Annotated in this window: 59 protein-coding genes, 3 pseudogenes, 1 riboswitch and 1 other annotated feature (1 of these 64 only partly in view); of the genes and pseudogenes, 28 read left to right on the top strand and 34 right to left on the bottom strand. The window is 47.8% G+C overall.

Annotated features, from left to right (window positions below; translation table 11 throughout):
* Positions 1-468: the 5' portion of an elongation factor P-like protein YeiP gene (gene yeiP, locus HH682_RS06105; RefSeq protein WP_214236713.1), read on the bottom strand. 105 nt of this gene lie to the left of the window's left edge; only the first 468 of its 573 coding nucleotides appear in the window; the start codon lies at positions 466-468; the stop codon falls past the left edge of the window.
* Positions 469-664: 196 nt separating this feature from the next.
* On the opposite strand from yeiP, the gene HH682_RS06100 reads away from it, so the two are divergent.
* From HH682_RS06100 to fruA, 4 genes are all read left to right on the top strand, one after another.
* Positions 665-922 carry a YkgJ family cysteine cluster protein gene (locus HH682_RS06100; protein ID WP_214236712.1) on the top strand — a complete coding sequence of 86 codons (258 nt, stop codon included), beginning with the start codon at positions 665-667 and terminating at the stop codon, positions 920-922.
* Between the two features lie 135 nt (positions 923-1,057).
* Positions 1,058-2,191: a fused PTS fructose transporter subunit IIA/HPr protein gene (gene fruB, locus HH682_RS06095; RefSeq protein WP_214236711.1), complete on the top strand. Its 1,134-nt coding sequence runs from the start codon at positions 1,058-1,060 to the stop codon at positions 2,189-2,191.
* On the top strand, positions 2,188-3,135 hold the full coding sequence (gene fruK, locus HH682_RS06090; protein WP_214236710.1) for a 1-phosphofructokinase: 948 nt from the start codon (positions 2,188-2,190) through the stop codon (positions 3,133-3,135). Before fruB ends, fruK begins: the two co-directional genes overlap by 4 nt.
* Before the next feature lie 12 nt (positions 3,136-3,147).
* Entirely contained in the window at positions 3,148-4,842 is a 1,695-nt protein-coding gene (gene fruA / locus HH682_RS06085; protein ID WP_214236709.1) for a PTS fructose transporter subunit IIBC, read from the top strand.
* Positions 4,843-4,916: 74 nt separating this feature from the next.
* Here the strand turns inward: fruA and nfo are convergent, their stop codons facing one another.
* Positions 4,917-5,756 carry a deoxyribonuclease IV gene (gene nfo, locus HH682_RS06080; RefSeq protein ID WP_214236708.1) on the bottom strand — a complete coding sequence of 280 codons (840 nt, stop codon included), beginning with the start codon at positions 5,754-5,756 and terminating at the stop codon, positions 4,917-4,919.
* A gap of 151 nt (positions 5,757-5,907) precedes the next feature.
* On the opposite strand from nfo, the gene yieE reads away from it, so the two are divergent.
* Together yieE and HH682_RS06070 are read left to right on the top strand one after the other, a co-directional pair.
* Entirely contained in the window at positions 5,908-6,783 is an 876-nt protein-coding gene (gene yieE / locus HH682_RS06075) for a DNA-binding transcriptional regulator YeiE (RefSeq protein WP_214236707.1), read from the top strand.
* A gap of 120 nt (positions 6,784-6,903) precedes the next feature.
* Complete coding sequence (locus HH682_RS06070) at positions 6,904-8,388, top strand: amino acid permease (protein WP_214236706.1); 1,485 nt, start codon at positions 6,904-6,906, stop codon at positions 8,386-8,388.
* A gap of 35 nt (positions 8,389-8,423) precedes the next feature.
* On the opposite strand, the gene ptrR is transcribed toward HH682_RS06070, so the two are convergent.
* Complete coding sequence (ptrR, locus tag HH682_RS06065) at positions 8,424-9,293, bottom strand: putrescine utilization regulator PtrR (RefSeq protein WP_214236705.1); 870 nt, start codon at positions 9,291-9,293, stop codon at positions 8,424-8,426.
* 183 nt (positions 9,294-9,476) lie between these two features.
* Between ptrR and folE the strand changes: the two genes are divergently transcribed.
* Together folE and yeiB are read left to right on the top strand one after the other, a co-directional pair.
* Positions 9,477-10,142 (top strand): GTP cyclohydrolase I FolE, encoded by a 666-nt coding sequence (gene folE / locus HH682_RS06060; RefSeq protein WP_214236704.1) that lies wholly within the window; start codon positions 9,477-9,479, stop codon positions 10,140-10,142.
* Positions 10,045-11,253: pseudogene (gene yeiB, locus HH682_RS15780) on the top strand (DUF418 domain-containing protein YeiB); the annotation flags it as partial. The gene folE and the pseudogene yeiB, both read left to right, overlap by 98 nt.
* Here the strand turns inward: yeiB and sanA are convergent.
* From sanA to metG, 4 genes are all read right to left on the bottom strand, one after another.
* Entirely contained in the window at positions 11,177-12,040 is an 864-nt protein-coding gene (sanA, locus tag HH682_RS06055) for an outer membrane permeability protein SanA (protein ID WP_214236703.1), read from the bottom strand. The pseudogene yeiB and the gene sanA overlap by 77 nt on opposite strands.
* Before the next feature lie 107 nt (positions 12,041-12,147).
* Positions 12,148-13,845: an NAD-dependent malic enzyme gene (locus tag HH682_RS06050; protein WP_214236702.1), complete on the bottom strand. Its 1,698-nt coding sequence runs from the start codon at positions 13,843-13,845 to the stop codon at positions 12,148-12,150.
* Between the two features lie 113 nt (positions 13,846-13,958).
* Entirely contained in the window at positions 13,959-14,849 is an 891-nt protein-coding gene (cdd, locus tag HH682_RS06045) for a cytidine deaminase (RefSeq protein ID WP_214236701.1), read from the bottom strand.
* A gap of 66 nt (positions 14,850-14,915) precedes the next feature.
* Positions 14,916-16,979, bottom strand: coding sequence for a methionine--tRNA ligase (gene metG / locus HH682_RS06040; RefSeq protein ID WP_214236801.1), 2,064 nt, complete (start codon positions 16,977-16,979; stop codon positions 14,916-14,918).
* Between the two features lie 172 nt (positions 16,980-17,151).
* On the opposite strand from metG, the gene apbC reads away from it, so the two are divergent.
* The 4 genes from apbC to HH682_RS06020 all read left to right on the top strand — a co-directional run bounded on the left by apbC (position 17,152) and on the right by HH682_RS06020 (position 21,816).
* A complete protein-coding gene (gene apbC / locus HH682_RS06035; RefSeq protein WP_214236700.1) occupies positions 17,152-18,261 on the top strand; it encodes an iron-sulfur cluster carrier protein ApbC in 1,110 nt (369 codons plus the stop codon).
* Between the two features lie 94 nt (positions 18,262-18,355).
* Positions 18,356-18,919 carry an alkyl hydroperoxide reductase subunit C gene (gene ahpC / locus HH682_RS06030; protein WP_214236699.1) on the top strand — a complete coding sequence of 188 codons (564 nt, stop codon included), beginning with the start codon at positions 18,356-18,358 and terminating at the stop codon, positions 18,917-18,919.
* 67 nt (positions 18,920-18,986) lie between these two features.
* Positions 18,987-20,558, top strand: coding sequence for an alkyl hydroperoxide reductase subunit F (gene ahpF, locus HH682_RS06025; protein WP_214236698.1), 1,572 nt, complete (start codon positions 18,987-18,989; stop codon positions 20,556-20,558).
* Positions 20,559-20,640: 82 nt separating this feature from the next.
* Positions 20,641-21,816, top strand: a complete 1,176-nt coding sequence (locus HH682_RS06020) for a DUF4056 domain-containing protein (protein ID WP_250318582.1) — start codon at positions 20,641-20,643, stop codon at positions 21,814-21,816.
* A gap of 4 nt (positions 21,817-21,820) precedes the next feature.
* Here the strand turns inward: HH682_RS06020 and idnO are convergent, their stop codons facing one another.
* The gene (idnO, locus tag HH682_RS06015; RefSeq protein WP_214236697.1) at positions 21,821-22,585 is read right to left on the bottom strand and encodes a gluconate 5-dehydrogenase; all 765 of its coding nucleotides are present in this window, start codon (positions 22,583-22,585) and stop codon (positions 21,821-21,823) included.
* A gap of 154 nt (positions 22,586-22,739) precedes the next feature.
* On the opposite strand from idnO, the gene HH682_RS06010 reads away from it, so the two are divergent.
* The 3 genes and pseudogenes from HH682_RS06010 to HH682_RS06000 form a co-directional block, all read left to right on the top strand.
* A complete protein-coding gene (locus tag HH682_RS06010) occupies positions 22,740-23,180 on the top strand; it encodes a hypothetical protein (RefSeq protein ID WP_214236696.1) in 441 nt (146 codons plus the stop codon).
* A gap of 4 nt (positions 23,181-23,184) precedes the next feature.
* On the top strand, positions 23,185-23,742 hold the full coding sequence (locus HH682_RS06005) for a hypothetical protein (protein WP_214236695.1): 558 nt from the start codon (positions 23,185-23,187) through the stop codon (positions 23,740-23,742).
* A gap of 79 nt (positions 23,743-23,821) precedes the next feature.
* Positions 23,822-24,192 (top strand): annotated as a pseudogene (locus HH682_RS06000) (IS1 family transposase); the annotation flags it as partial.
* Positions 24,193-24,359: 167 nt separating this feature from the next.
* Here HH682_RS06000 and HH682_RS05995 read toward each other — a convergent pair.
* Entirely contained in the window at positions 24,360-24,608 is a 249-nt protein-coding gene (locus HH682_RS05995; protein ID WP_214236694.1) for a hypothetical protein, read from the bottom strand.
* 447 nt (positions 24,609-25,055) lie between these two features.
* Positions 25,056-25,150: riboswitch (TPP riboswitch) on the top strand.
* Between the two features lie 32 nt (positions 25,151-25,182).
* Between HH682_RS05995 and thiM the strand changes: the two genes are divergently transcribed.
* Positions 25,183-25,977 (top strand): hydroxyethylthiazole kinase, encoded by a 795-nt coding sequence (gene thiM / locus HH682_RS05990; RefSeq protein ID WP_420826188.1) that lies wholly within the window; start codon positions 25,183-25,185, stop codon positions 25,975-25,977.
* On the top strand, positions 25,974-26,792 hold the full coding sequence (gene thiD / locus HH682_RS05985; protein ID WP_214236693.1) for a bifunctional hydroxymethylpyrimidine kinase/phosphomethylpyrimidine kinase: 819 nt from the start codon (positions 25,974-25,976) through the stop codon (positions 26,790-26,792). The genes thiM and thiD overlap by 4 nt, the downstream gene beginning before the upstream one ends.
* Here the strand turns inward: thiD and yegS are convergent.
* The 4 genes from yegS to HH682_RS05965 form a co-directional block, all read right to left on the bottom strand.
* Positions 26,781-27,671 (bottom strand): lipid kinase YegS, encoded by an 891-nt coding sequence (gene yegS, locus HH682_RS05980; RefSeq protein WP_420826187.1) that lies wholly within the window; start codon positions 27,669-27,671, stop codon positions 26,781-26,783. The genes thiD and yegS overlap by 12 nt on opposite strands.
* A 45-nt stretch (positions 27,672-27,716) precedes the next feature.
* Entirely contained in the window at positions 27,717-29,069 is a 1,353-nt protein-coding gene (trhP, locus tag HH682_RS05975) for a prephenate-dependent tRNA uridine(34) hydroxylase TrhP (RefSeq protein ID WP_214236691.1), read from the bottom strand.
* A gap of 109 nt (positions 29,070-29,178) precedes the next feature.
* Positions 29,179-30,531, bottom strand: coding sequence for a molecular chaperone (gene yegD, locus HH682_RS05970; protein ID WP_214236690.1), 1,353 nt, complete (start codon positions 30,529-30,531; stop codon positions 29,179-29,181).
* A gap of 65 nt (positions 30,532-30,596) precedes the next feature.
* Positions 30,597-31,259 (bottom strand): phosphatase PAP2 family protein, encoded by a 663-nt coding sequence (locus HH682_RS05965; RefSeq protein WP_250318581.1) that lies wholly within the window; start codon positions 31,257-31,259, stop codon positions 30,597-30,599.
* 182 nt (positions 31,260-31,441) lie between these two features.
* On the opposite strand from HH682_RS05965, the gene udk reads away from it, so the two are divergent.
* From udk to gndA, 6 genes are all read left to right on the top strand, one after another.
* Complete coding sequence (gene udk, locus HH682_RS05960) at positions 31,442-32,083, top strand: uridine kinase (protein WP_214236689.1); 642 nt, start codon at positions 31,442-31,444, stop codon at positions 32,081-32,083.
* Positions 32,084-32,116: 33 nt separating this feature from the next.
* Positions 32,117-32,698 carry a dCTP deaminase gene (gene dcd, locus HH682_RS05955; protein WP_214236688.1) on the top strand — a complete coding sequence of 194 codons (582 nt, stop codon included), beginning with the start codon at positions 32,117-32,119 and terminating at the stop codon, positions 32,696-32,698.
* Positions 32,699-32,718: 20 nt separating this feature from the next.
* The gene (gene asmA / locus HH682_RS05950) at positions 32,719-34,539 is read left to right on the top strand and encodes an outer membrane assembly protein AsmA (protein ID WP_214236687.1); all 1,821 of its coding nucleotides are present in this window, start codon (positions 32,719-32,721) and stop codon (positions 34,537-34,539) included.
* Positions 34,540-34,630: 91 nt separating this feature from the next.
* Positions 34,631-35,533 carry a sugar phosphate nucleotidyltransferase gene (locus HH682_RS05945; protein WP_214236686.1) on the top strand — a complete coding sequence of 301 codons (903 nt, stop codon included), beginning with the start codon at positions 34,631-34,633 and terminating at the stop codon, positions 35,531-35,533.
* Positions 35,534-35,550: 17 nt separating this feature from the next.
* Positions 35,551-36,567, top strand: a complete 1,017-nt coding sequence (galE, locus tag HH682_RS05940; RefSeq protein WP_214236685.1) for a UDP-glucose 4-epimerase GalE — start codon at positions 35,551-35,553, stop codon at positions 36,565-36,567.
* 162 nt (positions 36,568-36,729) lie between these two features.
* The gene (gene gndA / locus HH682_RS05935; RefSeq protein ID WP_099824322.1) at positions 36,730-38,136 is read left to right on the top strand and encodes an NADP-dependent phosphogluconate dehydrogenase; all 1,407 of its coding nucleotides are present in this window, start codon (positions 36,730-36,732) and stop codon (positions 38,134-38,136) included.
* A 49-nt stretch (positions 38,137-38,185) separates the two neighbouring features.
* On the opposite strand, the gene HH682_RS05930 is transcribed toward gndA, so the two are convergent.
* The 10 genes and pseudogenes from HH682_RS05930 to hisG form a co-directional block, all read right to left on the bottom strand.
* The gene (locus HH682_RS05930) at positions 38,186-38,560 is read right to left on the bottom strand and encodes an ABC transporter ATP-binding protein (protein WP_214236684.1); all 375 of its coding nucleotides are present in this window, start codon (positions 38,558-38,560) and stop codon (positions 38,186-38,188) included.
* Positions 38,561-38,587: 27 nt separating this feature from the next.
* Positions 38,588-38,701: pseudogene (locus HH682_RS16205) on the bottom strand (STM2901 family protein); the annotation flags it as partial.
* 272 nt (positions 38,702-38,973) lie between these two features.
* Positions 38,974-39,588 carry a bifunctional phosphoribosyl-AMP cyclohydrolase/phosphoribosyl-ATP diphosphatase HisIE gene (hisIE, locus tag HH682_RS05925; protein WP_214236683.1) on the bottom strand — a complete coding sequence of 205 codons (615 nt, stop codon included), beginning with the start codon at positions 39,586-39,588 and terminating at the stop codon, positions 38,974-38,976.
* Positions 39,582-40,358, bottom strand: a complete 777-nt coding sequence (gene hisF, locus HH682_RS05920; protein WP_214236682.1) for an imidazole glycerol phosphate synthase subunit HisF — start codon at positions 40,356-40,358, stop codon at positions 39,582-39,584. The genes hisIE and hisF overlap by 7 nt, the downstream gene beginning before the upstream one ends.
* Positions 40,340-41,077 (bottom strand): 1-(5-phosphoribosyl)-5-[(5-phosphoribosylamino)methylideneamino]imidazole-4-carboxamide isomerase, encoded by a 738-nt coding sequence (gene hisA / locus HH682_RS05915; RefSeq protein WP_214236681.1) that lies wholly within the window; start codon positions 41,075-41,077, stop codon positions 40,340-40,342. The genes hisF and hisA overlap by 19 nt, the downstream gene beginning before the upstream one ends.
* A complete protein-coding gene (hisH, locus tag HH682_RS05910) occupies positions 41,074-41,667 on the bottom strand; it encodes an imidazole glycerol phosphate synthase subunit HisH (RefSeq protein WP_214236680.1) in 594 nt (197 codons plus the stop codon). The genes hisA and hisH overlap by 4 nt, the downstream gene beginning before the upstream one ends.
* Positions 41,667-42,734, bottom strand: a complete 1,068-nt coding sequence (gene hisB, locus HH682_RS05905) for a bifunctional histidinol-phosphatase/imidazoleglycerol-phosphate dehydratase HisB (protein WP_214236679.1) — start codon at positions 42,732-42,734, stop codon at positions 41,667-41,669. The genes hisH and hisB overlap by 1 nt, the downstream gene beginning before the upstream one ends.
* Positions 42,731-43,813, bottom strand: a complete 1,083-nt coding sequence (gene hisC / locus HH682_RS05900) for a histidinol-phosphate transaminase (protein WP_214236678.1) — start codon at positions 43,811-43,813, stop codon at positions 42,731-42,733. Before hisC ends, hisB begins: the two co-directional genes overlap by 4 nt.
* The gene (hisD, locus tag HH682_RS05895; RefSeq protein WP_214236677.1) at positions 43,810-45,117 is read right to left on the bottom strand and encodes a histidinol dehydrogenase; all 1,308 of its coding nucleotides are present in this window, start codon (positions 45,115-45,117) and stop codon (positions 43,810-43,812) included. The genes hisC and hisD overlap by 4 nt, the downstream gene beginning before the upstream one ends.
* Before the next feature lie 3 nt (positions 45,118-45,120).
* Complete coding sequence (gene hisG, locus HH682_RS05890; RefSeq protein WP_214236676.1) at positions 45,121-46,020, bottom strand: ATP phosphoribosyltransferase; 900 nt, start codon at positions 46,018-46,020, stop codon at positions 45,121-45,123.
* A 58-nt stretch (positions 46,021-46,078) separates the two neighbouring features.
* Positions 46,079-46,198, bottom strand: a sequence feature (His leader region).
* A 206-nt stretch (positions 46,199-46,404) separates the two neighbouring features.
* Between hisG and HH682_RS05885 the strand changes: the two genes are divergently transcribed.
* The 4 genes from HH682_RS05885 (at position 46,405) to HH682_RS05870 (ending at position 49,343) form a co-directional block, all read left to right on the top strand.
* Entirely contained in the window at positions 46,405-47,235 is an 831-nt protein-coding gene (locus HH682_RS05885; protein ID WP_214236675.1) for an SDR family oxidoreductase, read from the top strand.
* Between the two features lie 236 nt (positions 47,236-47,471).
* Positions 47,472-47,645: a hypothetical protein gene (locus tag HH682_RS05880; protein ID WP_214236674.1), complete on the top strand. Its 174-nt coding sequence runs from the start codon at positions 47,472-47,474 to the stop codon at positions 47,643-47,645.
* On the top strand, positions 47,635-48,993 hold the full coding sequence (locus tag HH682_RS05875) for an APC family permease (RefSeq protein ID WP_214236673.1): 1,359 nt from the start codon (positions 47,635-47,637) through the stop codon (positions 48,991-48,993). Before HH682_RS05880 ends, HH682_RS05875 begins: the two co-directional genes overlap by 11 nt.
* A gap of 122 nt (positions 48,994-49,115) precedes the next feature.
* Positions 49,116-49,343: a YgdI/YgdR family lipoprotein gene (locus HH682_RS05870; protein ID WP_048912232.1), complete on the top strand. Its 228-nt coding sequence runs from the start codon at positions 49,116-49,118 to the stop codon at positions 49,341-49,343.
* 44 nt (positions 49,344-49,387) lie between these two features.
* Here the strand turns inward: HH682_RS05870 and sbcB are convergent, their stop codons facing one another.
* Entirely contained in the window at positions 49,388-50,818 is a 1,431-nt protein-coding gene (sbcB, locus tag HH682_RS05865; protein ID WP_214236672.1) for an exodeoxyribonuclease I, read from the bottom strand.
* 176 nt (positions 50,819-50,994) lie between these two features.
* Here sbcB and HH682_RS05860 point away from each other — a divergent pair, with 176 nt between their 5' ends.
* Positions 50,995-52,173: a tyrosine-type recombinase/integrase gene (locus tag HH682_RS05860; protein WP_214236671.1), complete on the top strand. Its 1,179-nt coding sequence runs from the start codon at positions 50,995-50,997 to the stop codon at positions 52,171-52,173.
* Here HH682_RS05860 and HH682_RS05855 read toward each other — a convergent pair.
* The 10 genes from HH682_RS05855 to HH682_RS05810 all read right to left on the bottom strand — a co-directional run bounded on the left by HH682_RS05855 (position 52,154) and on the right by HH682_RS05810 (position 56,373).
* On the bottom strand, positions 52,154-52,345 hold the full coding sequence (locus HH682_RS05855) for a helix-turn-helix transcriptional regulator (protein ID WP_214236670.1): 192 nt from the start codon (positions 52,343-52,345) through the stop codon (positions 52,154-52,156). The genes HH682_RS05860 and HH682_RS05855 overlap by 20 nt on opposite strands.
* Before the next feature lie 260 nt (positions 52,346-52,605).
* Positions 52,606-52,842: a DUF4060 family protein gene (locus tag HH682_RS05850; protein ID WP_420826185.1), complete on the bottom strand. Its 237-nt coding sequence runs from the start codon at positions 52,840-52,842 to the stop codon at positions 52,606-52,608.
* A gap of 161 nt (positions 52,843-53,003) precedes the next feature.
* Complete coding sequence (locus HH682_RS05845) at positions 53,004-53,243, bottom strand: hypothetical protein (RefSeq protein ID WP_214236669.1); 240 nt, start codon at positions 53,241-53,243, stop codon at positions 53,004-53,006.
* A 169-nt stretch (positions 53,244-53,412) separates the two neighbouring features.
* Complete coding sequence (locus HH682_RS05840) at positions 53,413-53,559, bottom strand: hypothetical protein (protein WP_214236668.1); 147 nt, start codon at positions 53,557-53,559, stop codon at positions 53,413-53,415.
* A 1-nt stretch (position 53,560) separates the two neighbouring features.
* Positions 53,561-54,013, bottom strand: coding sequence for a hypothetical protein (locus HH682_RS05835; RefSeq protein WP_214236667.1), 453 nt, complete (start codon positions 54,011-54,013; stop codon positions 53,561-53,563).
* Positions 54,014-54,054: 41 nt separating this feature from the next.
* A complete protein-coding gene (locus tag HH682_RS05830; protein ID WP_214236666.1) occupies positions 54,055-54,459 on the bottom strand; it encodes a hypothetical protein in 405 nt (134 codons plus the stop codon).
* 44 nt (positions 54,460-54,503) lie between these two features.
* Positions 54,504-54,971, bottom strand: coding sequence for a single-stranded DNA-binding protein (ssb, locus tag HH682_RS05825; RefSeq protein ID WP_214236665.1), 468 nt, complete (start codon positions 54,969-54,971; stop codon positions 54,504-54,506).
* The gene (locus HH682_RS05820; RefSeq protein ID WP_214236664.1) at positions 54,968-55,843 is read right to left on the bottom strand and encodes an ATP-binding protein; all 876 of its coding nucleotides are present in this window, start codon (positions 55,841-55,843) and stop codon (positions 54,968-54,970) included. Before HH682_RS05820 ends, ssb begins: the two co-directional genes overlap by 4 nt.
* A 7-nt stretch (positions 55,844-55,850) precedes the next feature.
* A complete protein-coding gene (locus tag HH682_RS05815) occupies positions 55,851-56,093 on the bottom strand; it encodes a hypothetical protein (RefSeq protein ID WP_214236663.1) in 243 nt (80 codons plus the stop codon).
* Between the two features lie 112 nt (positions 56,094-56,205).
* Positions 56,206-56,373 (bottom strand): hypothetical protein, encoded by a 168-nt coding sequence (locus HH682_RS05810; RefSeq protein ID WP_214236662.1) that lies wholly within the window; start codon positions 56,371-56,373, stop codon positions 56,206-56,208.
* Between the last annotated feature and the right edge of the window lie 234 nt (positions 56,374-56,607).

The raw sequence follows: 56,607 nt of genomic DNA, 5'->3' as shown, positions 1-56,607 counted from the left end.
TGCCGCTTTCGTTCTCGCACTCGCTGAGGCACCTTTAATACCTGGAACGGTGTCTACAATAACTAAATCAACCGTCTGTGGGAGTTCTAAGGCTAAAACCTGGTCATCCATTAATAAAACGTGCATCCCAGGTAGGCCGGCTTCAGGAATAAAGAGTAACTCTTCTTCTATTTGGTCGTGATTGAAGCTATAAGGGGTATAGTCTTCATCGTCCATGAATACATATTCATTACCATCCGTATAAGAAAAACTGACGGCTCGACGGTTGAGTTGGATACTGTCGATAATATCGTCGCCTTTGAAGCGTTCTTCGACTTTTAGTCCGCTACGAATATCGGTGAAGCGCATTTTATACAAGGTTGCAGCACCCCGAGCACTAGGGCTCTGTACATCGATATCTTTCACTAATAGTAGTTTACCGTTCCAGCTTACCGCCATACCGCGCTTAATTTCGTTTGCTTTAGGCATTGAGGACCTCAAAATAAGAGAATTAAATGAATTCGGGAAAAATACTCGCCCCTTTATCTCTACACAAGCAAAATAGCGATTCATTCGTTATCTTTAGCTAAATTTTTCACACTCATTGAGCTGAAATTTATGTTGCATAATAATGACGACATCCAGATACTCTCCGTCATCCACCTTATTCAAGTAAAGAGCGTCTATGGAGTGCCGTAGCCACTGTGGAGCATGCTGTATCGCTCCCTCAATTTCTTCGCCCATTCCAGGAATGCCTGAGGGCAAGCCAGCAGGTGTTCGCTGCGTGCAATTAGACGAGAATAACCTCTGTTTGATTTTTACTTCCCCCCTACGTCCTGCCGTCTGTGCGGGGTTGCAGCCTCATTATGATATGTGTGCAACCAGTCGCGAAGAGGCTCTGGTGTATCTGCTTGAGCTCGATGCGGCGATCTCGCCACATTAATGGCGAGTGGCGAATTCAATAAACGCTGATTTAAAGTTGAAATTTGTGCGTTGATTCAAAAATATTAATTTAATTTTTTGATATAAAATGCGCTAATTTAGTTGCTGAAACGATTCAACCTATGTGAGGAAAATTATGTTCCAGCTCGAAGTTCAGGCGATTCATACTGGCGCCTCAGCCACCAATAAAGAAGAGGCGATTCGTCAGGTTGCTGCGGCACTCGCCAGCGCTGGCAATGTGGGTGAGGGCTATGTGAGTGGAATGTTGGCGCGCGAGCAGCAGACCTCTACCTATCTGGGTAACGGTATAGCCATCCCACACGGCACCACAGATACTCGTGATTTGGTCCTCAACACTGGAGTACAGGTTTTCCAATTCCCCCAGGGTATTGAATGGGGGGCTGATCAAACGGCTTATGTCGTGATTGGCATTGCGGCAAAATCTGATGAGCATCTAGCCTTGCTGCGTCAGTTAACGCATGTTTTAAGCGATGACAGCATTGCAGAAACGATTAAAACGGCCTCAGCCGAAGATCTGCGTGCCATTTTAATGGGTGAAAAGCAGCCCGCGGAATTCCGTTTTGATACGTCCCTAATCTCTTTGGATGTCAACACTGCTGATCTTATCACCTTGCAAGCATTGAATGCTGGGCGATTACAATCTATCCACGCGGTTTCGCCACACTTTGTTGCCAATACGCTGGTACAGAAACCGTTGCATGTTGGACAAGGCGTTTGGCTGCAAGATTGTGCTGAGGGTAACCTTTTTAGCGCCGTTGCGGTCAGCCGACCTTCCGCTACGATAACGCTTGATTCTGGCGAGTCGGTGTCTCTGTTAATTACCTGTTCAACTGCAGATACGCAGCCACTTACCGTTGTCAATTACCTCACACACTGGATCAATAATAATCAAGCATCTGCGTTATTTAGTGCCGACGCGGCCGGTGTGCTGGCGCTGTTAACCAGTGAAGTGAGTCTTAGTGACGATACAGTGACCGAAGAGTTTGTGATCAAAAATGAACACGGACTCCATGCGCGTCCTGGTACTGCGCTCGTCACGGTGATTAAACAGTTCGACTGTGACGTGAGCGTGATCAATTTGGACGGCAGTGGTAAGCCGGCGAATGGTCGTAGCTTAATGAAAGTGGTGGCCTTAGGGGTGAAGAAAGGGCACCGCTTACGCTTTACAACCAGTGGTCCACAAGCCGAGCAAGCGATGAAAGCGATAGGCGCGGCCATCGCGAGTGGATTGGGGGAGGGGGCTGAATGAGTCGCCGTGTAGCCACTATTACCTTAAACCCTGCGTATGATTTAGTGGGATTCACCCCAGAAATTGAACGTGGCGAGGTCAATCTGGTTGAGACCACTGGGCTGCATGCCGCAGGTAAAGGGATCAATGTTGCAAAAGTTTTGAAAAATTTAGGGGTGGATGTCACGGTAGGAGGATTGCTGGGGCGTGAAAACCAAGAGGGTTTCGAGCAGTTATTTGATGAATTGGGGTTACATAACCGTTTCAATGTCATTGATGGCCGAACTCGACTCAATATTAAAGTGACTGAAACGGGTGGCGACGTCACCGATCTCAACTTTTCAGGCTTTAACGTCAGCGAAGAAAATTGGCAGCGTTTCAAACAAGACTCGCTCAGTTGGCTAGGCGACTTCGATATGGTCTGTGTCAGCGGCAGCTTGCCACAGGGGATCGCCCTAGACGAGTTTACCGACTGGATGAAAGCGCTACGCCAGCAATGCCCGTGTGTAGTCTTCGACAGTAGCCGTGCGGCGCTTGATGCAGGTTTGCTGGCTACCCCATGGTTGGTAAAACCCAATCGACGGGAATTGGAAATGTGGGCGGGTCGGGCATTACCTGAGATAAGCGATATTATCACTGCCGCACATCAACTTCGTGATCAAGGTATTAGCCATGTAGTGATCTCTCTTGGTGCAGAGGGGGCGTTATGGGTCAATGCATCCGGCGCATGGCTAGCAAAACCACCTGCTTGTGACATTGTGAGCACGGTGGGTGCGGGTGACTCCATGGTGGGTGGACTGATTTACGGTTTACTCATGGGAGAAACTAGCGAACATACCTTAAGGTTAGCGACGGCGGTTGCGGCTCTGGCGGTAAGTCAGAGTAACGTTGGCATTACGGACCGTTCAGCCCTCGCTGCAATGATGACTCGCGTCGAATTACACTCCGTTACCGAACAGCAGTAGAGGAAAGTAAAGATGAAAATAGCATTAATCACCGATGCGTCATTGGGCTTAGCGTCGGCACAGTTAGTCAACCAAGTATTTGAAAAAGCTATCAGTGAACAGTCTCACTACTCACTGACTTCGGTAACTGAGGCAGAAGTCGTTGTGGTCGCAGGAGATCCTGCACTTGCTGCAGCCCAATTAGCAGGAAAACAGGTCGCGACGGTCGATAGCCAAGCATTATTGACTGACACTAAATCGTCGATTGATCATGCCGTCTCAACAGCAAGTCCTTGGCAAGCCCCTGCAGTGGTGCCAAGCGCCTCGCCTGAAACCGCTTCAACAGTGAAGAAAATTGTTGCCGTCACTGCCTGTCCAACAGGTGTTGCCCATACCTTTATGGCTGCTGAAGCGATTGAAGCTGAAGCGAAAAAACGGGGTTGGCCAGTACGGGTGGAGACGCGTGGATCCGTTGGTGCCGGTAACCCTATCACCCCAGAAGAAGTGGCTGAGGCTGATATTGTTTTTATTGCCGCGGATATTGAAGTCGACTTGGCGAAGTTTGCCGGAAAGCCGATGTACCGCACTTCAACCGGTCTTGCCTTGAAAAAAACGGCACAAGAGTTTGATAAAGCACTGACTGAGGCAAAAACGTATCACTCTTCAGCCAGTTCAGCGCAGGCTGCCGCAGGAAATGCGGGCGATAAAAAAGAAAAATCGGGGGCTTATCGTCATTTGCTCACCGGCGTTTCTTTTATGCTACCGATGGTGGTGGCGGGTGGCTTGTGTATCGCACTTTCTTTCGCATTTGGTATCAATGCGTTCAAAGAACAGGGCACATTAGCGGCAGCACTGATGCAAATTGGCGGAACCACCGCTTTTGCATTAATGGTTCCCGTGTTAGCTGGCTACATTGCTTTCTCCATCGCGGACCGCCCGGGGCTAACGCCTGGTTTAATCGGAGGGATGTTAGCCTCCACCTTAAGCGCAGGCTTTTTAGGCGGCATCATTGCTGGCTTCATTGCTGGGTACACGGCGAAATTAATCAGCGGTAAGCTAAAGCTGCCGCAAAGTATGGAAGCGCTTAAACCTATCTTAATCATTCCGCTAGTCGCAAGTTTAGTGACGGGTTTGTTAATGATTTACGTGGTTGGTAAACCGGTTGCCTTTGTTATGGAGTCATTAACCCATTGGTTAGGCACGATGGGGACGGCGAATGCAGTCTTACTGGGCGCTGTACTGGGTGCTATGCAATGTAGTGATATGGGTGGCCCAATTAACAAAGTTGCCTACGCTTTTGGCGTCGGGCTATTAAGTTCATCTACCTACGGTCCAATGGCGGCTATAATGGCTGCTGGAATGGTCCCGCCTTTAGCGATGGGCTTAGCGACCTTGGTCGCCCGTCGTAAGTTTGCAAAAGCGCAACAGGAAGGTGGTAAAGCCGCGATTGTGCTTGGGCTGTGCTATATCACTGAAGGCGCGATTCCTTTTGCTGCCCGTGATCCGCTACGTGTGCTGCCTTGCTGCATCGTAGGGGGTGCGCTGACTGGCGCTATCGCTATGGCTATCGGTTCTAAATTAATGGCACCTCATGGCGGTATTTTTGTCTTCCTTATTCCTGGCGCGATTACACCTGTGCTGGGATACATCGGAGCGATTTTAGCCGGTGCCGTCGTGGCAGGTATTGCCTACGCGATTATTAAACGTCCTGAGCCAATCGTTGCGTAAAGCCGAGAGGTTATAGAATTAAAAGGCCGTGCCCCATGGGTGACGGCCTTTTTTATTGAGCAAACGGTGATGGGTTATTGTTGTGCTTTCAGCCAAGCGATCTCTTCTGCCCAAATATCAGGGTTAATCGTTTCTAAAATAAGTGGGATATTATCGAAACGTCGATCTTGCATTAACCACTTAAAGGGAATTTGGCCAATATTACCTTCACCCAGACTATCGTGACGGTCGACTCGGCTATTAAATTGGCTTTTCGCATCATTTAAATGCATCCCACGCAGATATTGAAAGCCTACGACGCGTTCGAAGGCGGCAAAGGTCTTTTCACACTCTTCGACGGTACGAAGATCGTAGCCTGCGGCGAAGGCATGACAAGTATCAATACAGACACCCACCCGCGATTTATCTTCGACGTGATGAATGATTTCCGCCAAGTGTTCGAACTCGAAACCGAGGTTACTGCCTTGACCCGCCGTATTCTCAATAACGGCGGTAACCCCTGACGTTTTATCTAAGGCAATATTAATCGACTCGGCGATTCTTTTAAGACAGTCCGCAGTCGAAATTTGTTGAAGATGGCTGCCAGGATGGAAATTGAGTAATGCTATGCCTAGGGCAGCAGCACGATCTAATTCATCAATAAAGGCTACGCGGGACTTGTCCAACGCTTCCGCCACCGGATGTCCAAGATTAATCAAGTAACTATCGTGAGGTAGAATCTGTTGTGGCCCAAACCCATAGTCACTGCAAGCCTGACGGAATAAATCGATGGTCGACTGCGGCAGCGGTGGTGCTTTCCACTGACGCTGATTTTTAGTGAATAGCGCAAAAGCAGTTGCACCAATTTCATGTGCCCGCGTCACCGCATTAAATACACCGCCGGCAGCACTGACATGAGCTCCAATATATTTCATCGTTTGTCCCTGACATAAAGAGTCGAGTAGTAATTGCATAAATCATTAATTCGTTCATGATTCTATTATTAATCGGTAAAACTGGTAAACTGTTTACTTTAGCTGGTTCTGTAAATGCTATCCCCAAGAGCAAAGGTCAGGGACTCACCGTATGCACATCACACTACGACAACTTGCTGTTTTTACTGAAGTTCTAAAGAGTGGTTCAACCACACATGCCGCGCAAGTTCTCGCGCTTTCTCAATCAGCAGTGAGTGCCTCGTTAACCGACTTAGAAGGTCAGCTCGGTGTGCAGTTATTTGACCGAGCGGGCAAGCGTTTAATCATCAATGAACATGGCAGATTACTCTATCCACGGGCGATGGCTTTGTTGGATCATGCTAACGATATTGAAGTCTTATTCAAACAAGGACATGGCGCATTATCGCTCGCCGCGAGCAGCACCATTGGTAATTATCTATTGCCAGCCGTTATTGCTGATTATCGTCGTGATTTTTCTGACGCGCGGTTAGAGTTAACGGTAGGCAATAGCCGAGAAGTGATTGATGCAGTGTCTCACTTCAATGCGGATATCGGCTTGATTGAAGGACCCTGCCATCAACACGATATTGTCAGTCAGCCTTGGTTACAGGATGAACTGGTGATTTTTGCCGCGCCAGGCGCGGCGATATTTAAGCAACCCATTACACTTGAGGCGCTCGCTAATGCGCCTTGGATCTTGCGTGAGCAAGGATCGGGAACACGCGAGTTAGTTGATCATCTGCTACTCAGTCAACTGAATCACTATCATGTCACGATGGAATTAGGCAATTCTGAAGCGATTAAACACGCGGTACGTTATGGTATGGGGTTAAGCTGCCTCTCACGCCATGTCATTGCTGATCTGCTCGACAGTGGTCTTCTGCGCGAAGTCCATGCTCCCCTTCCAACCATGACGAGAACGCTTTATCTGATCCAACATCAGCAAAAACAGCGATCTCGGGCTATTGAGCGTTTTTTAACCTACTGTCACCATGTAGTCGAGTAGGGTCTGGCTAATGATCGCCATATTATTATGAAGGTAACTTATAACAGTGAAGATAGTGCAACACCGCTGCACTGCACTTGTTACAATCGCGCAAATTTTTAGCCAGGTGAGTTTTATCTTATGAATTCAAGTTCTTCTCAAACGGGCGCGTCGAGCTTAAAACGTTCGCTTAAAGCCCGTCACCTGACAATGATTGCGATTGGCGGTTCGATTGGAACCGGGTTATTCGTCGCGTCAGGCGCCAGCATCTCCCAAGCCGGACCAGGTGGCGCGTTATTGTCGTATGCAGTGATCGGTTTGATGGTTTACTTTTTAATGACCAGCTTAGGTGAGCTCGCGGCTTATATGCCGGTATCGGGGTCTTTCTCCACCTATGGCTCGCAATACGTTGATGAAGGGTTTGGTTTTGCCCTCGGCTGGAACTATTGGTACAACTGGGCCGTGACCATCGCCGTGGACTTGGTTGCTGCGCAGCTCGTGATGGGCTACTGGTTTCCCGATGTACCGGGATGGATCTGGAGTGCCTCGTTCTTAGCGGTTATCTTCCTATTAAACGTCATCTCAGTAAAAGGTTTTGGCGAGGCTGAGTATTGGTTCTCCCTCATTAAAGTCATCACCGTCGTAATTTTTATCGCGGTGGGTGTATTAATGATTGTTGGGATCCTGCATGGTGCAGAGCAAAGCGGTATAGAAAATTGGCAGATTGGTGATGCACCTTTTGTGGGAGGATTCCCTGCTATGATTGGTGTTGCGATGATTGTCGGGTTCTCATTCCAAGGTACTGAGCTTATTGGTATTGCTGCCGGGGAGTCAGAAGAGCCCGAGAAAAATATCCCACGGGCCGTGCGTCAAGTCTTTTGGCGTATCTTGCTGTTTTACGTATTCGCGATTCTCGTGATCAGCTTGATTTTGCCCTACACAGATCCTCGTTTATTACGTAACGATGTCGGCGATATCAGTGTCAGTCCTTTTACCTTGGTCTTCCAGAATGCAGGACTGTTATCCGCAGCGGCAGTGATGAATGCCGTGATCTTAACGGCGGTGTTGTCGGCGGGTAATTCCGGAATGTATGCCTCGACCCGTATGCTCTACACTTTGGCTACTGAGGGTAAAGCCCCAAGAATCTTTGCGGTATTAACCAAAAATGGCGTGCCGCGTAATGCTTTAATTGTGACCACTGTGATCGCGGGCCTCTGTTTCCTCTCCTCGCGTTTTGGTAATCAAACGGTTTATCTATGGTTGCTGAATACTTCGGGAATGACCGGATTTATTGCATGGTTAGGTATTGCGATTAGCCACTATCGCTTCCGTAAAGGCTATATCGCACAAGGGTATGATCTGAATGATTTGCCTTATCGCTCAGGTTTCTTCCCCTTAGGGCCGATGTTTGCGTTTGGTCTCTGCTTAGTTATCACTCTTGGTCAAAATTATCAGGCTTTCCTTGCTGATAAAATTGATTGGTATGGCGTGGCGGCGACCTATATAGGCATTCCACTCTTTTTATTGATCTGGTTGGGTTACCGCGTGGTGCGGGGGGGGCATATCATTCGTTATCAAGAGATGCACTTCCCACGTTTCAAAGCCGGAAAACGTCTCGACAGCTAGACAACTGCGGCCAGGGAGCGCGATGCCCCTGGCCATTAACTCTCAGGATAGATTTCCGCCATCAATGCGCTCAATGCCCTGACATTGGGTGACTCGCTTTCATGACGCCAAATCAACCCAGTGTGCAGATGGCTGACGCTATCAGGAAGCTGATGGACTGCGACTCGCGTGTGATCGGAAAGCTTACTCAATAATGAATATGGGATCACCGCTAGTCCAGCGCCTCCCGCCACGCAGGCTAACATGGCGTGGTAGGATTGTATTTCCATAATAGGGCCAGGGGTCACCGCCGCCTGAGCGAACCAATGCTCTAAACGGTGGCGATAAGAGCAGCTACTGCGAAAGGAAAAAAAAGTTTCACCTAACACATCTTGCGCGACGGTTACCGGCGGATGGACTGGATTAGTGATCAACACTAAACGGTCACGGTAATGATGGCCACATATCACATCTGGGCGCGGCGATGGCTGGTCTGTTAACGCTACGGCCAGCTCACCTTTGACTACGCCATCAAGGATCTCTCCTGAAGTTCCAGTCACTAAAGAGAGTTGAACCGCAGGATAACGTTGGTGGTAGGCAGAAAGTAATGCCGGTAAGCGTGTTGCCGCAACACTTTCGAGGCTACCCAGGGTTAACGTCCCCGAAGGTTCGGCTGAGCGGGTCAGCTGCAAAGCCTCATCACTGAGTTGCAGGATTTTACGCGCGTAATGCAAAAAATCATGCCCAATGGGCGATAGCCGTAAACGCTGTTTTTCACGGATAAAGAGCGAGTTGCCGACCTCTTGCTCAAGCTGTTTAAGACGAGTGGTTAAGTTGGAGGGCACGCGATGTAATTGTTCTGCTGCCTTGACAATCGAGCCGCATTCCGCCACAGCGCAAAACATTTTTAATTGTACGAGATCCATTAAGACGCCTTGAGTATCGGTCAAGGGTCTAGTGTAGGAGCAGTTGGCGTGGGACTCAAGTCACTAGTAAATACGAACAATTGATGTAAGGGCTGGATTAACCGCGCAGACTGCTTCACAATATGGCAAAAGATTACCCGTACTGATTATGACGGGTGTACCACCTGTTGGAGAATTAAGACGATGTCCGAATTAAGTCAGGAAGCGATACTGGTCCATGATGCGTTGCTGGCTCGCGGGCTTGAAACCCCCCTCAACGCGCCGGTGAACAGCGTAGACAGTCAACAACGCAAACAAAAAATAGCGGAACATATGCGCGAAGTGATGTTGCTGCTTAATCTTGACCTCACCGATGACAGTTTAATGGAAACCCCTAATCGCTTAGCGAAAATGTACGTCGATGAGATTTTTTCTGGCTTAGATTATGCCAACTTCCCCAAGATCACCGTCATTGAAAATAAAATGAATGTGGATGAAATGGTTACGGTGCGCGATATCACGCTAACCAGTACCTGCGAGCATCACTTTGTGACAATAGATGGCAAAGCAACGGTAGCGTACATCCCTAAAGATAAAGTCATTGGCTTATCTAAAATCAACCGCATTGTGCAGTTTTTCGCCGAACGTCCGCAAGTGCAAGAGCGCTTAACGCAACAGGTATTAGTAGCCCTGCAAACCTTACTTGGTACCAATAATGTCGCGGTCTGCATTGATGCGGTACACTACTGTGTCAAAGCGCGTGGGGTAAAAGATGCCACCAGCGCTACCACCACGACCTCGTTGGGCGGATTATTTAAATCAAGCCAAAATACGCGTCAAGAGTTTCTACGGACCATTCGTAATAACTAATTATCCCACGGCCAGGATCCTTCCTGGCCTGATTGAGAACCTCACCCCTATGCCTCGTTACCCGCAACTCGACTGCCTTCGAGGGGTCGCCATACTCGGTATTCTGCTACTTAATATTGTCAGTTTTGCATTGCCATCCGCTGCCTATTTAAACCCAGCGTGGCAAGGCTCCCCTTCACATGCCGATACATGGTTATGGGCGGTGTTAGATTTGTTTGCTGAGCTAAAGTTTCTCTCGCTATTAGGGCTATTGTTTGGTGCCGGGATTATTTTTCAACTGCCACGTGGTTTACCCTGGATGACTCATCGATTAGTGTGGCTAGTCGTGTTTGGACTGTTGCACGGCATTCTGTTGTGGCATGGTGACATTTTATTGTCCTGGGGGCTGACCGGCCTCGCGGTCTATCGGATTATAGCCTACAGCGAAGAGAGCGACAGCTTACTACGGACTGGCGTGATTTTTTATCTTTTTGGAGTGGGTTTATTAGCGGGTTACGCACTTATCTCGGGTCATACGCCGGGGAGTGATTGGATTCCTCAACCGGCTGAAATCGCTGCAGAACGGTCCCTCGCCCTTAACGGAGGTTGGTTAGCGATTCACGATCGTCTCTCGCAATTTGATAGTCGTTTACTTGCGCTCGCGACCCAATATGGCTGGGAACTGGCGGGTTTAATGCTGATCGGCGCGGCCTTAACTCGTCAGGGCTGGTTAGTGGGGCAACGTTCGGTCAACCATTATCGGCGCTGCTATCGTTGCTTACTGCCTCTTGGATTGGTGATCACTGGCGTGGGAACCTATTTACAGTATGCAACGGGCTGGGCATTTCGCTGGAGCGGTTTTTGGTTGCAGATCCCTCGCGAGCTAGGCAGTCCATTACTCGCCTTAGGCTATGTAGCACTCTTTCACGCCCACTGGCAGCGGCTTTCAGCTTGGCGACTTACCCCACTTTTGATGCAAGTCGGCCGGATGGCCTTGAGTAACTACCTATTACAGACCCTAATCTGTACCACTATTTTCTCGGTAATGGGCTATTTTATGGCGCTGACGCGTGTGCAGCTGCTGGCGGTGGTGCCTTGGGTGTGGTTGCTAAATCTGGCGTTTTCGTACTGTTGGCTTCGTTACTTTCGCCAGGGGCCACTTGAGTGGTGTTGGCGTCGACTGACACGCTGGACGGCAGGCGTTTAGCCTGCTGTTTTTCTAGCTCAACCAGCTGCTCAGGGGTGACGGCGGGATAGGTCGGACCCTGTTTCGGGAACTCTGTTCGGCTTGGTATTGGGACCATAGGACCGAGAAAATGTGGTTCGCTATTAAACAAATAAAGATCGGCCAGAGCAGCGAGTCGCGCGCCTACCTCACGAATACGAATACTTAATATATTTTTGGGTGAGGGCACGGCAAAACATTGGGCTTGAATGCCCTGTTGTAACGCGATAAACAGCGCACGTTCACAATGAAAGCGTTGAGTAATAATAATAAAATCGTTGGTATCAAATACTTTGCGCGTTCTAACGATAGAATCTAAGGTTCGAAACCCAGCGTAATCCAGCACGATATCAGTGGGCCGTACACCATTTTTAATCAGATCACGCCGCATCGTTCGGGGCTCGTTATAGCTCTGCAGCGCATTATCGCCACTGAGTAATAAATAGGAGACTTTGCCACTGTTATAGGCGTTCAACGCGCCTTGGATCCGGTAGAGATAATATTGGTTCGGCTCACCACCACGATAATATTTGGAGGTACCCAGCACAACGCCAACTTGGCGTTTAGGGAGTTGGGAGACGGTATCATAAATATAAGGCGCTGTTTTCCAGCTGATCCATTGATCAAGCCCGATAGCTGTTAGCCCAAGCAGCATTACTAGGGCGAATAGACCAATAAGCAGTCGCTTTATCATACCGTGCAAAATCCTTTGAATATTACTGAGAGTAGGGTACTTGAGTGGACTGGATCAGGCAAGGAGATCAAGGCAAGCCAAAGAAATGGCTTACCTTATGGGGACGATTAAATGGACGCTCGGCGGTATTGCCGATAATGGGGCTTCCAGAAATTAGCCTCTACTGCACCTTTGATCTGTTCTTCGCTGCTTTGGGTTGCCACACCGTCTTGTTGTGCGGCCAGCGCCACCTTTAACGCGATATATTTCGATACCGATTGAATATCGGTAATAGGCGGCAGAATTGGCCCTTCGCCATGTAATACTTTCGGTGAGCAATCCGCTAAGGCTCGACAGGCACTGAGTAGCATATTTTCCGTAACCCGTTGAGCGCCGCTAGCGATAACCCCCAAACCGATGCCTGGGAAGATATAAGCGTTATTACACTGCGCAATGGCATACTTTTCATTTTGCCACGTTACCGTACCAAATGGACTTCCGGTAGCGACTAAGGCTTTACCCTCTGTCCAGCTTAAAATATCGGTGGGGGTCGCTTCTGCGCGTGAGGTTGGGTTCGAGAGCGGCATCACAATCGGTGTTTCACAGTATTTGAACATCTCGCGAATGATCTCTTCAGTAAAGAGTCCGGGTTGTCCTGACACCCCAATTAAAATGGAGGGATGTGCATTGTGCACGACATCGAATAACGAGTAATCGTCGTTGTCACTCTGCCAATCACTCAGTGCAGACGAAGATTGACTTAAGCGCTGTTGGAAGTCGAGCAAATTGGTGAGTTTATCGGTGAGTAAGCCATAGCGATCAACCATGAACACTCGCGCGCGAGCCTCTTTTTCAGATAGCCCCTCATGTTGCATCTCTTTCACGATTTGTTCAGCGATACCACAGCCAGCCGACCCCGCACCAAGAAAAGCGACACGCTGTTCGGAGAGCTTGGTACCTGCCGCGCGGCTTGCTGCCACTAAGGTACCGACGGCAACGGCGGCCGTACCTTGAATATCATCATTGAAGCAGCAAAGGTCATCTTGATAGCGCTCCAATAATGGCATGGCATTCTTTTGCGCAAAATCTTCGAATTGAAGTAGAACGTTCGGCCAGCGACGTTTAACCGCGGAAATAAAGGCTTCGACGAAACGGTCATACTCTTCACCAGTGATCCGCGGATGACGCCATCCCATATATAAGGGATCGTTTAACAGCTGTTGGTTGTTGGTACCCACATCGAGCACAATTGGTAGAGTATAAGCCGGACTAATCCCCCCACAGGCGGTATAGAGCGACAATTTACCAATCGGTATCCCCATGCCACCGATACCTAGGTCACCTAGACCGAGAATACGCTCACCATCGGTCACTACTATGACCTTAACGTTTTGTTTAGTGGCATTCTGCAACATATCTTCGATATGATCACGTTGCGGGTAGGAGATAAAAACACCTCGCGCCCGACGGTAGATTTCCGAGAAATGTTCACAGGCACTGCCCACGGTAGGGGTATAGATGATGGGCATCATCTCTTCGAGATGATCGTCGATTAAGCGATAAAATAGCGTTTCATTAGTATCTTGTATATTACGCAGGAAAACATGCTTGTCGTTATCATTGCGAAACGCATTAAATTGCTGCCAAGCGCGTTCCGCTTGCTCATCAATGGTTTCAACGGTATCCGGTAATAAGCCATTCAGGTTAAAAGCAGTGCGTTCGTCTTGGCTAAAGGCGCTGCCCTTATTTAATAGCGGGAATTCTAATAAAATTGGCCCAGCGTAGGGGATATAGAGGGGACGTTCGCTTTCATACTCAAATTCCATGCTTTACTCCGTAATGGGGTCGGTGTGTGGCGTAATGTCGTCTAACTATAGTTCCCTCGGCTGGGATTTTCCGCGCATTGAGTCACTTTCTTACCAAAATTAACCGAACGTTATCACTCAAGCGTTAACGTAACAGTTTCTAGTGGGTGCACCCCTAAGGCGGCGAGTGTTGCTTCACTGGCTGACTGTTGAGAAATGCTCGCATCGGCGATTTCGACTAATACGGCGCGAGTGATCGCACTCACTGGATACCCCTGTAATTGCAATATAATCAGCGCACTTTGCAGAGGCGGTAAGCTGGGGTTAAAGGCTGCATTTTCTGCATAGCGGCCAGTCACCCAGTGCTCAGCATTAATTTCTAAGGCAATACCGCTATAGGCTCGGGTATAGGGCGCATAACTTTGACTGGCAGCCTCTATTGCCGCGCGAACCAGTGGATCGGGGTGTGACGCAAAAGGCTGTGATTGCGGGTCGAACAGTGTATCGGTGATACCTAAATCCTTTGGTCCGAAGGCATTGGGAAGGTAATGATGCAGTGATTGGGGGGCACAATCAGGGAGATAAATAGTGAGCTGCTGCGCGCAATTTAATTCATTCATAAATTGTCGGCAATGACCGCAAGGTGTGTAGTTAACCATCACGCCTGTCAGGCTAGTTTCATTACTCATCCAAGCATGGGTAATGGCGCTTTGTTCGGCATGTACAGTTTGTTGCAAGGGGGCTAGCGCAAACTCCATATTGGCGCCAAGATACCATCGCCCACTTACCCCATGCGCAATCGCACCGACGTGAAACTGGGATAACGGGGTAATGGCATAGCTTGCTGCAATAGGTAATAAAGCTACGGCCAAATCCGTCGCTGACAGGCCGCTGGCCTGTTGTAATGCAGCAATCTCTTCTGCACTAAAACTGGCATTAAAGGTGTCGGCAGTTAAATAAGGACGTAAGGCTTGGGCGAGTTGAGGCGGGCAGTCCTGGAGGGCGTGAAGTAAGCTAGGGTTCATTACAGTTTTCTCATTACGTAACGGGAAAAAAAGCCGGGCAATGCCCGGCTTAGGTTCAATGAAAAATTATCGTACCGGCATGCCGGGCGTCGCGCCACTGTCAGCCGAGAGGATAAAGAGGTCAGCCCCGCCATTACCTGCAGACAATACCATCCCTTCCGACACGCCAAAGCGCATTTTGCGTGGCGCGAGGTTAGCGACGATAATGGTCAAGCGTCCGACTAATACTGACGGATCGGGATACGCGGCGCGGATCCCAGAGAAAATTTGCCGTTTTTCTCCACCGACATCCAGCATTAGGCGCAGTAATTTATCGGATCCCTCGACGTATTCGGCGACTTCGATCAGCGCAACCCGCATATCGACTTTTGCAAAATCATCGATGGTGATGGGGCCTGAGGCTGCTTCCTCGGTCACCACCGGAGCAGCGGCTTTTTTCTCCGTTTTTTTAGCAACCTTCGGCGCAGGGGTAGCCGCGTCGGCATCCTGTTTAGAGGCGTTAATCAATGCCTCGACTTTTGCCATTTCAATACGTTGATAAAGTGCTTTGAAAGGTGCGACACGATGGCCAAGCAGCGGTTCTGCGATTGAATCCCAAGTTAACGTGCTTTGTAAAAACGCCTCGGCACGCTCACTTAGAGCAGGCAGGACCGGTTTTAACCATGTCATGAGTACACGGAACAGGTGGATACCCATTGAGCAGATCGCTTGCAGTTTTGCATCGCTACCTTCTTGTTTAGCGACGACCCAAGGTGCTTGTTCGTCCACATAGCGGTTTGCATCATCAGCCAAGGCCATGATTTCGCGGATAGCTCGACTAAACTCACGGCTTTCCCATGCCTCGCCAATCGATGTTGAGGCATCAATAAAGCGTTGATACAGGGCTGGGTCATCTAATTCTGCTGCGAGCTGTCCGTCGAAACGTTTAGTAATAAACCCAGCGTTACGCGAAGCGAGATTGACGACTTTATTCACGACATCTGCATTCACGCGCTGTACGTAATCTTCTAAATTGAGGTCGATATCATCGATACGAGAGGAGAGCTTAGCGGCATAGTAGTAACGCAAGCTATCGGCATCCAGATGTTCTAACCAAGTGCTCGCTTTAATAAATGTCCCGCGTGACTTAGACATTTTCGCGCCGTTTACTGTGACATAGCCGTGAACGAATAGGTTGGTCGGTTTACGGTGGTCACTGCCTTCGAGCATTGCTGGCCAGAACAGGCTGTGGAAGTAGACAATATCTTTACCGATAAAATGGTAGAGCTCGGTGGTAGAGTCTTTTTTCCAATACTCATCGAAATCGATATCGGTGCGCTTGTTACACAGATTACGGAATGAGCCCATGTAGCCGATCGGCGCATCTAGCCAAACGTAAAAGAATTTACCCGGCGCATCGGGGATTTCAAAGCCGAAGTACGGGGCATCACGGGAAATATCCCACTGCTGTAAGCCGGTTTCAAACCATTCTTGCATTTTATTCGCGACTTGCTCTTGTAGGGCACCTGAACGGGTCCACGCCTTGAGCATTTCGGAGAACGAAGGCAGATCGAAGAAGAAATGTTCAGAATCGCGCATGACTGGCGTCGCACCAGAAACCACGGATTTCGGCTCAATCAGTTCGGTCGGGCTATAGGTGGCACTACAAACTTCGCAATTATCGCCATACTGATCGACAGCCTTACATTTTGGACAGGTGCCTTTCACAAAACGATCAGGTAAAAACATCCCCTTTTCTGGGTCATAGAGCTGGGAGATGGTGCGGGTTTTGATCAAACTATTTGCTTTCAGGCGATCATAGATCAGCTCAGAAAGCTGGCGGTTCTCTTCACAGTGCGTCGAGTGATAATTATCGTAACTAATGTTGAAACCGGCGAAATCGCGCTGATGTTCGGCACTCATTTCTGCGATCATTGCTTCGGGCGTGATCCCCAATTGTTGAGCTTTCAACATGATAGGGGTGCCATGTGCATCATCCGCACAGATAAACCAGGCTGTATTGCCACGCATTCGCTGATACCTTACCCATATATCCGCTTGGATATGCTCTAGCATATGCCCAAGGTGAATTGAACCGTTGGCGTAAGGCAGGGCACAGGTGACCAGTAATTTTTTTGTGGCTTGAGTCATAATTTGCGTAGCTTTCTGTAGATGAACAAAAGGAATAATGAATGGTAACTGAAGGCCCCGACAAGGTAAACGGTTAACGTCAACTAACAGCATGGACAGTAAGAATCTGTTAAGATTAGCGCTTGCGTTACCCTCTAACCGTGCTTAACCGATGCCTTCTAGGAGCGATGCCATGTCTTTTGACCCCTCATCCCCGCAATCCACCGATTTGCGTGACACCGTTAACCCGCTTTTCGCTCAGTTTGCGCATCCGACGTTACGACAAAATCTGGTTGAGCTTAACGCGCTGCAACACGCGGTGTTACTGGACAAGATACTGCATATCGAACTGATACTCCCGTTTGCTTGGCCTCAGGGCTTTAAAGCATTACAAGCTTGGGCGAGCCCCTTACTGACTGAAGCAACCGGTGCAACAGCCGTTGATTGGCACCTCGACTACGCGATCGCCACATTGCAGCGCGTTAAGCAATTACCGGGGTGTCGTGGTGTTAAAAACATTATTGCTGTCAGTTCTGGCAAAGGCGGTGTGGGAAAATCGAGTACTGCACTTAATGTGGCGCTGGCGCTAGCGGATCAGGGAATCAAGGTCGGCGTACTGGATGCGGATATTTATGGTCCCTCTATTCCGCAAATGTTAGGCACGGCGGAGCAACGTCCTTCCTCCCCTGATGGTAAGCATATGGCGCCGATTATGAGTTATGGATTGGCGACGAACTCTATTGGTTACTTAGTGACGGACGATAATGCCATGATCTGGCGAGGTCCAATGGCCAGTAAAGCATTATTACAGCTGCTGAATGAGACGCTTTGGCCAGACCTTGATTATTTGGTCGTGGATATGCCGCCAGGTACTGGCGATATCCAGCTTACCCTTGCGCAAAATATTCCGGTTACTGGCGCGGTAGTGGTCACCACACCGCAAGATGTCGCACTACTGGATGCGCGTAAAGGGGTGGTGATGTTCAACAAAGTCGATGTACCGGTGTTAGGAATTGTCGAAAATATGAGTGTGCATATTTGTCAACATTGTGGTCATCAAGAGGCGATTTTTGGACATGAAGGGGCGAAAGCGTTAAGTGAAGATTATGCGATTCCGGTATTGGGAAAAGTTCCGTTACATATTCAATTACGGGAAGATCTGGATGCCGGTATCCCAACCGTGGTTAGGGATCCAACGGGACAATTTAGCGAGCTTTATCGCGAGATTGCCGAGAATATTGCTACCCAACTCTATTGGCAAGGCCAGGTTATTCCTGAGGATATCTCTATTAGAACGCTTTGATAGGTATGACTGATTATACCGATACATAGGAGTGATTGGCCTGAAATGGGGGGGTAGCTTAAGGTAGCACCTAACATTATTACGGAGGCCAATCATGTCCATTATCAATACTAAAATTAAACCTTTCAAAAACACCGCTTTTAAATCAGGTCAATTTATCGATCTGACCGAGAAAGACGTCGAAGGTAAATGGAGTGTGTTCTTCTTCTATCCTGCTGACTTCACTTTTGTCTGCCCTACAGAGTTAGGCGACGTCGCCGATCACTATGATGAGTTCCAAAAGCTTGGCGTCGATATTTACTCCGTCTCAACCGATACCCACTTTACCCATAAAGCGTGGCATGGCAGTTCCGACACCATCGGTAAAATCAACTATGCGATGATTGGTGACCCTACCGGTTCACTTACGCGTAATTTCGATATTATGCGTGAAGCGCAAGGTCTCGCCGATCGCGGTACCTTTATCGTCGATTCAGAAGGTATTATTCAGGCAGTAGAAATCACTGCAGAGGGTATTGGCCGTGATGCATCTGACCTACTGCGTAAAGTGAAAGCCGCACAATATGTAGCAAGCCATCCTGGCGAAGTGTGTCCTGCAAAATGGAAAGAAGGCGAAGCGACCTTAGCGCCATCTCTCGACTTAGTCGGTAAAATTTAAGCGACACTCGCAACGTCATCGTATTACGGGCGCTCTGGCGCCCGTTTTTATATCCGGGGAAGGCAATATGTTAGAAACTCAATTACAAACACAATTAAAAACCTACTTAGAAAAACTCACCAAACCTGTCGATTTAGTGGCGTCCCTTGATCACTCTTCAGCCTCGACAGAGATCCGTCAACTTCTTATCCAGATTGCGGAATTGTCGGAAAAGGTGAATTTTATTGAGGAAAACCGAGCGGATGTTCGTCAGCCTTCTTTTTTGATCACACCGCAAGGTCAACGACATGGCCCGCGTTTTGCCGGATCGCCATTAGGCCATGAGTTTACCTCGCTGGTATTAGCATTGTTACAGACCGGTGGGCATCCTTCGAAAGAGAGTCAAAAGCTGCTTGCACAAATTAAAGCCTTGCCAGACGAATTACATTTCGAGACCTACTATTCACTCTCCTGTCATAACTGCCCAGATGTGGTACAGGCGCTGAATTTACTGTCGATCCTTAATCCCCGCATCCATCACACAGCGATCGATGGCGGTCAATTCCAACAAGAGATCGCGGACCGCAACATTATGGGCGTGCCGGCTGTATTGCTTAATGGCGAGAGTTTTGGCCATGGACGTATGACGTTGGCTGAAATCGTCAACAAAGTGGATACCGGTGCCGCGGCGCGTCAAGCCGCAACGCTGACTGAGCAGGCCCCCTACGATGTATTGGTAGTTGGTAGCGGTCCGGCTGGCGCAGCCGCCGCCATTTACACCGCTCGTAAAGGTATTCGTACCGGGTTAATGGGCGAGCGCTTTGGCGGACAGGTGCTTGATACGGTAGATATCGAAAACTATATCTCAGTCCCGAAAACCGAAGGCAGTCGCTTAGCCACCGCATTGCGTACCCATGTTGAAGATTATCAGGTTGATATTATTGATACCCAACAAGCTACTCAGTTGCAGCCAGCCGTCGAGCCAGGCGGATTACACCAACTTCAGACCGCGAGTGGCGCGACGCTGAAGGCGAAAAGTATTATCGTGGCAACCGGCGCACGCTGGAGAAATATGGGTGTGCCGGGCGAAGAGACCTACCGGACTCGCGGAGTGACCTACTGTCCACACTGTGACGGACCTTTATTTAAAGGAAAACGTGTTGCCGTCGTCGGTGGCGGGAATTCTGGGGTAGAAGCGGCGATAGATTTAGCGGGTTTGGTTGAGCATGTCACCTTATTAGAATTTGCGGACGCCCTAAAGGCCGACCAAGTACTGCAAACCAAATTACGCAGCCTGCCGAATGTTGAGGTTATCGTTAACGCCCACACCCAAGAAGTATTGGGAGATGGTCAACAAGTCACCGGACTGGTGTGGAAAGATCGACTGACCGAGCAACTGCATACCTTAGCGCTGTCCGGCATTTTCGTTCAGATTGGTTTACTGCCGAACACGGCGTGGTTAGAAGGGGTGATTGACCGTAACCCAATGGGTGAGATTATTGTCGACCCGCGTGGTGAGACCAATCAGCCCGGTATCTTTGCAGCAGGTGATTGCACCACCGTCCCTTATAAGCAAATTATTATTGCGAGTGGTGAGGGGGCGAAAGCGGCACTCAGCGCCTTCGACTACTTGATCCGTACTCAACCAGTGCAAGCTTAACTGTCAATTGCTTAAGCTGCCTCTAGTTTAAGCAATTTTCAGACATATACAGAATGACAAACGTTGGATTCTCCCCTTAACTATGCTGAATAAAGTTAACGGGAAAAGTAAAATGTTACGCATCTGGCGTTGTCGTTCTCCTCTATTTATAGCCTTAACGCTCTCACTAATGCCGCGTGCTTGGGCAGCGAATGCTCCACTCGATTTGGAGACCGACCCTCATCAAGTCGTCTCCCAAGCAAGCCTCTTACCGTCTTTGCAAAAACCCGAAGGGCTGCGGCCTTGCTGTGCGTTTGGCCATGATTTACGTGCGGAACTGAAAGGCGTACCGGTTCCTTTTTATCGGCTTGATAATATCGTTGAAAGTCATCAGTTAGGGACTCACCGTTATAATGATAGTGTGATCCGTGGTCTGACTAGCATGGTCGGTGGCGGCAGTGAAAAAAATGGGATTCTCTATACTACGCAAGGCGGATTTATCGACACGGCCCATGTGCGTGACAGTATGGATATGACCTATTGGATCGCGAGCCAGCTCTTGCAGCATCAGGGGAGTGCCTTTCGGGTGAGTCTAAGCAATGAACTGGCTCGGCGTGAAATCGTGGTCCGTCCTTATCAGGTCCCGAGCGATCACCAGAAAGCTTTTAGTCTAGTCGTATGGACGGCTGCACGCGTGGCGTTCGACTTGGCCGCGTGGCATGAAATTGCACAATGGTATGGTTTTGAATCCGTGCCCGGTTTCTCTGAAGGCGTCTCTGCCTTTTCCCCTGAAGACCTTTATTCCAACCTATTAGGTGTACGCTTAGCCGCTGCGCTTCTGTTACAGGGGGAAGGTCGGGACTTAACTCATTACAACTCACGCGCCACCGACATAATCACACAAGCACTTGATCAATTGGGAGCGGTCTCAAAGCAAAATACCGCGCAGCAATTCGATCGTCTTGATGGACAATGGTGGGATAGCCAGCGGCGGGTGCCTAATAAATGGTTGGTGAGACAACGTAACTATCTGACGGATAATGCTCGACGACCCACACCCATTCCAGGAGAGCCAAGTGCTAACCATGAATTGGCCTTACCTGAGCAGGTGGCAGGGGTGACCTTAGATGACGTTGCCGTGCTGGAACTCTTACCGGTCAAGGCTTCCCAGCAACTGCCTGCGTTTACTGAGAAGTTAACCCGCGAAGATTTTCAGCGCTTAGCCGAGCAGGCTGAGACTGAGGATGCCCAGCAGCGACCTGCTCTTAAAGCGGAGTGACGGCTTAAACCGCGACCCGCATACCGCCGTCGACAAAAAGCAGATGACCATTCACAAAGTCGGAGGCTTTTGACGACAGAAAAACCGCAGCACCAATTAACTCTTCTGGATTGCCCCAGCGAGCGGCTGGGGTACGTTTGGTTAGCCAGTCAGTAAAGGTTTTGTCCTCAACTAGAGCTTGCGTCATTTCTGTGGCGAAATAGCCAGGGGCAATCCCATTAACTTGAATATTATACCGCGCCAATTCGACACACATACCACGAGTGAGCATGGTAACAGCGCCTTTTGATGCGGCATAAGGCGTAATGGTATCGCGGCCCAATTCACTCTGCATCGAGCCGATATTGATAATTTTACCGGCTTGGCGTTTAGCCATATAACGGGCGACGGTTTGAGACACTAAAAAGACCGCTGTTTGGTTCACCGCAATCACATCGTTCCAATCTTGTTCTGCGAATTCTAAAAAAGGGCGACGTCGTTGGATACCGGCATTATTGATAAGGATATCGATTTGACCAATAGTGGATTCAATTTTCTCAATCGCCTCGGCCACCTTCTCGGAGTCCGTGACATCAAAGGCAACCGCATGGGCGTTGTGGCCAAGCGCGCGGAGTTTGGCTGCCGCACTTTCTGCTCCCGCCTGCTGGGTGGCATTAATAATGACTTCTGCCCCCGCTTCGGCTAAGCCTTTTGCCATGAGAAAGCCAATCCCGCGTCCTGATCCAGTTATTAGTGCGCGTTTATGTGTCAGCGAGAAGAGTTGGCTCATGCAAGTTTTCCTTATTCATCATTAAGTAAAATCAATTGAGGCTTATTTAGCGAAATTAGCGTCGCTGTTAATGTGATCTATATCACTGTTTTTCTATATTAGTAGAGTAAATTTGTTAATTTTCAGGAGGTAAACTATACAGGGAGGAAAATTTGTGACAACTAAAACTTTTAATTACTCACAGATTGCAGATTTAAGGATTGAAGGTGTTGGTGCTCATGCCAGTTTTTCAATTAACCTTAATGTGACTGATAAAAATATAGAAAATGGTAAAAGTGTATACATATCAGCCACAGGTAAAACAGCCGCTGTAAGGGCGGCCGGAAGTGGTAATGTTTTGTTTTGGTGTAATGTTAGAGATGTTTTAAATAATAATATATATAAACTTGACAGGCATAGAGGTGAATATTTTGCTATAGGTATTAATGATGCTCTAATTGGTTCAGTTACATTTCAAATCCCCAAGAGCGGTCTTTCATCACCTATAATAGAGATTGAAGCTGGTTATATTTATGATGGGGGTTATATTGGTAGCGCAGTTCCTTTTCCGTCATCTATGAAAAGAAAAATAGTGTTAAGCCAATTTGATAGGTAATAATATGATTTTTAAAAAAACTGCAATTGTTATTTCATTTTTTTTATTGCTGGAAATTAATGCTTATGCTGTTGATAATAAATATGAAAAGTTAACAGAAGAAGCTTCTTTTTTGCTAAAGGAATATGTTGATTCAACTGATGGTGATGTAAAAAATTCGATATTGAGTAGGTTGTCTGTTCTTTCTAATAACAATCCAGATAACATTAATGTCGTTAGGATGTATACGGGTATTTTATCTTCAAGAGGTGAGTATAAAAAAGCGATTTTTGTACTTGAATCATTTAATAGAAAAAATAAAGACACTTCTTTGCTATTACATGAATGTATGTTGAAGGATAGGGTTGGTGATTACGAAGAATCCTGTTACAGGAAAGTTATATCATTAAAAAGATCTAATGGGATTAATGATGTTGATTATCTCATGGCTTTATTTATGGTTGGAGATAAGAATTTCGATAAGGATAAAAGTATTTATATGAAGGGAAGGGATGACAATGATGATCTTAAGATTTTTGAAAATAAAAAAGAAAAAATTCTAAATGTATTTTATCCAAACTAAACGCCTATTAATAGGGCGTTAATTGGTAATGCCTCTAATTAGTTGAATTAAAGTATAATCAGGCTGCTGAGGTTTTCTCATAGCTAGCATTACTGTTCATTGTCCCCGCTGTCAATCTGGTCAAGTTTACCGTCATGGTCAAAACCCTAAAGAGCGTAACTGTTTTCGCTGCCGTGATTGCCATCGCGTGTTTCTACTCCACTACACTTATGAAGCCCGTAAGCCTGGAGTCAAAGACCAAATTACCGAGATGGCTTTTAATGGTGCTGGAGTCCGTGATACCGCAAGAACGCTTAAAGTCGGTATAAATACCGTGATTCGCACTTTAAAAAAATCTCGCCAAAGCGAATAACTTCATCTCCCGTTGCTTATGCTGATGTCGCACTTATTTATAAACTTGATGAGCCATGGGGCTTTGTCGGCAGTAAAAAACAAGCACACTGGCTCTGGTGTTTCATTTTCCGACCGGAAAGGCGATGAATGGGACGAGAAATCGCGCGTGAGGCTCTGGAGCAGCGGCATTAGCTCATTAATTACGCTAACTCCATTAGATCAACGTCCTGACCAAGAAGCCAGGACGTTGTCATCAATCTGAGCCGGGTTAATCCCGGCTTTTTTTAACGCTTTTTATTCGATTGAGAAACAACCGAACCCGCTAACTTTTTTGTCGTATCGCTGGAGCGCGGATTTTTCAATGCTGCCGATGCCTTTGCTTCCATATCTGCGCCAGTCTGGTTTTTAGAACCCGTCTGGGACAATACAGAACCCGCTAAACTCTTCTGAATGTTAGAGGCGTTTGGATTGTTAAGAGTCTCTGCAGCCAGATGAGCTACATCTTTTGAGGATTGCTTATCATTATTCGCCATTTGAGCACCTATTCACAGGATGGATGAGGTAATATATTGTATGGTTTAAAAGAATAACCACAATACAGAGTAGTTATATTAGCGATGGAATGGTCGGTCAAGCAAGCTCGATATTTTTTTTACTGTTTTTTATAATGAGTTCAATTGTATGTAACTTGAACGTTTACAGTGGTTATACAAAGAAATTTAACCAATTTGCATGAATCTTAGCTCAGGGCGACTTTTTAAGCTGTGGGTAATGGCACCGCTAAAGCCTAAGCATACTTAGGTCAGTACAGCCGTGAAACCGCCTTCAGTAGAATTCTTGAGGTGGGGGAGCACGGCTTTTTTTAGTAGGAGTTTACCCCTAGTACATAGAGTATTTTTTGGGTTGAGTCTTCGGCTTCCTGCTGGCATGATCCAGACTAGGGGTTAACGAGACGTTAATCGCAACATATTGATTTTGAAGTATATGACTCGGGGTGCCTAATTTATCAGGCTGAGAAATACCCGTAATACCTGAACTGGATAATGCCAGCGTAGGAAAGTCACTCGCTCCCTTTGGGCTGTCTTTCTACCGCCGGTGGGAGACAATATGCCCACAGATACCGCTATGTTTGAGCTTGACGCACCGATTGCCCAACAGGCTATCGCTCAGCTCGCCGACCACTCCCCACTTATTCACTGCATCACCAATACGGTTGTACAGAATTTTACTGCCAATTTGCTGCTTGCGGCCGGGGCGCTTCCGGCAATGATCATCGATCCGAGTGAATGCCAAGAGTTCGCGCAGGTCACCGATGGGCTATTACTGAATGTCGGTACCCTACACCACCAACACTGTCCCACCTTTTTTCATGCCGCGGAAAATGCTAACCGCTATGCTACTCCTTGGGTGCTGGATCCGGTGGCAGTGGGGGGCTTAACCCTACGTACCGAATTCTGCCGTAAGCTGCTTTCGCTCAATCCGAGTGTGATCCGCGGCAACGCTTCGGAGATCAGCGTGTTGGCAGGTGAAGCGACTAGCGGCCGGGGGCCGGAAACGCAACTCAGTGCTAATCAGGCACTCGACGCGGCGCGACAACTCGCGACCACGATAGAGGGCGTCGTGGTGGTCACGGGGGAACACGACCTGATTACTGACGGCCATCGAACCCTGAAGGTTTCGGGTGGCTCTGTGCTGGCGACGCGGGTGACGGGAGCAGGGTGTGCGCTGTCGGCACTGTGCGCTGCCTTTGCGGCACTGGGGGGTGATCGCCTCCACAACGTTGCCAGTGCGTGTTGGATGATGTCACGGGCAGGCGAATATGCCGCCGAGCAGGCCGCGGGGCCGGGGACTTTTGCGGTACATCTTTTAGATGGATTAGCCCAGCTGAGGAAGATGAGATGAGCCCTTATAATATCTTGACTATCGCGGGTACAGACCCTTCTGGTGGTGCCGGTATTCATGCCGACTTGAAAACGTTCAGTGCCCTAGGCGGCTATGGCACCAGTGTGATCACCGCGCTGGTTGCTCAAAATACCTGTGGCGTACAAGGGATTTATCCTGTCTCTGCCGACTTTGTTGGTCAGCAGTTAGATTCAGTACTGACTGATTTGGATATTGCCAGTGTGAAAATGGGGATGCTGCATCATCAAGGTATTATTGAGCAAGTTGCCAAAAGGTTAGCGCAGTCAACTATCCCTTGGCGAGTATTGGATACAGTGATGTTGGCAAAAAGCGGCGACCCGTTGTTAGATCCTGACGCTATACACTGCCTACGTGAGGTGTTGATTCCCATGGTATCAATCATTACCCCAAATATCCCGGAGGCGGCCGCCTTACTTGACTGCCGTCCTGCTGAGAACGAGAAGCAGATGCGGGAGCAGGGCGAACGGTTATTACAATTGGGATGTGAGGCAGTGCTAATGAAAGGCGGTCATTTACAGGCGGAGGAGAGCCCTGATTGGTTAATTACCGCCACTAGACATCAGCGTTTTAGTCAGCCGAGAATCGCCACGCGCAATACGCACGGGACAGGGTGCACCTTGTCTGCGGCGCTGGCTGCCTTACGACCACATTTTACTCACTGGTCGGAAACAACTTGGCAGGCCAAACAGTGGTTACAAGGGGCGATTGCTCATGCTGATGAACTCAAGGTGGGACAGGGCCAAGGGCCCGTCCATCACTTTTATCAACAGTGGCCCGTCGCACTAACCCAATAGTGCACAGGATGGCGGAAGGCGAAAACGGATCGCCTCGCCCAACACCTTAAAGTGGAAGTGCGTGCCGCTCTGCGGTTCGCCATCCAAATTAAAGGTCATGGTGTGTTCGCTGGTGAGGGAGAATTCACTGGCGCGTTGGTTGATGATATTGGGGTTCTCGTCATCACGTGTCAGTGCGTGAAGTAGCGACGGAACGATCTCCTGAGCCGTGATAATAGTTAAGGCCAGTTGTTGGTCATTGATCAAGGCAGTTGGGCAAAGTCGTTGACCGCCACCTGCTATACGCCCATTACCGACGGCGATAACTAACGCGTCGCCTTGCCATTGCCATTGCTCGCTGGTGATAGTGCAACGGTCTGGTTTTAATCTGTCCATACGTAACAGCCCATGCAGGAAATAGGACGCGCCGCCAAGGGCTGACTTCAATTTTTCTGGGGTCTCTGTGGTGATTCGCGTGCCAAAACCACCGGTTGCCACATTGATAAAGTAGTGCTGTTGATTGACACAACCAAGATCGATGGACTGAGCGCTAGCGGTTAACGCTAGGCGAAGTGCCGCTTCCGGCTCCGGCGGCACGCCTACACTGGTAGCAAAGTCATTGGCTGTACCCAAAGGCAGCACCGCCAGTGGCGGACGTTGCTCCGCGGGGAATTGCATTAAGCTATTGACGGCCTCGTTAAGACTGCCATCACCGCCGCCAATAATAAGGGTTGAGCAGTGATCGGCAATCGCTTCCGTGATGAAACGGTGGCAGTCGCCAAATTCCCAGGTCACTCTGACTTGTAAGTTGGCCCCTTCATCGCGTAATTGAGTGACAGCGTCACGGATAGTGGGTTCACTGGCTTTTTTACCATTTAAAATCAGAAACGCTGGAGCCATACTCATTACCTTCACTTAATCAAATTGGCTCCTTTATACCATACCTTAGCGCTGATTGTTGCGATGGGGGGCTTGCGTAGTCTGCCCATTTTCCAAATGACGAACTAATAAAGCATACGCAAGATCGGTGTTTGGTGGGATGGGGATCCACACGCGGTAACCATCGCCGGGGGCAACAGTTATTGCCCGATAATTTTTATCTTGCAGCGTTTCGAGAGTAAACGAGAAATTACCTTTAGGCGTCATTACTTCTAAATGGTCGCCACACTGGAATTTATTTTTAACAATCACTTCGGCTAAGCCATTATCTCGGGCTTGGCTAAATTCACCCACAAACTGTTGTCGATCAGAAACAGAATAGCCTTGCTGCGTATTTTGGTAGCTGTCATGTGTGTGACGGCGCAAAAAGCCTTCGGTGTAGCCGCGATGAGCTAAACCCTCCAATGTAGTCAGTAGTGAACGGTCAAAAGGTTTGCCTGCTTGCGCGTCATCGATGGCTTTGCGATACACTTGCGCGGTACGTGCGCAGTAGTAAAAGGATTTAGTGCGGCCTTCGATTTTTAGTGACTGAACACCCAATGCGATCAATCGCGGCACATGCTCTACCGCACGTAAATCTTTTGAATTCATGATGTAGGTACCGTGTTCATCTTCGGTGGCACTCATCGGCTCATCGGGGCGCATTTTATCGGTCAGTAGCAGCGCTTGTTGGGTAGTGGGGCCTTTTCCAAGCGTCGGGGGTAGGGGGTCACTTTCCACCATATTGCCGAGATCATCTTCCTGAGCGGGGCTGACTTTATAATCCCAGCGACAAGCATTGGTGCAAGTCCCTTGATTGGGGTCGCGTTTATTTAAATAGCCTGATAGTAAGCAACGGCCGGAATAGGCCATACAGAGAGCACCATGAACGAAGACTTCTAATTCCATTTCCGGCACCTGCTGACGAATCTCAGTAATCTCTTCTAAAGAGAGCTCACGAGAGAGGATTACCCGGCTAATGCCTTGTGTTTGCCAAAATTTTACGGTTGCCCAATTGACAGCATTAGCCTGGACCGAAAGATGGATAGGTACGCTGGGAAAGTGTTCACGTACCAGCATGATCAGACCCGGATCAGACATAATCAGCGCATCGGGCTGCATAGCAATCACCGGTGTCAGATCATGAATAAAGGTTTTGAGCTTGGCATTATGGGGCGCGATATTGCTGACGACGTAGAATTTTTTACCTAGCTGGTGAGCCTCTTGGATCCCTAAGGCTAAGTTATCAAGCGTAAACGCATTATTTCTTACGCGCAGACTATAACGAGGTTGACCGGCATAAACAGCATCTGCGCCATACGCGAAGGCATAGCGCATATTTTTTAACGAGCCAGCGGGAGAGAGTAGTTCTGTTGTCATGTGACAGTCCCAAACTTAAACAGGGCTAATATTAGCCCTATAAAAAGTAGGGGATTCTACGTGTCGTGCGATGGCACAACAAACTATAATCTTTAGTGAATTGATCTGACTACGTAAAAAGTGTGTTTGCCCAGCGTGTTAACCCCAGGGTTACCGACCCAAAGTCATCCCCTTGAACAATTGGCGTATCAGGCAGAAGCTGTTCTAAAGCTTGACGAAGCAGAGGTGAGCGCGCACTGCCGCCGGTTAAGTAAATAACTTCAGGTTTTACTGTGGATTGCTGCATCACATCACTGACTTGCTGAAGCATTTTCTGTAGCGGTGAGTCGATAGCTTCACGCAAGGTTTGCGCAGAGAGCTGGAGATCCAATGCCGCGTCGAGATAGCCTAAATCGCAAGTGGTCTCTTGCTCAGCGGAAAGATCGATTTTCGCTTGTTCGGCACTACGCACCAGCTGATAGCTTTGCTTTTCTCGCCACAATGTCAGTAGACGAGTCACCAACTCGGGCTGTTCAGCATCTTTGACCATTTGCTGAAGTTGCTGACCGCCACGGGAACTATAAAAATCCCCTTGTGCCATCACATCGTTGATCGCGATAGCATTCCACCAAGGCAGTAAGGGTAGGGCTTTTCCCGAACGAGAGGGGCTACCGGCACCTAATAATGGCATCAGCTGCTTATAAGCCAACATAATATCCAGATCATTACCGCCAACACGGCATCCGCTGTGAGCCAGTAAGCTTTCGCTACGTTCGGCTTTATGACGCCACTCCGGGCCCATTAGCAGTAGTGAACAGTCTGTGGTTCCCCCGCCAATATCGACGACCAGTACGCGTGTTTCACGCGTGAGTTGTGACTCGTACTCTAAGCCTGCAGCCACTGGTTCGAATTGAAATTCGATATGGCGAAATCCTGCACGCAGTGCCGCACGACGTAGAATGCCGACAGCTTGTTGGTTAGCCTCTTCTCCGCCTGTTCCTTGGAAGTTGACGGGCCGACCAATTACGGCTTGCTCAATCGGGGTTTGCGTATGTCGCTCTGCTTGTTGACGGATATGTAACATCATGGCGCACACTACATCATCAAAAAAAGCAATCTGCTGAGGCTTAAGCCCTTTTGCACCGAGGAAAGATTTCGGTGATTTAACAAACCACACCTCTTGCGGATCCGCCATGTACTGATTGAGGGCAGATAAACCAAACTGAACACTTTGGGCTGAAACCGGGAGATCTTCCTCGCGATTAGTCCGTAATGCTTGTTGTAAGAGTGCCGTTTCATCGGCCGTCTGATAACTGACACCATGATGACGATACAACCATTCGCTTACCACAGAACGAATGGGGGCACTGATCATTGAGGGGAGTAATTTCTCTGTGCCGGCAATCGGAAGTTGTTGAAACTTACCTTCTCGTTCAATCGCCACTGAGCAGTTCGCTGTACCATAATCGAAACCAATTACCATGCTGCACCCCCTTAATAAAAGGGGCGCACTTTAACGGGTTACGGGATAAAGTCAATGGCTAACTGCTATTGACCTAAGGATAACAATTGCTGCCGTGTGTGGGGATGTTCCATTCCGGCAATTTTTGCCGCTAGAGTACCGAGGAAATGCTGAGTGGTGGCGGGTTTACCTTGTGACACTAAACACAGAGGTAGCGCGATGATAAGCAGTAACTCAGCAATGGAAATCGGCTTAAACGCCACATTTCGCTGTATTGCCAGAAAAAATAGACTGCAACAAGACCCCAATAAAAAGCCACTTATCACCTCACTGGGGGAGTGGGCATGCAGCACCAAGCGAGAATAAGCAATCGATAAAGCAAAAAGATAGCCGAATACCACCAAGATGAGTGGACGCTTGAGGGAAAATCCACGAGCGATAAACCATAAAAAGATAGGCCAAAACGTGGTAGACATGGTGGTGTGGCCGCTAAATCCAGTAAAATTATAGCGCGCACTGCCAATTAAAAACCCTAAAAATAGGACTTTTGAAATACTGACCATTAAGCCTGCGGTGCCGAAACTGGCCAACCAAATAATGACAGGCGCTAAGCGTGACGTGTTATAGAACAAGGCAAAAGCCAAGACAACAGCACTCGGTAACAGCAGCATGCTATCGCCAAAATAGGTCAACATTTGCCAGTGCATAAATCCTCTAAAGTCGATAGGGATTGGCTGCCAGTCAGCCAACTCAGCGCGCTAGTGTATCCAACCCTTACTAAAAAAACAGCGCTAAACTCTTAAAAGTGAGTCCTTTTCGCTAGCATCACTGCAGTTAAACCCTTATAATCGCCAGCGTTTATCCTCCCATTTTGCTAAAGTGCTTGCTAAACAATGCAGGTATTTCGGCTTCAGTTTCAGGTTGTAAAATAATGACTGACCAGTCTCATCAATGTGTGATTATCGGAATTGCGGGCGCATCCGCATCGGGTAAAAGTTTAATTGCCAGTACGCTGTATCGTGAAATTCGTGACCAAGTGGGCGATGAACATATCGGTGTCATCCCCGAAGATAGTTATTATCGCGATCAAAGTCATCTCACGATGGAAGAGCGTATCAAGACCAATTATGACCACCCTAATGCGATGGACCACGATTTACTCTTGAATCAACTGCAAGCACTCAAGTCAGGTCAGTCTATCGAATTACCGATGTACAGCTATTCTGAACATACCCGCATGGCCAAGACCCAAACCCTAAAACCCAAAAAAGTGATTATCCTTGAAGGGATTTTATTGTTAACCGATGCGCGATTACGTAATGAATTAAATTTTTCTATTTTTGTCGATACCCCGTTAGATATCTGTTTAATGCGTCGAATGAAACGTGATGTTAATGAACGGGGACGTTCAATGGATTCGGTAATGACTCAATACCAGAAAACCGTTCGCCCAATGTTCTTACAGTTTATCGAACCATCGAAACAATACGCGGATATTATTGTACCGCGTGGAGGAAAAAATCGTATTGCGATTGATATTTTGAAAGCTAAGATTAATCAATTCTTTGAATAAGTTTTTACTGAGACATTTTATTAGGGAACCACTATGAGATTATGCGACCGAGACATTGAGGCGTGGATGGATGAGGGCAAACTCGCCATCGATCCCCGCCCGCCTGTTGAGCGGATAAACGGTGCCACGGTCGACGTGCGATTAGGGAATGGCTTCCGTACCTTCCGCGGTCATACGGCAGCATATATTGATCTAAGTGGCCCTAAAGATACGGTGAGCGCTTCGTTGGAGCGCGTAATGAGTGAAGAGATCGTCTTACAAGAAGATGAAGCTTTCTTCCTCCATCCAGGTGAGCTTGCTTTAGCCGTGACCTACGAGTCGGTGACCTTACCTAATGATTTGGTTGGTTGGTTAGATGGCCGCTCATCGTTAGCACGTCTTGGATTAATGGTGCATGTCACTGCTCACCGTATTGACCCCGGTTGGAAAGGGCGAATTGTGTTAGAATTCTTTAACTCGGGTAAACTGCCATTGGCGTTACGTCCAGGCATGTTAATCGGGGCATTGAGTTTTGAACCTTTATCCGGTCCCGCTGCCCGGCCTTATAACAGCCGCCAAGATGCCAAATACCGTGATCAGCAAAGTGCGGTGGCTAGCCGAATCGATAAAGATTAATTTCGTTTAAGGGAGATGGCATGAGAAAGCTGATAACCACCTTCGCCATTCTCATTGCGGTGCTTGTCGCAGGAATGTCTGCGTTAGTCCTGTTGGTTAATCCAAATGATTTTAAACATTATATGGTCCAAAAGGTTAAAAAACGCAGTGGTTATCAACTGACGCTGAAAGGTGATCTTCGTTGGCACGTCTGGCCAAGGCTGAGTATCTTAAGTGGTCCAATCTCTTTAACCGCTCCGGGGGCCTCGCAGCCCGCGGTGACGGCCGATAACATGCGCTTAGATGTTGAGCTATTACCTCTCCTTTCTCATCAGCTCCATGTGAGTAAAGTATTAGTCATGCATGCGGTGATACAGGCTATTCCTGATGCGGCAGCGAAAACAGCACCGGCTGGACCGATAGCTCCTGATGATAAAAATGCATTTTCCTCCTCACTGGGCCACTGGTCGTTAGACATAGCCCGCGTTTCCGTGGCGAATAGCTTACTTATCTGGCAAGACCCACAAGGTGAGCAGCTTAATTTTCGCGATGTCGATCTTAGCCTACATCAAGATGCCTCGCGAGTAGGGCAGTATCGGTTAAGCACAGTATTGACTCGCAATCAGCAGACCTTTTCCATAGATTTTGAAGGGCAGATGGATGCTCGACATTATCCCTATAAGCTGGCATTTTCGGTCGATCGTGGGAATTACCAACTGCAAGGTGTTTCATTACCTGAGCAGGGGGTAAAAGGGAAAACGACCTTTACGGCACAATGGTCACCGTTGAGCAGCGCTTTTGATCTGACTAATTTTACCCTTCATGCCAATGATAGTGATTTTAGTGGCGAAGCAAGCGGCACATTAGCGCCTGCATTACAACTCAAGCTTAATCTGCAGTCGCAGAACGCCAACTTTGATCAACTGTTGCTGCCGAGCCAGCCACGACTTCAATCGCAATCAACTGATCAGCAAAACACAACGGATGATACGACAGACATTACTCGAGCACGTACACCGGTTATTGCTGAAAAAAATAATCGCGGATTTATTGACTGGCTTAACCAAAGTGAAATTTCCAGCCAACTGACGGCCAATCAAGCAACCTGGCACGATGTGACGATTAAGGGTTTGGAAGTAGATATGCATAACGCTATGGGGGTCATGAACCTCAATACGCTCTCCGGTAAAGTGGATAACGGCCAATTTACGATACAAGGTAAGGTCGATTTCCGTCCGGAACTGGCGACCGTAGCATTGCATACCCAGCTACAGCGTATTCCGCTACAAATCGTTCAGCCATTGTTACAAATACCGCCGGTACTACGAGGGGATATCTCGTTACAAGGTGACTTCACGGGGCAGGGACTACGCGGTAAAGAAATTCTCACCCAGTGGCAAGGCCATTCCAGTGTCGAGTTAATGGGGCTGGATCTTCCACAAATGAATGTTCAACAAATGGTTATTGACGCGGTGACTCGTGCCAGTAACCGCGTCAATTCTGATCCAAATCTGCACCCGGTTATCCCTGATATGCGCGGAGATTTTACCTTAGCGGACGGCAATCTGCAGTTAACCCGATTAGCGGGCGAGAATGCACAAGTCTCTTTGAATGCCTTGGGGAATATTAACTTTACGCAGCACCAACTCGATATCACCTTCAATCTTCTTACTCGTGGATGGAAAGGTGATCCTGGAATGATCGCACTCTTGGCCAATCAACCTATTCCGTTACGTTTTTACGGTCCTTGGAATCACTTGCAATATTCGTTATCGGTAGATAGGTTATTGAAAAATAATCTTAAGAGTCGATTACAGCAGTGGTTAAAAGATAATGATAAAGCTAAACACTCATCATCATGATTTTACTGGGAGAGTTTCAGACTCTCCCTATGCTTTGAAGGTTTAGGCTCATCGATACTATCTTGCACGCATCCCAACCAGTGGAAGAGATATGAAAAATTTGAAAGCGGTTATTCCTGTTGCCGGGCTCGGTATGCATCTGTTGCCAGCGACCAAAGCGATTCCAAAAGAGATGTTACCCGTCGTTGATAAACCCATGATTCAATACATTATTGATGAGTGTGTCACGGCAGGTATCAAAGAGATTGTCTTAGTTACTCACGCTTCTAAAAATGCGGTCGAAAACCATTTCGATACCACTTACGAGCTAGAAGCATTACTGGAACAGCGGGTTAAACGACAACTGCTGAGCGAAGTAAAAAGTATCTGTCCTCCTGGTGTGACCATTATGAATGTTCGCCAACCGCAACCCTTGGGATTGGGTAATGCCATTCTCTGCGCTAAACCGATCGTCGGGGATAACCCTTTTGTGGTGGTACTGCCTGATGTCATTTTGGATAACCAAAGTGCCGATCCACTCCGTTATAACTTAGCAGCGATGATGTCGCGTTTTGCAGAGACCGGATATTCACAAGTCCTTTGTCAGACGCTCCCCCGCGAAGAGCTGGCAGAATACTCGGTGATCACGACTGAACAGCCCTTAGTGGCCTCCGGTGATACTTGCCGTATTGTCGATTTTATTGAAAAACCCTCCTACGCTGAAAATTTACCGGAAACGGCGCAATTGGCGGCGGTGGGGCGTTACGTGTTATCCGAAAAAATTTGGGCGTACTTAGAAAATACATCGCCAGGCGCTTGGGGCCGTATTCAATTAACCGACGCGATTGCCTCACTTAATCAATCTGAGCCGGTCGAGGCCAGTGAGCTTCATGGCATTAGCTATGACTGCGGGCGTAAGCTGGGCTATATGCAAGCCTTTGTTGCCTACGGGTTGCGTAATCCCCAGTCAGGACACGCTTTCAGAGATTCTATTAAAAAACTTCTTAACTCTTAAACCTAGGCTGAACAATCATGGCAATTTTAGTGACAGGTGGAGCGGGATATATTGGCTCGCACACCGTCTTAGCACTGCTACAACGGGGCGATGACGTCGTTGTATTGGATAACTTATGTAACGCCTCGCAAGAAGCCCTCGCACGTGTTGCTAAGTTGACGGGACGTAAGGCAGCTTTTGTGGAAGGTGATATACGTGACAGAGCCTGTTTGCAGTCACTCTTCGCACAACACACTATCACTGATGTCATTCATTTTGCAGCCTTAAAAGCGGTGGGCGAATCGACTCGAATGCCGCTTGAATATTATGAAAATAATGTCTCAGGCACGCTGATACTATTAGAAGAGATGCGCCGCGCCGGGATTTGGAACTTTATTTTTAGTTCCTCAGCAACGGTTTACGGTGCTGATGCGCCTGTTCCTTACGTTGAAACGACAGCGATTGGCGGCACAACCAGTCCTTATGGTACGTCAAAGCTGATGATTGAACGGGTATTGCAAGACTTTGCGACAGCGGAGCCGCAATTTAATACTATCGCCCTGCGTTATTTCAATCCAGTGGGCGCGCATGAGTCGGGCGAGATCGGTGAAGACCCGTCGGGTATACCGAATAATTTATTACCTTACATCGCACAAGTGGCGATTGGTAAGCTCCCACAATTAGGGGTATTTGGAGGCGATTACCCAACGCCTGATGGAACTTGTCAACGTGATTACATCCACGTGATGGACCTCGCGGAGGGCCACTTAAAAGCGTTGGATCACTTGCAGCAAACCCAAGGCTATCGTGCTTATAATCTCGGAGCGGGTAAAGGCTACTCTGTATTAGAGATGATCCGTGCATTTGAGCAGGCATCAGGATGTACCATTCCGTTTGAAATTAAACCACGCCGTGCGGGTGACCTTGCAGCATTTTGGGCAGATCCAGCCTTAGCTGCAAAAGAATTAGAGTGGAGCGTCTCACGAGGTATCGACGAAATGATGGCCGATACCTGGCGTTGGCAGCAAAAAAATCCTCATGGATATCGTCAATAAGTGTAATTAATAAGCATCTGACCGACTAGGACTTGATCAAACGTGCGCTAAGCATGGATTTCCCGGTCAGGTTTTTATATAACTTATAGGACAAGGTACGTGCTAACAAACCTAGAACATAATGTTCACATAGGTAAGCTTTCTACCAGACAGGAGAATGTAATGTCTAAGCAGCAAATTGGTGTTGTCGGAATGGCAGTAATGGGCCGTAATCTCGCGCTAAATATTGAAAGCCGTGGCTATACTGTCTCAATCTTCAACCGTTCACGTGAAAAGACGGATGAAGTGATTGCAGAAAACCCAGGTAAAAAACTCGCACCATTCTACAGCGTGGAAGAGTTTGTCGAGTCCTTAGAAAAACCTCGTCGTATCCTGTTGATGGTACAAGCGGGTGAAGCGACAGATAAGACAATTGCCTCGCTGACGCCACACCTTGATAAAGGTGATATCCTGATCGACGGTGGTAACACCTTCTATAAAGATACCATTCGCCGTAATAAAGAACTGTCCGATCAAGGCTTCAACTTTATCGGTACCGGTGTATCGGGTGGTGAGGAGGGTGCATTAAAAGGCCCTTCAATCATGCCTGGCGGTCAAAAAGAAGCTTACGAACTCGTCGCACCGATTTTCGATAAAATCGCTGCCCGTGCAGAGGGTGAAGCTTGTGTCACCTATATCGGTCCAGACGGTGCGGGTCACTATGTCAAAATGGTTCACAACGGTATCGAATACGGTGACATGCAGTTGATTGCTGAAGCTTATTCAGTACTGAAAGGCTCTTTAGGTCTGTCTAATGAAGAACTGGCGAAAACCTTCAGTGAGTGGAATCAAGGCGAGCTGAGCAGCTACCTAATTGATATCACCAAAGATATTTTCACTAAGAAAGATGATACCGGTAACTACTTGGTTGACGTGATCCTTGATGAAGCAGCAAACAAAGGGACGGGTAAGTGGACTAGCCAAAGCTCGTTAGATCTTGGTGAGCCATTATCCCTGATTACTGAGTCAGTGTTTGCACGTTACCTTTCTTCGCTTAAATCACAACGTGTTGCTGCATCTAAAGTCCTGACTGGCCCGAAAGTTGCTGCATTCAATGGTGATAAAGCGGAATTTATCGAGAAAGTCCGTCGTGCACTGTATCTGGGTAAAATTGTTTCTTACGCGCAAGGTTTCTCACAACTGCGTGCAGCCTCAGACCAATACAGCTGGGATCTGAATTACGGCGAGTTAGCGAAAATTTTTCGTGCGGGTTGTATCATCCGTGCACAATTCCTGCAAAAAATCACTGATGCTTATGCAGAGAACCCAGAAATCGCGAACTTACTGCTTGCTCCATACTTCAAAAATATCGCTGATGAATATCAACAAGCGTTACGTGATGTGGTGAGCTATGCGGTGCAGAACGGTATCCCAATGCCAACCTTCTCTGCAGCGATTGCCTACTACGATAGCTACCGTTCAGAAGTGTTGCCTGCTAACCTGATCCAGGCCCAACGTGACTACTTTGGTGCACACACTTATAAACGTACCGACAAAGAAGGCGTTTTCCACACTGAGTGGTTAGACTAATTTTTCGGTAAATAACGCTTCAGCCAGTGACAAGGTCACTGGCTTTTTTTTAGATAATTATCCGTCCTTGTACTAAATGAAGTTGGCGATTACAGGCACGTTCGGCAAGGTTCGCATCGTGGGTAGCAATAACTAAAATCCCCGCTTGGTGGATAAACTGTTGCAAACGCTTCTCCGCCTTATCTTTAAACGTAGCATCCCCCACACTTATCCATTCATCCATAAGCAGTATTTCGGGTGGCTGTGCAGTACAAATGGCGAATGCTAAACGTAATACCATGCCGCTGGAATAGGTGCGTACGGGTAGATAGATAAACTCCTCCAGTTCACTGAAGGCAATCACCTCCTCAATCAGGGCAGGGAGCTGTTGCTTAGGTATCCCCATCAATAAGCTTCTGAGTTTAATATTTTCGATACCGGTCAATTCGAACTCCATCCCAAGTACAGGAACCGTGCGCCCGACGAAAGCGCCAAGATTTGTAACATATTTGGGTTTTAAGGTTCGGAGGCTGACGTTAGTGAATGTCGGAAGCCGAAAGCGGAGTTCAATATTGAGATGTCGCAGGGCTATTACAGATGCAACTGATGTATCTTTAGTTGCACCAGCAAATTTTCCTCCAGCTTAACAATAGGAAAACCGACTTTTATAGCTGCTACTTGAACCAGCCTGAGAGCCGCTTGTGGCAAGGTTTTTAATGGATGGACTGAAAAAATTGCTGCATCGTCGGGGTGTGCAACGTTGTATCGGGGGGAGGGAATGAGATTTTTACAGTTATGGAATTTTAGGGGTAATTTTTAAAAAGCGGTGGACGGATAGTCGCCGCCCACCGTTAAAATTTATGCCTGATGACGCTGGCGTAAATTCGCAATAATCGTGCTTAAATCAAGATCCTGATCTTGCAGTAAGACAATCAAGTGATAAAGGAGATCAGACGCTTCGTTGGTCAGCTCTTCACGGTCATTGACTGTGGCCGCTAATGCCGTTTCGACCCCTTCTTCTCCTACTTTCTGAGCAATACGCTTGGTACCGCTGGCATATAAGCTCGCCGTATAGGAACTGCTCGGATCAGCCGCTTTACGGCTCGCCAGCAGTTGTTCAAGTTGCCATAAAAATTGCCAATCTGACGCGGCAGGAGAAAAACAACTCGAGGTGCCAGTATGACAGGTCGGGCCAAGGGGCAAGGCTAAAACCAATAAGCTATCGTGATCACAGTCTGCGGTGATCTGCTTAACCGTTAAAAAGTGCCCAGAGGACTCGCCCTTTGTCCATAACCGCTGTTTGCTGCGAGACCAGAAGGTCACTTTACCGCTTTGCTGTGTGGCGGTTAATGCCTCTTGATTCATATAACCGAGCATCAATACTTCACCCGATACTGCATGTTGAATAATCGCCGGGATCAGGTTATCGGTTTTCTCCCAATCGAGCGCGGCCATCGCTTCAGACGTTAACATAGACGAACCTCTATCTGATTATCTTTTAGGAACTGCTTAAGTTCACCAATATTAATAATTTGCTTATGAAAGACCGACGCCGCTAATGCACCATCGACATTGGCTTGTGTAAAGGCCTCGAGAAAATGCTGTTCGGTTCCTGCGCCACCTGAAGCGATAAGCGGTACGTGACAGACTTGACGGATTAAGGCGAGTTGCGTTAAGTCGTAGCCTTGGCGCACGCCGTCTTGATTCATCATGTTCAGCACAATTTCTCCAGCACCACGCTGTTGCACTTCCTTTACCCACTCTGCGGTTTGCCATGAGGTACTACGTGTACGTGCCTCATCGCCGGTAAATTGTTTGACTTGATACGTTCCAGAGGTTTCGTCAAACCAGGTATCAATCCCGACGACCACACACTGCACACCAAAGCGGTCAGCCAGTCGAGTGATCAATTCTGGATCGGCTAGGGCCGGGGAATTGATCGAGATTTTGTCTGCCCCAAAAGAGAGGATTTCTGCGGCATCTTCTACCGATTTAATCCCGCCGGCGACACAGAAAGGAATATCGATCACCTCTGCGACGCGAGCGACCCAGCTTTTGTCTACGACACGCCCCGCAGAGGAGGCCGTAATATCGTAAAAGACCAGTTCATCGGCCCCTTCGGCGGCGTAGCGCGCAGCCAGCGGAACAATGTCCCCAATCACTTCGTGGTCACGAAACTGGACCCCTTTCACCACTTGGCCATCGCGCACGTCGAGGCAGGGAATTATCCGTTTTGCCAGCATGAAATTGCCTCCGAGACAGTGAATTTATCTTCTAATAATGCGCGACCAACAATAATGCCTTGCACTCCACTGGTCCGAAGTGCGGCAATATCCTCAAGCGAACCGATACCGCCTGATGATTGGAAAGCGATAGCCGGCCACTTTGCCGTAATTTCTTGATACAGCGCGACGTTGGAACCTTGTAAGGTCCCATCGCGTGAAATATCTGTACAGAGCACGTGACGAAGGCCATAAGGCTCGTAATCCGCAATCACCTGTTCCAAGGTCACTCCAGACGCTTCCTGCCAGCCGCTAATGGCAACTTCTTTGCGCTGATTTTCATCGATACGAATATCTAAGGCTAATACAATGGCTTCTGGGCCAAACTCTTCAAACCATGCTTTAACCATCTCGGGGTGGCGGATAGCGGTAGATCCCACCACCACTCGGCTCGCACCGGCCTGTAATAGGGCAACCACATCGTCACGTTGACGAATACCTCCGCCCACTTGAACGGGTACAGAAACGCCAGCCAATAGTTCAGATAAGAGGCTGATCTGTCTGGCTGTAGGATCTTTGGCACCGGTCAAATCGACGAGATGGAGAACGTTTGCCCCCTGTTGCTGATAGGATTGCAGACGAGATAGCGGATCACGGCCATAATCACGCTGCTGACCATAATCCCCTTGGTGTAACCGTACCACTGCTCCTTCAATCAGGTCTAACGCTGGGATAATCATGACATCTCCAAAAAGTTTTTCAGCAGCTGAGCGCCAGCGGCACCGGAGCGCTCTGGGTGAAATTGTACCCCGTAAAAGTTATCGCGTTGGACTGCCGCTGAGAAAGCTTCACCATACCGGCATTGAGCAATGGTGTACTCATTCACTGGCATCGCGTAGCTGTGGACAAAGTAGAAATAGGCATCTTTATCGATATCGCGAAAGAGTGGGTGGCCCGCTTGCGCCGTCACTTGGTTCCAGCCCATGTGTGGTGTCGGCAGTTCACCGGTCTCTAAGGCGCGTACTTCTTCCGGAATTAATCCTAGGGTTTTGATCTCACCGCGTTCTTTACTGTGGCTGCCGAGAATTTGCATGCCAAGGCAAATACCCAATACTGGCTGGGTACAGCGAGTAATAAGCGAAATCAACTCGCGTTCCTCAAGCTGCTGCATCGCCGCACTCGCGGTGCCGACACCGGGTAGCAGGAGCTTATCTGCCGACAGTACGAGGTGTTTATCGCGGCTCACGGTCGGCTGATAGCCTAATCGTTGTACTGCCCATTTGACCGACGACAGATTGGCACAACCTGTATCAAGGATTACAATATCCATCAAAGCACCCCTTTTGAACTTGGTAATGTATTCCCTTCAACGCGTATCGCTTGGCGGAGCGTTCTACCAAAGGCTTTAAACAAACTCTCCACGCGATGGTGATCGTTTTTACCTTTTGTCTTTAAGTGTAAGGTTGCGGCCATAGTGTAAGAGAGTGAGCGGAAGAAGTGTTCCACCATCTCGGTACTTAAATCACCGACGTGCTGGTGGGTAAACTCAGCCTTGTACTCAAGCCAAGGTCGACCTGAAATATCCAGGGCGCAACGTGCCAGGCACTCATCCATTGGCAAGGTAAAACCAAAACGACCTATCCCACGCTTATCCCCTAACGCTTTCAAGAGGGCTTCACCTAAGGCTAAACCGGTATCTTCAACCGTGTGGTGATCATCGATATGCAGATCACCTTTCGCCTGAATATTCAAGCGACAGCCGCCATGGGTAGCAATTTGATCGAGCATATGGTCAAAAAAGCCAATACCGGTCGATATCTGGTTTTCTCCCTCACGGTCTAACCAGACTTCAGCAGTGATTTGCGTTTCATGAGTATTACGCACTACTTTTGCATAACGATCCTTACGGCAGAGGCGTTTAGCGAGGGTTGGCCAATTATCACCTTCTGCGCCATAGCGAATACCTTGAATACCCATATTTTCGGCTAGGGTAATATCGGTCGCACGGTCACCAATCACGTAACTTTGTGCCTTATCGAGTTCGCCTTCAACCAGCCATTTTTCGACGAGTTTCGTTTTCGGCTTACGACAAGCACAGTTGTCTGTCGGTAAGTGAGGGCAGATTAATACCTCAGAAAAACAAATCCCCTGGGAGGCGAAAACCTGCATCATTAAAGCATGAGGAGGATCAAAGTCGGCTTGCGGGAAACTTTCGGTACCTAGCCCATCTTGATTGGTGATCATCACCAATTCATAGCCTGCTTTTTGTAAATCGAGCAGGGCAGGGATCACGCCGGGCTCAAAGGCTAATTTCTCAAGACGATCAACTTGGAAATCGAGAGGCGGTTCGCTGATCAGTGTGCCATCACGATCGATAAACAAAATTTTACTGGTCATTGGCGCTCTCCCTTAGGACCAAATTGTGTCAAGGCTTGATAAAGTGCTTCCATTTCTGCATCAGTCCCAATCGATACACGCAGACACCCACCGAGGAGTGGGTTCTTCGTTTGGTCTCGTAGAATGATCCCTTGATCCCATAACCCTTTAAAAATGGCAGGGGAATCGTGGAAGCGAATCAGGAAATAGTTCGTATCACTGAGGAAGGCTTGCTCAACACAAGGTAATTCAGCAAGACGGGGAATAAAGGTATCGCGAATCGCATTAAGTTCCGCGACACGGGCGCGCATCGCGTTAAGCCCTTCATCACTTAAGGCTTGGCTGGCGATATCAGCAACCGGTGTTGAAAGGGGGTAGGGCGCGATCACTTTCAACAATGTTTGAATAACCCCAGGTTGCGCCAAGGTAAAACCACAACGTAAACCCGCTAAGGCAAAGGCTTTGGATAAGGTACGTAATACCACTAAGTGCGGAAATTGTTGCATCCAACTAACGACAGAGGCTTGTGGACAGAACTCAATATAGGCCTCATCGACCACCACTAACGCCTTTCCTGCGGTGGCCGTTAAGACTTGGCGAATATCTTCGGCCTTGAGTAAGTTACCGGTTGGATTGTTCGGACTACAGATATAGACAATTTTTACCGAGTCCAATTGCTGAAGGATTGCGGGCACATCGAGTTGCCATGCATCAGTGAGCCGCTGCGTCTTGGTTTGTACACCATAGGTTTCGGCACTGACGCTATACATACCGTAAGTTGGTGGACAATACAGTACAGTATCTTGCCCTGGTTCGCAGTATGCGCGGATCAGCAGTTCGATGGCTTCATCGGCTCCCCGGCTGACCAGAACGTTGTCTGAGGTCAGCCCAGCGTACTTAGCATAACGGCTAATCACCTCGACAGGTTGGCATTCAGGGTAGCGATTTAAGGTTTGTTGTGTCAGTGAAAAATTGATAGGTATTGGGTATTCGTTCGCATTAAGCCATACATCACCGCAACCGCCCAACCGCCGTGCAGATTGGTAAGGCGTTAAGTCTCTAACATTTTTTCGTACAAGCTGACTCAGTGGGTCACTCATGAAGACTCCTTAAGCGCTTTAACGCGAAGCGTGACGGCATTTTTATGCGCTTCTAACCGTTCTGCCGCAGCCAATATTTCTATAGTATTTGCAAGGGAAAGAAACCCTTGCGGCGTCAATTCTTGAAGTGTCATCCGCTTTTGAAAATCGGCTAAGCCTAAACTTGAGTAGGTCGCCGTGTAACCATAGGTCGGTAACACATGGTTAGTCCCTGACGCGTAGTCGCCCGCTGACTCCGGTGACCAATCGCCTAAAAAGACGGAACCGGCGCTGCTTATACTGTCTACCCAATCACGCGGCGATCGGATCTGTAAGATAAGGTGTTCGGGACCATACTGGTTAGAAATAGCGATACACTCTGCTAAGTCGCGGGTGACAATGATTTGGCTGGACGCTAATGCTTTGGCAGCAGTCTCCGAACGAGGGAGTTGCGCTAATTGTTGCTCAACCTCAGTCACGACCTGTTCTGCTATCTGCTGATCAGGGGTCAGTAAAATCACTTGCGAATCGGGGCCATGTTCTGCTTGTGAGAGAAGATCTGCCGCAACAAACGCTGGCGTGGCACCGCTGTCGGCGATGACTAAAACTTCCGATGGACCGGCTGGCATATCAATGGCCGCGCCATGTAAGTGCTGACTGACTTGACGTTTCGCTTCGGTTACCCACGCGTTACCAGGACCAAAGATCTTATCAACACTGGCGAGTGTTTCGGTTCCAAAGGCCATCGCGGCAATCGCTTGAGCACCGCCAATTTGGTAAATCTCCTCAATTCCGCAAAGCTTGGCGGCATACAGGATTTCATCGGCGATAGGCGGTGGAGAACACAGCACGCGACGAGTACATCCGGCAATCTTTGCTGGGGTTGCCAGCATTAATACGGTAGAAAACAGCGGCGCGCTTCCGCCAGGAATATAGAGGCCGACAGATTGGATGGGCCGCATCACTTGCTGGCAACGAATACCGGGTTGTGTTTCAACGTCCACACTGGCCAATTTCTGTGCTTGGTGAAAAGTCTCGATATTGCCTCGCGCCACGGCCATTGCTTGTTTGAGTTGCGGGCTGACTCGTTCACAGGCTTCGTCGACTTGTGCAACCGTTACCGCGAACTGTTCAATGTTACACCGGTCAAATTGCTGGCTAAAGCGACGAAGGGCTGCATCACCTTCTTCACCCACCTGGGCTAGAATCTGTTGCACCGTTTGGGTGATATCAGTCGCAGCAGCCATCGCCGGGCGCTGTAAGAGTTTTTTCTGCTGAGCCGGCGAGAGCGCGGCCCAAGAGACAATAGGATTAAGCGTACTCATCGGTTACTCCATCATTTTCTCAATGGGTAGGACGAGGATCGAGCTGGCGCCCAATGCTTTCAGTTTTTCCATCGTTTCCCAGAACAGTGTCTCGCTGCTCACCATGTGCAGAGCTAGACGCGACTGGTCACCGGCCAGTGGCAGCACGGTGGGGCGCTCTGCACCCGGTAACAGGTCGATAATTTGCTCAAGTTTGTCGCTGGGCGCGTGCATCATGATGTATTTCGATTCACGTGCCTGAATAACACCTTGGATACGGGTCATAAGGCGGTTCACTAACGCTTGTTTATCTTCAGATAACTCCCCTGCGCGTTGGATCAGTACCGCTTTAGAGCGATAAATAACATCGACTTCACGCAGACCATTCGCTTCGAGTGTTGCCCCAGTGGAAACGAGATCACAAATGGCATCGCTAAGCCCGGCGCGCGGGGCCACTTCAACAGAACCGTTAAGTAAGCAGGATTTGAACGTCAGACCTTTCGAGTCGAAATATTTTTTTAATAAGTGTGGGTAAGAGGTGGCAATACGTTTGGTGTCTAAACATTCCGGTCCGGTATAGACACTGTCGGCAGGCATAGCAAGGGAAAGTCGGCATCCACCAAAATCTAAACGGCGTAAGATGGAAAGTTGGGGGTCTTCACCCTGCGCACGACGAGTTAAGACTTCTTCTTCTAAGACGTTTTCGCCGATAATGCCTAGATCCACCACACCATCCATTACTAAGCCCGGAATATCGTCATCACGAACACGTAGAATATCAATCGGCATATTCTCAGCAAAGGCAATTAAGCGCTGTTGTTGTAGGTTGATTTTTATTCCACAACGGGTAAGTAGTTCGCGAGAGTCATCACTCAAACGGCCTGATTTCTGCATTGCAATACGTAAACGCGTGTTATCCAACATTACACCAATCCTCTATATTTACTTTTCTGTCTGTCATTGTTTTATAATTATTAAGCCATTAAAAAAGCCCTCGGAAGAGCGATCTTCCGAGGGCTTTATACGTTCAAACCGGTGGAAGACTTATTCGTCTCCCAGCCGCCATCGCCTGAAAGACTAGTCAGGGTGATGATGGTGATGATGACGGGTTTGAACAAAATTCATAATTTTCTTATCCAAGTATTGGAAAAAAGTGATGTCATTTAACCTAGCCGAGTTGATTGACCTTGGCAACCGTTTTTTCTCGACTTGGCCCAATTTTTTTTACATCAAACTCAGACAACTTTACTGGTGGGCAAAGAAGAGTCGCGCTAACCTTGTACCATGACTTTTGAAGGCGAGACCTGTATGAAAAAAATAGCGATTATTGGATTGGGGTGGTTAGGGATGCCTTTGGCCTTGGCACTCAGTCAGCGTGGCTACGATGTGCAAGGTTCAAAAACGTCTGAAGATGGTATTCTCGCTGCCCGGCGCTGCGGTATTTCAGCGGTAAAATTAGTCACGAAACCCGATATCGAGTGTGATTTCGAGGAGTTAGAGCAATTAATGACGGTCGATACCTTAATTATCACCTTGCCTGCGTCACGCAGCAGTGATGGGGGTGAACAGTATATCAATGCGGTTCAAAATCTGGTCGATACCGCCATTGCCAATGGAGTGAAAAGGGTCATTTTTACCAGTTCGACCTCTGTATATGGCGATCAGCAGGGTGAGATGGTTGAAGCTAGCCCATTACTGCCCGTGACCCCAGCCGGAAAACGACTCGTCACGCTAGAACAATGGCTGCACCAATTGCCAGGCGTTGAGGTCGATATTTTACGTCTGTCTGGCCTAGTAGGGCCTGACCGTCATCCTGGCCGTTTTCTGGCGGGAAAAAAACAGTTGAAGCAGGGCCACCATCTGGTCAATTTGGTCCATCTTGACGATGTGGTCGAAGCTATTCTTCTTCTTTTGGCCTCGCCAATCTCAGGAACCACCTTTAATTTATCGGCGCATCAGCATCCAAGGCGTGATGAGTTTTATCCCTTTGTCGCTAAACAACTGGGATTGGAACCTCCCACTTTTGAAGCGGTTGAGTCGCAAGCCCCTGAGGGGAAATGGGTGAATGGGGAAGCGATTTGCCGCAGCCTAGGTTTCCACTATCGCTATACTGATCCCTTCGTCATGCCCCTTGGCTAAGCAATGCTACGGCCATAAAGAAAATTCTGAGGTATTGCCCAGAAGGGCTTGTTTTAAAAGCTGGATTTAGGCACAATGCGCGGCCTGCAAAATTCGAGATAACCGACGTAAACTGTTTTAATTAACCGTGCGTCGGTTATTTTTTTGCAGTAAAACTTACTAGTAGTGTTTAACTGGTCGGCCTACGCCGGCTTAGTCAGCCTTTCACGCTTGAGCGTATGTTTAGAGGAAAAGTAATGGGGCCATCAACTATCATGCAAGTAGCAGCAGCTGCTCGCTTTCGCGATGACTACGGCGCTAAGGCTATTTCACAGCCTATCTATGTCACTCCTTCCGTCCCTTCGCGGAGTTTCCCTGTGGTGCAGTCCGTGCAGATTGCGGCTATAGGGGGGCAACATCATGCAGACTAATGCAACTCCAGCACAATCACGTGCTAGCTTAAAGAAAACACTGACTCTCTTCCCGGTCGTTATGATTGGCTTAGCGTATATGCAGCCAATGACGTTGTTTGATACTTTTGGCATTGTTACGAATTTAACGGGTGGGCATGTTGCCACGGCGTATGCCTTCGCCCTCATTGCGATTCTGTTTACTGCGCTCAGTTATGGAAAATTGGTTCACCGTTTCCCATCAGCGGGTTCGGCGTACACTTACGCCCAGAAATCGATCTGTCCTCATGTTGGTTTCATGGTGGGTTGGTCGTCGCTCCTTGATTATCTCTTTATGCCGATGATCAATATTTTACTCGCCAAAAGCTATTTCGAGTCGCTAATCCCTGGGATCCCTTCGTGGATTTTTGTTGTACTATTAGTTGGCTTTATGACCCTGACTAACCTGAAAGGTATTCGTACGGTTGCTAACTTTAACGGTCTGATTGTTGTTTTACAGATCTTGGTAATGTTAGTGATAGTCGGTATGGTCATTTACGGTGTTGCACATGGCACAGGTGAAGGAACATTAGTCAGCAGTAAGCCATTCTGGACTGAGAATTCGCAGGTGGTGCCGATGATAACCGGGGCGACGATACTCTGTTTCTCATTCTTAGGCTTTGATGGCATCAGTTCATTATCTGAAGAGACGAAAGACGCTAAGCGCGTGATCCCGAAAGCGATTTTCTTAACCGCGTTGATTGGTGGATTATTGTTTATCGCAGTTTCTTATTTCTTGCAGCTCTATTTTCCTGATGTCAGCCACTTTAAAGATCCTGATTCATCACAACCAGAAATCATGCTTTATGTGGTAGGTAAAACCTTCCAATTCGGCATCCTGATCTTCTCTTGTGTCACGGTTCTCGCGTCGGGAATGGCAGCGCATGCAGGCGTTTCCCGTCTGATGTATGTGATGGGTCGTGATGGTGTATTCCCTAAACGTTTCTTTGGTTACATTAGCCCGAGATTCCATACGCCGGTCTTTAACGTGTTACTCGTTGGCGCTATTGCACTATTAGCGATCAACTTTGACTTAGTGACCGCCACAGCATTAATTAACTTTGGTGCGCTAGTAGCCTTTACCTTTGTTAACTTATCGGTGATTGCGCAATACTGGATCCGTGAAAAACTTCGCTATACGCTGAAGGATAATATTCGCTTCTTGATCCTGCCATTGTGTGGCGCGATGACCGTTGGTGCGCTGTGGGTGAACTTAGAGAAAAGCTCAATGGAATTAGGCTTAATCTGGGCGGCAATCGGTATTATCTATCTGGCGATTGTGACTAAAGGCTTCCGCCTTCCGGTCCCACAGTATACTGAAGAACGTTAAGCATTATTCCTTAACTCGAAAACCGACCTAATAAGGTCGGTTTTTTTTTGCGTCCTGCAAAATGTAAAAAAGGGTCTATACTTAAATCGAACTGATAAATTACATATCTCAAGGAGTGTCATATGAAGAAGTTGATTATCCCTGCTGTAGCAATGATTGCTGTGTGTGCATTATCGGGTTGTACGCGTACCAGCTATGCAATCCATACTGTTGATGGGCGCACGATAGTCAGCGATGGCAAGCCTAAAGAAACGGATGCCGGTTTAGTGGGCTACACTGATGCAAACGGTGTAAAACAACAAATTAATAAGAGCGAAGTTAAAGTGGTTTCAGAAATTCCTAATAAGTAATTTCGCCCCTTTAATTGAGAAAGCCTGCTTAGCAGGCTTTTTTTTTAACTTAATAGTTCTTGAGCATAACGGGCTAATGCCTGTAGCAGAACAAGCTTATCAGGTTGTTCTTGGTACTCTTGAATCAATACCGTAAGTTGCTCGAAATAGTCATTGACCCTTTGCGGTGAGAGAACCGAACGACGATAATCCATCCAGCGTTGCTGCTCTGCCTCATCGAGTGTTCCCGGGTAGTTTCTTGCCCGAAAACGAAACAGTAGCTCATCAATACGCTTATCACTCCACCGTAAGTCCATAGCCGGTAAATGCTGAGGATTGGTCTGACGGATCACATCTAATGTTTGCTTATCCGCAGCAGAAAAGAAGCCATCGTAGAGCTGGTTATCGACATTATTGGTTGCTGGAAAAGGCGCTTTTTCTGCGAACAGTGCGACGACTTTTTCCCGAATTTCAGTATGCTGACGCAATAGGGCCAAATTATTCAAGCAGGCTTGTCGATCTATCCCCAGACGCTCAGCATCTTCGGGACGTAATACATTGGCAGGCGCTAAGACCGGACATTTATTGATATGGACCAGCTTTAAAGGGATAGGGGCATTGTCACCGCGCGCTTCTTTGGTTTGATAAAGCCTTTCACGTAACTCATCGCTGGTGTGGTTAAGGAGGGGAGTGATGTCTCCCGCTAAATCTACCGTAATCAAGGCGTTTTTATTTTCTGGATGCCACGCGAGAGGGACTACCCAACTTGTATTCCCCCGTGCTGCCCCAAACATCCCGGAAACATGAACCAAAGGTTTCATCTGCGGGATATCAATTAAGCTTGTGAGACGATGTTTATTACGATGTGTAAAGAGAAAATCGAATAACTTTGGCTGTTTCTCTTTAACGAGCTGTGCCATGGCGATGGTGGCGTAGACATCTGACATTGCATCATGAGCATGGGTATGCGCAATCCCATTCGCTTTAGTTAGATGTTCAAGTTTGAAACTTGGGAGGCCTTGCTCATTTTCTGGCCATTGAATACCTTCAGGACGCAATGCATAACAGGCGCGCATCACATCCAAAAGATCCCAGCGAGAGTTACCTTCTTGCCAACTCCAGCCATAGGGGTCATGAAAATTACGATAAAAGAGGTGACGAGTGACCTCGTCATCAAAACGTATATTGTTATACCCGACGATGCAGGTATTCGGTTCACTGAAAAGATGATGAATACGTTGGGTGAACGCCGCCTCAGTTATCCCTTTTTTTTGAGCTTCTTGGGGGGTGATATGCGTAATTAACACCGCCTCAGGTTCAGGAAGATAATCATCAGCCAGTTTACAATAAAAGACTTCCGGTTCACCGATTACCGTAAATGTACTGTCAGTACGTACTCCTGCAAATTGTGCAGGTCTATCTAAGGCAGGATGTTTACCAAAAGTTTCATAATCGTGAAAGAGGAAGGTAGGCTGTACTGTATCGTTGTTTTTCATACATTATCGTCACTATTTGTAGTTTATTGTACAGTTAAATCAATGTCTTAACGTACATAATCGTAGTCTTCCGTACACTGTTGTAGTTTTTTGTACATTGTAATCCAGTTTTGTACATGACATATTGCGTACACATTGAGTACATAATTTTATTTTAGTGCGTACATAATATAAAAATGGCAATCAGCGACGTTAAACTTAGAAAACTTCTCGGCAAACCTTATACCGGTCCGGCAGAACTAACCGATGCCGAGGGCCTTGGCGCGAGAGTCACTCCCAAGGGAGTTATTACCTTTCAATACCGTTATCGGTGGAAAGGTTCGGCTCAGCGTATTTCTATTGGTCGTTACCCTTCAGTATCACTTCAACAAGCGCGAAACATAGTAGCAGAGTTCAGGGAGCTTTACTTCGCCGGAGTAGACCCTAAAACTTCACTTCATAAAGAAGAGGTTAAGTCAGTCACATTAAAAGACTGCCTGAATTACTGGAATGATAACTATGTTACAGCGTCACTTCGGCCTAAGACTCAGCAACTCTATCAGTCTACCGTTATCAAAATAATGGATGGCTTATTCCCCAACGCTCCTATTGACCAGATAACCACAAGGCAATGGGTGGATTTCTTCACTAAAGAAGAAAAGGCTAATCCTCGAAGAGCAAGACAGGTGTTATCTCAACTTCGATCGGCAATCAGTTGGTGTATCAGGCGACAATATGTTGATAGCTGCGCAATTATGAACATCATGCCTAAAGACTTCGGCGTTGCTTCGGCAGTGGGTGACCGAGTTCTTACTTATACTGAGTTAGCAAAAGTTTGGATTGGAATTGAAAGAAGCAGAGCTGCTACGTCTAATAAATTACTCCATCAAATGCTCATCTTATGGGGCGCAAGAATATCCGAACTAAGGTTGGCTGTTAAAGGTGACTTTAACCTGGAGGATGGAGTGTGGACGGTGCCAGCGTCAAACAGCAAAATGGGTAACACTATTCGCCGGCCAATATTCCCACAGATTGAGCCATTACTCGAAAAGGCATTAACCACCTACAAAGAGAATCTTTTCCCCGGTGATGACCTGAGCAAGCCTATAACAATCTCAGCAGCAAATCGGTTTATTGGCAGAGTTAGGGATTCGATAGATATTGATAACTGGCGAACACACGACTTTCGAAGGACCATAGCAACGAGACTATCAGAAGAAGGAGTCATGCCCCATGTCATTGAGAAAATGTTGGGGCATGAGTTGGGCGGGGTTATGGCGGTGTATAACAAACACGATTGGATAGAGGACCAGCGCAAAGCCTATGAACTTCACGCTGAGAGGCTGTTCGAGCACATTAAGAAGCTTTCTGATTAACGCCACCATTGTCGATCCACGCTTGAATGTCTGATGGGCGAAATTGTGAAGGATGGGTGCGAACCGGATGAGGAAAGTTACGCTCTTTGCGGTACTTCCAAATTGTGTACCGTGAGCGTATGTGTAAGAGGCTCATAACTTCTTTTTCAGTGACTAATTCTTCAATCTGCATAGCATTCTCCTTTACCTTCCCGCAGACATGACGATGCCGCCGATTGTCGGTGCGGGAGTAGGGTGGGTTGATTTAATATTGGGGGTTATTTGCTGTTAACGTGCGGGTACTTTTTAAGAATATCTGATGCTTTGGACAAGATAACTGGGTCGATATTTTTTTCATTCCTTTGATAACTGTTTACAACTTTATTAAGAATTTCAGCCAGCTCATTACGCTGCTTTAGTATGTTTCGCTCAAGTTCATTAATCATTTTTACCTCATTGCTGATGATGAACTCTGGTTAGGTTCCTGCATCCGGTTATTACTGTTGCGGATATGGTTGTCTTTCTGGTGACTACTTCGATTTGATAATGCCGGTCACGGTAGCCGACAGAATACACGACATGGTGATACTTGTTCCCAGTTCCGTACTTCAATCGATGCTTATCGATAGCTCTGCTGGCGACCACGATATGTACTGGCTCGGTATCGCCACGGATAACCTCACGCATCATATATTCCTTCTTACTTCACCACACACAATCTCATGCTGAGGCTGAATATCTTTCATAGCCTCTATCTGATGCTCGCATTGTGATTGGGTGGGGTAGATTGTTTCGGTGAGGGGGGGGGGTGGTATTTCCGACTATTTCAAGGATTAGGTATCCAGCTAGTATCATTGGGTCATTAACCTCAACTTATTCATTATCTCGACGTACGCCTCAACATCAACGATGTCATAGGCTATCTCGGTAAGTGCTTCGTCGATAATATCCAGCTCCTCAGGTAACAGATGATTATCCCGATAATCACTCCACTTCACGGCTGCCAGCTTCCCTCCCGCTACTTCCATATCACTGTAAACAGGTGGCCCCTTTCCGTCCTCGTACTCAACAACGTAAGTTACCTTTCCCATTATTTCACCCTCTTACTGGTAACGCTGTATAGATAAGGCTGCACAGCATCATGCTTTGAGTTTTTATCCTTGCAAAATTCGCCAGCTTCCTTCTTGTCAGCGTAGACTGATACGATTTCCTCGCGGTTCCATACATCCCTGCGATGCCTTCTAGTTACGATATGAATCATTAATCACTCACCTTTGAAAGTCCGTAATTAAAATGGCTAAAAAAGAAATCTTTAGCGTATTCCTCTGCTTCTTCCTCTGAATCTACCTCAAACTCTTCCTCCTCCTGAATACCTGGACCTTCCGCAATCACTTTGTATTTAGCCATATCACTCCCCCAATCCGTTAGTTCGTTTAACTTCTGAAATGGCACCATTCCATCCTCGTCTAAATTCATTGAAGGAATCGTGATTTTCATTGAATTCAGGTGGTAACTTAATCTCCGGCACTGGCGGGGCTGTGAAAAGCTGCACTACCTTATATCCTCCCTCCAAGTCAGTGACTCCATCATTTAGGGCTGTAACTTCGTCACTAACAGTGCTTCCGTATTTATCAATGCAACATTCTGATAAGTATATTGCCCCGTCTGGCTCTGATATTCCGTAACCAAAATGGTCTACCGTTAGTGATTCTAGGGCTATTTCAACCAATTTCTGCATATATTCTGACAAGCAATCGTCGTACTGGTTAGGATTCTCTGGCTCGATGCCATTTAAGGAGTTAAGCGCCGACCTTGCAAACTTAGTCAACTCTTCACGCTGCTCTTTTGTTAATGTAATCATTACTACTCTCCACTATAAGTTAGCCTTCCTTGGCGATGGGGTTAGTCGCCAAATCCGCCGCGACCGTTAAGGTTAGATGTTGGTACCACGTAGTTTCGTGACGACTTATCAGCCCACGCCTTTGCTTCTTCGTTGCGTATCCTTGCCCGGTCTATCTCCATCCACTCTGGTAGTGGAGGGTTAACCGATGCCTTTAGATTCTCAGCCCTTAACCTTCCCTTATCGGTGTATCGCGTATTCCATGGATCGACCTTCCCTGTGCCAATAATCGAAGCAACCATCGCATCAATTTTTGCTTTAGCGATAACCTTTCCATAATCAGAACGCACCGAAGAAAGGTCGGCTAGTGTTCTACTACGCAATGCAGGAGGGAACTGGCTAATCTCCTCTCTCTGGCTAAGTGTCAGGCGTGAGAATACCGCCGATTCTTTCTCGGATAAGTTCATGGGGTTTCCTTAAATTAGGTGGGAAGGGTGGTTATTGCTGACTGCTAAAAGGGCACATCGTCATCGAAGTCCATTGGCGGCTCGTTCGATTGCTGTGGCTGACTACGTTGAGTCTGCTGAGTATTATTTTTAGGTTGGCTATTACCGTTTGATTGGCCTTCTTGCTTGCCGCCGAGCATCTGCATCGTTCCGTTGATGCCTACCTGAATCTCAGTTGTATAGCGGTCGTTACCTGACTGGTCCTGCCACTTACGAGTCCGCAACTTGCCTTCTAGATAGACTTCGGAGCCTTTCCGCAGATACTTACCCGCAATTTCCGCTAGCTTCCCGCTGATTACTACGCGGTGCCACTCAGTAATCTCCTTTTGCTCACCAGTTTGCTTGTCGCGCCAGCTCTCCGATGTAGCCACTGATAGATTTGCAAAACACGCCCCTGATGGAGCGTATCGAACTTCAGGGTCTTGACCCAATCGACCCACGATAATCACTTTGTTTACGCCTCTACTACTCATGCTGCTTCCTCATTTTGGTTATCTAATTCTGATTTACGGAGGTCATAAATCTCTTTAGCCTTAGCCTGAAACTCAGTTCCTCTTAGCGTCCGCCATGCCTCCTCAAATGAGTGGCGCAACGCTTCCATGTCAGTTGATGCCTCAGCTGAAGATAGGAATGCTTTAAGCGACTCTTCATGGGGATTAACGCCAGATTCCAGCCATTCTAGAAGGCTCGCTCCGGTTGATTCTGACAATACGACGGGGTCGCAATTACTAAATAACTTTGTACGGTCCTTGCTGGCGATCGCGTGATGTGTTTCATGCCCGATATCTAAGACGGTCGTGAACTCATATTCAACACCATCACGCTGCTCTGACTTCATACCTAGCTTGGCGACCTTCTTGCGTCCGTTCTCTTCTACTTGAGCTGTTTCCGTCTTGCTCCGCATCGTAGCGATGATATGCATAGGCGATCGGAGGATTGCATCAAGAAATAGTCTGTGGCGTGGGTTAATCTCACTCCAGGCTGACCAAGAATTACCGCGAAACTTCGTCTTTGCTATCGTATCGACAAGCTCTAAACAGCCGCCGACACCGCTCCATTCGTGGGTAATACTGTCCAGTATGAGCGTGTCATATCCTGCGTTTTCTGCAGCGTTGATTGCCTCGATAAAACGCTCTGGAGAGAAGGGTGGGTCAAGCTCTAAAACATCGAAATCCACGATGTCAGAGTAAAGTGATGCGCTGCCTTTTTCGGTGTCCAATACTGCAACCTTTCCTCCAATTCCCTTGGCGACCAATAACGCGCTGTAAGTCTTCCCTGCACCACTTGGCCCGGTAAGAGCCAACCGTAGTCTGGCTTTCTTTCTCATGGCTTTTTCAAATTTCATAGAAACCTCAGAATGGTAATGGTTTACTTAGTGCGCCTGATTCGAAATCAAGCGATGTGCCGACTGGCGGAGTGACAATGAATCCGTGTTCCATTAACTTCTCAGCTACAGCCCACAGGTCGCCGTCAGCGATTAACTCAGCCATATCGGTTTGCTGGTCTAATCTCACGTCTTGCATAACGATTTGAATCTCACCGCGAGCATCTTTTCTCGTTTCGAAGTTTTGTGCGGTGCAAATTAGCTCTCTCATTTTGACCTCCATAAATCCTTGATAATTAACGCGCAACCAGACAGTGAACGCGGATAAACTCGGAACTCACCACTGCGAAAAATGGTTATCTTTTGACGTTCTAGTGAAATTCTCACGCATAGGCCTCCGGTCTGGCCGCATCGTTAACGAACTGCTGAATGCGGTCTAATTGAGTGGTAGTGAATTGTTTAAAGCGATTAAATAGGTTGGTAGCAGCGCCAATGACGCCGCTATTGACGTTGATGGTCATTAGCGATACTCCGTTAAGTGTTGTTGTCATATAACCGCCCACTCATTGAATAGGCGCTGATATGAGGGCGTAAAAAAAGCACCCGTAGGTGCTATAAATCAGCCTTGTCCATTAGTGACTCGCGCTTCTTATTGAGCCTGTCAACTTGCGCGTGATAGTTGGCTATCTCTTTATCGATATGATGCTCTTGTAGTGGCACAGTAAATTTGGCCACCTGATCAAAGGTGATATTCTCACCACAACATAAAACAGGTGACTTGATGA

This window comes from Rosenbergiella gaditana (assembly GCF_018494065.1).
Lineage (GTDB): Bacteria > Pseudomonadota > Gammaproteobacteria > Enterobacterales > Enterobacteriaceae > Rosenbergiella > Rosenbergiella gaditana.
This window is presented reverse-complemented; position numbering and strand designations above follow the sequence as displayed.

Coding starts and splice junctions, on each gene's coding strand:
- HH682_RS05845 (WP_214236669.1), bottom strand. CDS start 53,243: ATGGGAAAGGTAACTTACGTTGTTGAGTACGAGGACGGAAAGGGGCCA.
- yieE (WP_214236707.1), top strand. CDS start 5,908: ATGCACATCACACTACGACAACTTGCTGTTTTTACTGAAGTTCTAAAG.
- folE (WP_214236704.1), top strand. CDS start 9,477: ATGTCCGAATTAAGTCAGGAAGCGATACTGGTCCATGATGCGTTGCTG.
- fruK (WP_214236710.1), top strand. CDS start 2,188: ATGAGTCGCCGTGTAGCCACTATTACCTTAAACCCTGCGTATGATTTA.
- yegS (WP_420826187.1), bottom strand. CDS start 27,671: ATGGCTCCAGCGTTTCTGATTTTAAATGGTAAAAAAGCCAGTGAACCC.
- HH682_RS05840 (WP_214236668.1), bottom strand. CDS start 53,559: ATGGCTAAATACAAAGTGATTGCGGAAGGTCCAGGTATTCAGGAGGAG.
- ahpF (WP_214236698.1), top strand. CDS start 18,987: ATGTTAGAAACTCAATTACAAACACAATTAAAAACCTACTTAGAAAAA.
- hisC (WP_214236678.1), bottom strand. CDS start 43,813: ATGAGTGACCCACTGAGTCAGCTTGTACGAAAAAATGTTAGAGACTTA.
- ahpC (WP_214236699.1), top strand. CDS start 18,356: ATGTCCATTATCAATACTAAAATTAAACCTTTCAAAAACACCGCTTTT.
- metG (WP_214236801.1), bottom strand. CDS start 16,979: ATGACTCAAGCCACAAAAAAATTACTGGTCACCTGTGCCCTGCCTTAC.
- HH682_RS05830 (WP_214236666.1), bottom strand. CDS start 54,459: ATGAACTTATCCGAGAAAGAATCGGCGGTATTCTCACGCCTGACACTT.
- hisH (WP_214236680.1), bottom strand. CDS start 41,667: ATGGATATTGTAATCCTTGATACAGGTTGTGCCAATCTGTCGTCGGTC.
- HH682_RS05855 (WP_214236670.1), bottom strand. CDS start 52,345: ATGCAGATTGAAGAATTAGTCACTGAAAAAGAAGTTATGAGCCTCTTA.
- fruB (WP_214236711.1), top strand. CDS start 1,058: ATGTTCCAGCTCGAAGTTCAGGCGATTCATACTGGCGCCTCAGCCACC.
- hisA (WP_214236681.1), bottom strand. CDS start 41,077: ATGATTATCCCAGCGTTAGACCTGATTGAAGGAGCAGTGGTACGGTTA.
- thiM (WP_420826188.1), top strand. CDS start 25,183: ATGCCCACAGATACCGCTATGTTTGAGCTTGACGCACCGATTGCCCAA.
- trhP (WP_214236691.1), bottom strand. CDS start 29,069: ATGACAACAGAACTACTCTCTCCCGCTGGCTCGTTAAAAAATATGCGC.
- HH682_RS06100 (WP_214236712.1), top strand. CDS start 665: ATGGAGTGCCGTAGCCACTGTGGAGCATGCTGTATCGCTCCCTCAATT.
- fruA (WP_214236709.1), top strand. CDS start 3,148: ATGAAAATAGCATTAATCACCGATGCGTCATTGGGCTTAGCGTCGGCA.
- HH682_RS06020 (WP_250318582.1), top strand. CDS start 20,641: ATGCTGAATAAAGTTAACGGGAAAAGTAAAATGTTACGCATCTGGCGT.
- HH682_RS05945 (WP_214236686.1), top strand. CDS start 34,631: ATGAAAAATTTGAAAGCGGTTATTCCTGTTGCCGGGCTCGGTATGCAT.
- thiD (WP_214236693.1), top strand. CDS start 25,974: ATGAGCCCTTATAATATCTTGACTATCGCGGGTACAGACCCTTCTGGT.
- HH682_RS05870 (WP_048912232.1), top strand. CDS start 49,116: ATGAAGAAGTTGATTATCCCTGCTGTAGCAATGATTGCTGTGTGTGCA.
- hisG (WP_214236676.1), bottom strand. CDS start 46,020: ATGTTGGATAACACGCGTTTACGTATTGCAATGCAGAAATCAGGCCGT.
- HH682_RS05880 (WP_214236674.1), top strand. CDS start 47,472: ATGGGGCCATCAACTATCATGCAAGTAGCAGCAGCTGCTCGCTTTCGC.
- idnO (WP_214236697.1), bottom strand. CDS start 22,585: ATGAGCCAACTCTTCTCGCTGACACATAAACGCGCACTAATAACTGGA.
- hisB (WP_214236679.1), bottom strand. CDS start 42,734: ATGACCAGTAAAATTTTGTTTATCGATCGTGATGGCACACTGATCAGC.
- HH682_RS05850 (WP_420826185.1), bottom strand. CDS start 52,842: ATGATGCGTGAGGTTATCCGTGGCGATACCGAGCCAGTACATATCGTG.
- ssb (WP_214236665.1), bottom strand. CDS start 54,971: ATGAGTAGTAGAGGCGTAAACAAAGTGATTATCGTGGGTCGATTGGGT.
- ptrR (WP_214236705.1), bottom strand. CDS start 9,293: ATGGATCTCGTACAATTAAAAATGTTTTGCGCTGTGGCGGAATGCGGC.
- HH682_RS05995 (WP_214236694.1), bottom strand. CDS start 24,608: ATGGCGAATAATGATAAGCAATCCTCAAAAGATGTAGCTCATCTGGCT.
- hisIE (WP_214236683.1), bottom strand. CDS start 39,588: ATGTTAACGTCTGAAGCGATGGCCGCGCTCGATTGGGAGAAAACCGAT.
- nfo (WP_214236708.1), bottom strand. CDS start 5,756: ATGAAATATATTGGAGCTCATGTCAGTGCTGCCGGCGGTGTATTTAAT.
- HH682_RS05885 (WP_214236675.1), top strand. CDS start 46,405: ATGAAAAAAATAGCGATTATTGGATTGGGGTGGTTAGGGATGCCTTTG.
- asmA (WP_214236687.1), top strand. CDS start 32,719: ATGAGAAAGCTGATAACCACCTTCGCCATTCTCATTGCGGTGCTTGTC.
- HH682_RS05875 (WP_214236673.1), top strand. CDS start 47,635: ATGCAGACTAATGCAACTCCAGCACAATCACGTGCTAGCTTAAAGAAA.
- sbcB (WP_214236672.1), bottom strand. CDS start 50,818: ATGAAAAACAACGATACAGTACAGCCTACCTTCCTCTTTCACGATTAT.
- HH682_RS05810 (WP_214236662.1), bottom strand. CDS start 56,373: ATGACAACAACACTTAACGGAGTATCGCTAATGACCATCAACGTCAAT.
- HH682_RS05815 (WP_214236663.1), bottom strand. CDS start 56,093: ATGAGAGAGCTAATTTGCACCGCACAAAACTTCGAAACGAGAAAAGAT.
- hisD (WP_214236677.1), bottom strand. CDS start 45,117: ATGAGTACGCTTAATCCTATTGTCTCTTGGGCCGCGCTCTCGCCGGCT.
- apbC (WP_214236700.1), top strand. CDS start 17,152: ATGTCTTTTGACCCCTCATCCCCGCAATCCACCGATTTGCGTGACACC.
- HH682_RS05835 (WP_214236667.1), bottom strand. CDS start 54,013: ATGATTACATTAACAAAAGAGCAGCGTGAAGAGTTGACTAAGTTTGCA.
- HH682_RS05860 (WP_214236671.1), top strand. CDS start 50,995: ATGGCAATCAGCGACGTTAAACTTAGAAAACTTCTCGGCAAACCTTAT.
- sanA (WP_214236703.1), bottom strand. CDS start 12,040: ATGATAAAGCGACTGCTTATTGGTCTATTCGCCCTAGTAATGCTGCTT.
- yegD (WP_214236690.1), bottom strand. CDS start 30,531: ATGGTAATTGGTTTCGATTATGGTACAGCGAACTGCTCAGTGGCGATT.
- HH682_RS06050 (WP_214236702.1), bottom strand. CDS start 13,845: ATGGAATTTGAGTATGAAAGCGAACGTCCCCTCTATATCCCCTACGCT.
- galE (WP_214236685.1), top strand. CDS start 35,551: ATGGCAATTTTAGTGACAGGTGGAGCGGGATATATTGGCTCGCACACC.
- hisF (WP_214236682.1), bottom strand. CDS start 40,358: ATGCTGGCAAAACGGATAATTCCCTGCCTCGACGTGCGCGATGGCCAA.
- HH682_RS06070 (WP_214236706.1), top strand. CDS start 6,904: ATGAATTCAAGTTCTTCTCAAACGGGCGCGTCGAGCTTAAAACGTTCG.
- udk (WP_214236689.1), top strand. CDS start 31,442: ATGACTGACCAGTCTCATCAATGTGTGATTATCGGAATTGCGGGCGCA.
- gndA (WP_099824322.1), top strand. CDS start 36,730: ATGTCTAAGCAGCAAATTGGTGTTGTCGGAATGGCAGTAATGGGCCGT.
- HH682_RS06005 (WP_214236695.1), top strand. CDS start 23,185: ATGATTTTTAAAAAAACTGCAATTGTTATTTCATTTTTTTTATTGCTG.
- dcd (WP_214236688.1), top strand. CDS start 32,117: ATGAGATTATGCGACCGAGACATTGAGGCGTGGATGGATGAGGGCAAA.
- cdd (WP_214236701.1), bottom strand. CDS start 14,849: ATGAACCCTAGCTTACTTCACGCCCTCCAGGACTGCCCGCCTCAACTC.
- HH682_RS05820 (WP_214236664.1), bottom strand. CDS start 55,843: ATGAAATTTGAAAAAGCCATGAGAAAGAAAGCCAGACTACGGTTGGCT.